Here is a 56555-nt window from a genome sequence, read left to right as displayed (position 1 = left end):
CCGGCTGGTGACGGTTGTCGACCGCAAGGACGCGACCGAAGAAATGATCGTTTCGGCCTCCGCAGAGGGACATAAAACCAAAAGGATGCATGCGTGATGACGACAGCAACCCAAACTGCCGCCGCCGACAGCTTCTCCAGCGGCTCAGCGCTCCTCACGCTGATGAAGCTGAGGACATTCATCGCGCTCTTTGCGGTGATTATCTTCTTCTCGATAGCCGCGCCGAACTTCCTTTCGACCGCGAACATGATCCTGATGACGAAGCATGCGACGCAAAACGCGTTTCTCGCGATCGGCATGACCTTCGTCATCATCACCGGCGGCATCGACCTGTCCGTCGGTTCGATCGTCGGTCTCTGCGGCATGATCGCCGGCGGCCTGATCATGTATGGCGTGGCTTTGCCTCTCGGCTACACGATGTATTTTAACGTCGTCGAGGTTGCCGTCATCGTCGCCGTGGTCGGTATCCTGATTGGCGCAGTCAATGGGCTTTTGATCACCCAATTGAATGTAGCGCCTTTTATCGCGACGCTTGGCACCCTGTATGTCGCACGCGGCATGGCGCTGCTTTATTCCGATGGCCAGACCCTGCCCAATCTCACCGGGCGCGAGGATCTCGGCAACCAGGGCTTCAGCTATCTCGGGTCGGGCACGATCCTGGGATTGCCCGTGTCCGTCTGGATCCTGATCGCGGTGGCTGCGGGTGCTGCCTATTTCGCCCGCTTCGTGCCGCTCGGCCGGCATATTTTCGCTGTCGGCGGAAACGAGCGTGCCTCCCGCATGTCGGGCATCCGGGTCAACCGGGTCAAGATGTTCGTCTATATGTTCTCCGGCTTCTGCGCGGCGATCGTCGGACTGGTCATTTCGTCGGAACTCATGGCCTCGCATCCGGCGACCGGTACCAATCTCGAACTCAATGCCATTGCAGCGGCCGTACTCGGTGGTACATCGATGTCGGGCGGCCGCGGCACGGTCGGCGGCACGATCATCGGCGCTTTCGTGATCGGTATTCTCTCGGACGGGTTGGTGATGATGGGCGTGAGTTCGTTCTGGCAGATGGTGATCAAGGGGCTGGTGATCATCGTGGCCGTCGTGGTGGACCAGGCTCAACGTCGCCTGCAGCAGCGTGTCACACTGATGCAGATGGCAAAGGCAGGTTGACTATGGCGAGGATCAAGGGCGCACTGATCGGTTGCGGATTCTTCGCCATCAACCAGATGCATGGTTGGCGCGAGCTGCCGGAAGTCGAGATCGTGGCTATCTGCGATCGCGATCCCGAGCGGCTCAAGATCGTCGGCGACCAATTCGACGTGGCTCGCCGCTACCTGTCGGCGGATGAGATGTTCGCCGAGGGTGAATTCGATTTCGTCGACATTGCCACGACCGTTGGCAGTCACCGTCCTCTCGTCGAGCTCGCCGCGCGCCACAAAGTGCCGGCGATCTGCCAGAAGCCATTCGCGCCAACGCTCGAAGATGCCAAGGCGATGGTGGCAGCCGCCGAAGAGGCGGGGGTCGCGCTGATGATCCACGAAAATTTCCGCTGGCAGACACCCATGCTTGCCGTCAAAGAAGTCATCGATAGCGGTGAGATCGGTACCCCTTTTTGGGCGCGCGTGTCGTTCCGCTCTGGCTTCGACGTGTTTTCCGGCCAGCCCTATCTTGCGAAGGGCAAGCGCTTCATCATCGAAGATCTCGGCATCCATTCGCTCGACATCGCCCGCTTTCTGTTCGGCGACGCACGAAGCCTGTCTGCCCGCACGGGCCGAATCAATCCGGATATCGCCGGCGAGGATGTGGCGACCATGATGCTCGGCCACGACAACGGCGTCACCTCGATCGTAGACGTCAGCTATGCGACGAAACTTCCGCAGGAGCCGTTCCCGCAAACCTTGATCGAGGTCGACGGAACCAAGGGTACGCTGCGCCTTGGGCTCGGCTACAAGCTCACCGTCCACGGTCCGGCCGGAACGATCGAGCGTGACGTCGCGCCGAACCTGCTGCCCTGGGCCTCGAAACCATGGCACAACATCCAGGAAAGCGTCGCGCTTATCCAAAGACACTGGATCGAGCGGCTGGGCTCCGGCCGCGAGCCTGACACTTCCGGGCGCGATAACCTTAAGACCTTCGCATTGGTGGAGGCCGCCTATCTCAGCGCTAAGCGCGAAGAGACGATTGTCGTCGGAGATCTGCTACGATGAAGGATGAGCTGTTCCGGCTCTATGGCACCGCCGAGCGCGAGCCAGAGAGCCGCACGCTGGTCGCCGGCAATCTGAGTATCGACTTTCAGGACGGCAATCTGCGCAGCTTGCGGTTCGGCGATCATGAGGTGCTGCGCGCAATCTCCTTCCTCGTGCGCGACAAGGATTGGGGCACCTGCCGCGCTCGGCTGAGTGACCTTAGGGTAGAAGAAGACGAGCGAGGCTTCTCACTCGCCTATTCCGCGCGCTTTACAGCCCCTTCCGGCGCCAATCTCGATTGCGATATCGCGATTTCAGGTACGGCGACCAGCGTGCGTTTCTCCGCCGATTGCGTGAGCGATGCGGATTTTGAAACCGCACGCGCTGGCTTCGTGGTCTTGCATCCGGTCATAGGCGTTGCGGGAGAACCGGTCGCAATCACTCATGATGACGGTTCGGTGGAAGAGGCACGCTGGCCCGATACGATCGAGCCCTGGCAACCGTTCAAGAACATTGCCCAGATCACGCACCGCGTGGCGCCCGGTATCATGGCGACAACGAAGTTGATTGGCGATGTCTTCGAAATGGAGGATCAGCGCAACTGGACCGATGCCTCCTACAAGACCTACGTGCGGCCCTTGGCTTTGCCTTGGCCCTATCTCGTGCCGCAGGGCGAGCGCTTCAGTCAGCAGATTTCCGTGGAGGTTCTTGCCGAGAGGAATGCGGCACGCGCAGCGGATCGCTCGGATGCGATCACCGTCAGGCTCATCCCGACGAATGTCAGATTTCCTGCCATTGGCGTGGGGCTGCGACCCGAGTGCCTTTGGGAAGAGTTGGCTTCGCTCGATGTCTTGAAGGCCATTGGCGCGAAACACCTGATCGCCCATTTCGATCCCACTGTAGGGCATGGCATTGAGGCGCTGAAGGGCTACGCGGCGATTGCGACCGCGTCCGGCCTCGAGGTGACCTTGGAGCTTGCGGTACCTTGCATAAGGCCCCTGGAAGAAGAGATGGCGCAGTTTGCGGCGATGGTCGATGAGGCCGGGCTTGAGCTCGACACACTGTTCGTCTGCCCGTCCGTGGATCGTCAGTCGACACCACCGGGTAGCAAGTGGCCGGAGTGTCCTGCGCTCAGCGAAGTTTACACGGCTGCGCGCGGCGCCTTTCCCCGTCTTCAGCTGGGCGGAGGAATGATGAGCTATTTCACCGAGTTCAACCGCAAGCGTGTGCCGCCGGATCAGATCGACTATATCAGCCACTCGACGAACCCGATCGTGCATACTGCCGATGATCTTTCGGTCATGCAGACCTTCGAGGCGCTGCGTCATGTCGTCAACTCCTCCCGCGCAATCTACGGCAACAAGCCGTACCGCATTGGGCCCTCGACGATCGCGATGCGTCAAAATCCCTACGGCAGCGCCACCAAGGACAATCCGGCGGGGTCGCGTATCCCCATGGCGAAGGTCGATCCACGGCACAATGGCCAGTTCGGTGCCGCCTGGACGCTGGCCTATGCGGCAACGGTAGCGCCGGCGGCGCTGGAAGTCCTGACCCTTTCGACCCTTGCAGGTCCCTTCGGGCTTTTGGCCGGCGAGGGGGAAGCCGCGGTAAGCGGCGAGCTGCGACCACTGGCACATGTCCTCGCGCGACTTGCGTCCCTGTCACACGAGCTCCTCCTTGCGGTCGAGACTTCCCGGCCCGATGCCGTGCTGGGGCTGGCCTCGCAGAAGCGGCTTTTGCTGGCGAATATCACCTGCAACGAGCAGGAGGTCCTCTTGCCGGCAAGGCCAAGGCAGGTTTCAACGATCACGGATGGGGGCGCACTCGCAGCGCAACAGAACCTTACGCTGGCGCCTTACGCCTGCATCGATATCGCTCTTTGAACGCTATCCCTGGCTCTTGAGAGCGTAGAGCGCGCGTGAGCGTTCGAGGTGTTTGACCATCGCCTGCTCGGCGAGGTCGGCATCGCGGCTTTCGATGGCCCGGATGATTTCTTCATGTTCGGAAAGCGTGAAATTCTCACGACCGGTCCAGATGAGCATTTCGGTATGGTAGGACTTCAGCCAGCCAAGCATCGCGCCGCTGACCGCGACAAAGATCGGATTGCCGGAAATCCTGGCTATGCACTGATGAAACTCCATGTCGGCATCGATGAAGGTATCCGCGTCCCCGAGGCTCTGCTTTTGCTTGTCCAGAAGGGCGCGAAGTTCGGCGATATGGGACGAGGTTGCCTTGGCCGCCGCCTCACGGATCATGCCGCGCTCGAAGAAGATGCGTGCGTTCTTCAGGTGCTCCAGCGTATCGGAGGAGCCGGAGAGCATCAGCTTTGCTGGCAGGTCGACCTGTTTGATGATGGATTCGGCGGTGATGCGCAGCACCTTGGCGCGCTCGCCTTGAGAAATTTCGACCAGTCCTTTTCCAGCGAGTGCTTGCATCGCTTCCCGGATGGCCGGGCGACCGACACCGTAACGCTCCATCAGCTCACGCTCGGAGGGCATGTCATCACCGGCTTTGAGCTCGCCGGTTTCGATCATCTGCTTCAGGCGCGCGAAGACTTCATCGGAGAGTTTCTTGCGGACGATCGGTTCGGAAACAACGTTCATGAGTCACCTGATTTCGACAGGTTTGAATATGCACCAAGTGTCTTGGTCGCAACAGCCTTCAGTGTAATCGGCTTGCAATAACATAAATACTCATTATACCAGTTGTTGAGTGCGCACAAGCAGGATGCCTCGCACGGGGGGAGTAAACGTGATCCGCATTACCTATCGCATCGAGACTGCCGGTTCGGTGGAAGCGATGGCGGCGAAGATCGCCAGCGACCAGTCGACGGGCACCTTCGTTGCATTGCCCGGAGAAACGGAGGAGCTGAAGGCGCGCGTGGCCGCGCGCGTCGTCGCCGTCAGGCAGTTGCCGCCATCGAACCGCGCCTCCTTTCCCGACGAAGCCGGCGGAGCGACGCTATTTAAGCGCGCCGATGTCGATATCGATTTCCCGATGGATGCGGTTGGTACCGATCTGGCCGCACTTATGACCATCGCGATCAGTGGCGTCTTCTCGATCAAAGGCATGACGGGTATCCGGATCGTCGACATGAAGCTGCCGGAAGAGTTCGCCGCTGCACATCCCGGCCCGCAGTTCGGCGTACCCGGCAGCTTCGCGCTGACAGGGGTGAAAGACCGTCCGATCATCGGAACGATCGTCAAGCCTGCGCTCGGTCTCAGGCCGCACGAGACTGCCTCGATGGTCGGTGAGTTAATCCAGGCGGGGGTCGATTTTATCAAGGACGACGAAAAATTGATGAGCCCAGCCTATTCTCCTCTCAAGGAGCGCGTGGCGAAGATCATGCCGCGCATTCTTGATCACGAGCAAAGAACCGGCAAGAAAGTCATGTACGCCTTCGGTATCAGCCACGCCGATCCCGACGAAATGATGCGCAATCATGACATGGTACTTCAAGCCGGCGGCAATTGCGCCGTGGTCAATATCAACTCGGTCGGTTTCGGTGGTCTCGCCTTCCTGCGCAAACGCTCGGGCCTCGTGCTGCATGCCCATCGAAACGGATGGGATATTCTCACGCGCCACGCCGGCCTTGGCTTTGAATTCTCCGTCTGGCAGCAATTTTGGCGGTTGCTCGGTGTCGACCAGTTCCAGATCAACGGCATTCGCGTGAAATACTGGGAGCCCGACGCGAGCTTCATCCGCTCCTACATGGCGGTCAGTACACCGTTGTTCTCCGACAAGGACGTGGCGCTACCGGTGATCGGCTCCGGTCAGTGGGGTGGGCAGGCGCCGGATACCATTGCGGCAACTGGCGGCTCGACCGACCTCCTGTATCTATGCGGTGGCGGCATCGTCAGTCATCCGGGCGGCCCGGGGGCCGGCGTGAAGGCGGTCAGGCAGGCCTGGGAAGCCGCGGTGGCGGGAATTGCGTTGGACACATATGCAAAGGATCATGTGGAACTCGCGCAATCCATTGAAAAATTTGCCGACGGCAAGGCGGCCTGAGACATGAAGCGGCCCTTGATTAGCTACTATGGCGACGATTTCACTGGCTCGACCGACGTCATGGAGGCACTGGCCTCAAATGGGGTCGAAACCGTACTGTTCCTCGAAGTGCCGGACAGAGACCTGCTGTTGCGTTTCGCCAGCGCACGCGCGCTTGGTCTTGCCGGAACAAGCCGTAGCGAGACGCCGGATTGGATGGACATGCATTTGCGCAAAGCCTTCGAGTGGCTGAGAACGCTCGATGCGGAACTTTGCCATTACAAGGTTTGCTCGACCTTCGATTCCTCACCGCATGTCGGCAATATCGGTCGTGCGGTCGAGATCGGCCGCAGCGTCTTCGGCGCGGAAACCGTGCCTCTCATCGTGGGCGCGCCGCAGATTCGTCGCTACACGGCGTTCGGTGAGCTATTTGCCGCGTACCAGGGCGTGAACTATCGCATTGATCGTCACCCGGTGATGTCGCGCCATCCGGTGACGCCTATGGACGAGGCTAATCTCCTGATGCATCTGGCGCGGCAGACGAAGCTGTCATCGGCGCTCGTCGACATTGTTTCGCTTCGTGGAACGCCTGAGGCGGCAAAGACTGATGTGCTGCTTGTAGATGTGCTTGACGAGACAACCCAAGATGCTGCCGGTGCGCTGCTGTGGAATGAGCTCCGCGCGGCAAGCCGGTTTGTCTGCGGCTCCTCCGGCGTTGAATATGCGCTGATCCCAGCCTGGCGGATAGCGGGGTTGGTCGGAGGCAAGCCGGATTTTGCCGCGGCGGGCCCGGTCGATCGCATCGCAGTCGTTTCGGGGAGCGTCTCGCCCACCACTGAGAGGCAGATCCGACACGCGCTGGTCAACGGCTTTGAGGGCATCACGCTCGACCCGCTTGCGCTGTCTGGCGATAACCGTGGGTCGGCCATCGCGATGGCTGTCGAAGCCGGTCTGCAGGTGCTCGACGGCGGCCGAAGTGTCATCCTTTATACCGCGCTTGGTCCCTCTGCCGACCGCGGCGGCGAGCTCGATTCATCCATCGGTGCGCGCCATCGGCTCGGGCAGGCGCTTGGCCATATCCAATCCGAACTCGTCTCGTGCGCCGGCCTTTCCCGTGTGGTGGTTGCCGGAGGTGATACCTCCAGTCACGCACTCGGCGAAATGGGCATTTCCGCCCTGACGCTGAAAATGCCGCTGCCGCAAACGCCAGGTTCTCCGCTGTGCATTGCCCATGGCGGGCCCGTGGAGGGTCTCGAGATTGCACTGAAGGGCGGTCAGGTGGGAGGCGACGACTATTTTTCGATGATCCGGTCGGGCGGTGCGTAGCCGTGAGTGCCTTCTTTTGCTGGACCAATCTTGTGCACCCGATCCGTTGTACGTCTAGCGGTCAAAACCCATGCGCATGGTTTTGATTGAGGATGGCAGGCTGTGGCAAATCCGCCGTCGACACTGTCTTGGCGCAGCAGGTGTAAGCTACCTATATCGACTCGACGGTTGGTTCCAAAGAGGGCGGGTGTATCGCCCTCTGCCCCTTTGAGGCGTCTACGTTTTCGACGTTTTCAGGGATAGGCGGTTGCCCCGTCGGGTTTGCGGGTGACCTTCCGCTCCCAGTGAACGTAATCGTCTGTCTGCAGCGCCTTCTCGTCGATCTCTAGACCCCAGCCCGGCCTGTCTGGTCGCAACTCCATATGCCCGTCCACTGGCATATACGGATCTGCCGCCCAGGGAGCGTGAACATGCGGTTTGAACTCCAGCACCTTGAAGTTCGGTTGAGTTGCGCAGAAGTGGACGTTGACTGCAGTTGCAAGCGGCCCCATCGGATTGTGCGGCGCCACCGTCACATAGTGGGCCTCGGCGATGGCAGCTATCCGGCGCATCTCGGTGACGCCGCCGACCACGCAGATATCCGGCTGGATAATGTCGGCGCCGCGCGCAGACAGGAGCGAAAGGAACTCGAAGCGCGAATAGAGCGATTCGCCCGTTGCCAGCGGCACGGTCACCTTCGATTTCAGCTCGGCCCAGGCCGGAATATGCTCAGGTCGGATCGGTTCCTCGTAGAACAGCGGGTCATTCGGTGCGATGGCGGCAGCAAGTTGCACAGCCTGATAGGGCTCGAAGATCTTTGCATGCGCGTCGAAGGCGTATTCGAAGTGCGAGGGAGTGATTTCGCGGATTTTGCCGAACCAGTCGCCGGTTTCCTTGACGAGTTCGCCCCAGCGTCCGGCATGGAGATCACGGCGATAGGGGCTGAGCTTGAACGCGGTGTAGCCGTACTTTTCGTTGAGCTCGAGAGATTGCTCCCGTGCTGCTTCCGGATCGGGGGCTGTGTAAACACCGCAATAGACCTTCACGCGGTCGCGCACATTGCCACCGAGCAGCATGTAAACTGGCAATCCGGCGGCCTTCCCGGCGATGTCCCAGAGTGCGTGATCAATCGCCGAGATCGCGGCAAGACCGAGCGCGCCGGGCGGGAAGCGGCATTGCTGGTTGAGCTTGAGCACGAGGAATTCGACGCGGCGCGGGTCCTCGCCTTCGATCTGATGGAACAGGTAGTCGAAGAGCGGCGGCAGCGCCCAGTCAGGACCGTGGTTGTAGCATTCGCCCCAACCGCAAATGCCCTCGTTGGTCTCGATCTTCAAAAGCAGGCGCGGGCGGTCGTCTACGCGCTGCATGTATGTCTTGAAGCCTGTGATATGCATGAAACTCTTCCTCAGGCCGCGTAGCTCGTTTCGGCGACATTGTCGACGATCGCGCGCAGATCAGCTCGCTCTGCTTCGGTCAGGCTTTCGACGCCCGGCACGCGAACGGGCCCGACATCGGTTCCGAGCATGCCGAGCGCTTCCTTGACCACGGTGACGTTGGCGCCGTTCAGGTATTTGGTGCGCAGTGCTTCGAAACCGGCAATGTCGTCAATGAGCGCGCGCGCAGCGGCATAGTCGCCGTTTTCCAACGCCTGATGTATGGCGTGCGAACGCTCAGGGAAGACATTGACGAGGCCAGAGGTGAAGCCGCGCGCCCCCATCGCGTAGAAGGCAGGCGCCCAGCCTTCGGCAAGTCCGCAGACCCAGATCGCCGACGCATCCTTCGTCGCACGTACCACTTCAGCAAGAAGCATCAAATTCCCGGAGGCGAACTTGATGCCGGCGATGTTCGGATGTAGCGCAAGTTTGCGAAAATCGGAGACCGAAAAGGTGTCGCTTCGCACATAGGCGATGACCGGAACCGTACTGGCTTCCGCAAGCTCAAGGAAGTACTTGGCTTGGAAGCTTGGGCCAGCGAAAGGGTCCATGGGGTGGTGTCCCATGATGGCATCGGCCCCCTCGGCGATGGCGTCGCGGGCGAGAGCCTTTGCTTCGGTGAGCGAGCGGCCGACGGCGGCACTGACGAGCGACTTGCCAGCGGCTGCCTTGATGGTTGTAGCGTGGACCGTGCGCACTTCGTCCATGGTCAGCGTAAAGAATTCTCCGGTATTGCCAGCCGCCATCAGATTGTGAACGCGCGCATTGGCAAGGCGGGCGATGAGATCCGATAGCTTTGCTGTATCGACGCTCCCATCGCTCTTGTAGGGGGTCACCGGCACGCCAGATATACCCGTAAGGGCCTTGCGGATCTTCTCCATTGCCTCGGTCACGTCAAATATCCTCTTTCTTCTTGAACACGATATTGAGGTAAGTTTCACCGGAGCGCACGACATGGTCGCGCATCACGCGTTCCGCTTTGTCGCAGTCGTTCGATATGATGGCGGCTGCAATCGCGGTGTGCTCGGCCAGCGCCTTGCCACGTTCGTGCGGATCGGAATGGATAACGCGGCGAATACTGCCGTCATAGAACTGCTGTCGCTCGATCATGCGCGACAGATACTGGCATCGCGAGGCAATGTGGATTTGTTCGTGGAAAGCCTCATTCAGCGAAATCAGATCGTCAGCGATGCCATGCTCCGTGGCGTTAGCCATCCTCTGGACGATCTCCTCAAGTTTCTGGATCTCGACCTTCTCGATCCGCTTGGCAGCCAGATGCGCAATCATCGATTCGAGCGCGGCCCTTGCCAGGATCATTTCCTCGGCCCAGCTCGCATTGAAACGGATCAGTACGCCACGGCGCGGCAAGGTCTCTACTAGTCCTTCCGTTTCCAGCTGACGCAACGCTTCCTTGATGGGCGTGGTGCTGACGCCGAGCTGCTCGGCGAGCTGGCGTTCGTTGACCCGCTCGTCAGGCGCAAACCGGCCAGACAGGATCGCTGTTCTCAACGTCCGGTGCACATGATCGCGAAGCGTCGTCAGGAACCGCGGGTCGATCTTTTCGATGCGGTCTTCGCCAGGCGCTTTCGATGCCTCGTTTTGCATGTCCCGAAATTCCCCCGTTGACGACAAAATCGTTTTGTGAGATCTGATATACCAGATTTCAGATCGATGTCGATATGAAAAATTTGCGCTTGGGGAGAGGCCCGGCGCGCCAGGGAGGAGATAGGACTATGAAAAGACGCAGTTTTTTGATGGCCTCGGCTATATTGACCTCGACGTTTGCCGTCCCGGTCGCCGCGCAGGCGGCAACGCCCGATGACCAGTTGGTCATCGCGACTAACATGTCCTCGATGCGCGGACTCGATCCCAACGAGCTTAACCAACTGGAATCGGCCGAAATCGTCGCCAATCTCTATGAGCGGCTGATTGTCCTGTCCGCCAACGACATAACCAAGCCGCAGCCAGGGATCGCCGAAAGCTGGCAGGTATCGGACGACGGCAAGACCTTCACCTTCAAGATCCGGTCCGGCGTCACCTTCCATTCAGGAAACCCGCTGACAGCAAAGGATGTCGAGTGGTCGTTGCGCCGACTGGTCAAGCTCGGTCTGGCGCCTTCGGTCGATCTTCGCCAGTGGGGTATCACCGACAAGAATGTCGATGAACTGATCAAAGCTACGGACGACACAACGGTCGTGCTGCAGACGCCTGAAGTCTGGAACCCGAACCTGATCCTGTTTTCGCTGGCGAGTTTCTCGACTTCGATCCTCGACAGCAAGCTGCTCGCCGAAAACGAGAAGAAGGGGGACATGGGGCGCGAATTCCTGCAGACGAACGATGCGGGCTCGGGCCCTTATTCGCTCAAGACCTGGCGCGTCAACGACCTCTTGATTTCTGATGCGTTCAAGGACTACTGGCAAGGCGCGCCGAAGATGCGACGCGTCATCCTCCGTCACATGCCGGAATCCTCCGGTCAGCGACTGCAGCTTGAAGCCGGCGATGTTGACGTCGCAACCCGTCTCTCGTCCACGGACCTTGCTGCGATTGAGGCGGGCGGCAAGGCAGAGATCCAGAAGACGCCGGGCTTCGGATTCTACTATCTGGCGCTTAACCAGAAAGACGAGATTCTTTCCAATCCGAAGGTCCGCGAAGCCTTCCGCTATCTGATCGACTATGACGGTCTCGCCAACACCGTGATGAAATATTACGGCATCAAGCAGCAGACGATCGTTCCCGGCGGCCTGCCGGGTGCTTTGAACGAAACCCCTTACAAGCTGGACATCGACAAGGCCAAGCAGTTGCTTGCAGAAGCTGGTTATCCAAACGGCTTTTCGAAGGTCTATTACGCCACCCCGGTGACCCCGGAGTATGAAGTCGCGCAGTCGTTGCAAGCTAACGCGGCCAAAGCCGGCATCAAACTCGACCTTCAGGGCGGCGATCACATCGGTAAGTTCCGCAACCGCGAGTTCGAGATCTTCTCGGCGCGAACAGGCGAACGCCTGCCAGATCCCCATGCTGTGCTTGCATCCTACGCAACCAATCCAAACAATGCCGACGATGCCAAGCTTGCTGGCCTCATCGCCTGGCGCTCCGCCTGGGAAGTGCCGAAAAGCATCCAGGACATGGTGACAGCCGCTGCTCACGAGACTGACCAGCAGAAGCGGGGCGACCTCTATGCGAAGATCAACAAGGCATATCTCGAAGCGTCTCCAGCACTCGTGACTTCCTTTCAGCGCACCGACGCAAAAGCAGTGCGCAAGGAAGTTACTGGCTATGTCGGCCATTCAACCTGGCTGACGCGTTGGGACACTGTCTCGAAGGGCGATTAAGCCCTTCCTGTCGAGGAGAATGATCGTGAGTATCTCACAGACATCCGCAATCGCCCCCGAACGCGCCAAAGCGGCGTTCGGTGCACTGCGCAAGGTGGCGGCATCCTTTGCCGTCATCCTGACGACGCTGCTGGGCCTGCTCGTCATCACCTTCGTTGTCGGCCGAATGGTGCCGGCCGACCCGGTCATTGCGGTGATCGGCGATCAGGCCGATCACGAGACCTACGAACGCGTCTACAAGGAGATGGGGCTGGACCAGCCGCTCTACGTGCAGTTTGCAACTTATCTCGGCAATGTCGCGCATCTTGATTTCGGCCAATCGCATGTGACCAAGAATGCGGTTTCCAGCGATCTTGCCCGCGTCTTCCCGGCAACCTTGGAGCTTGCCACTCTGGCAACGATTATCGGCGCCGGTTTTGGCATTCCGCTCGGTATCATATCCGCTGTGCGAAAGGGCACATGGGTAGATCATCTCGCACGCATTGTCAGTCTCCTCGGCCATTCAACGCCCATTTTCTGGCTGGGTACTATCGTCATCCTTGTTTTTTATGCGAAGTTTGGGCTCATTCCCGGCAGCGGCCGCCTGGACATCTACAATGAAGGGCTGGTCGAAGGACCGACGCATTCCATCCTCATCGATGCGGTCCTTGCCGGCGAATGGGGAGTTTTCTGGGATGCTTTGCTGCATGTCGCGGCCCCGGCGCTGATCCTCGGCTATGCGGCGATGGCCTATCTCAGTCGCATGAGCCGGAGCTTCATGCTGGAGCAGTTGCGGCAGGAATATGTCCTGACAGCCAAGGCCAAGGGCCTCGGCCAGCGCGCAATCGTGTGGCGCCATGCCTTCCGCAACATCCGGGTGCAGCTGCTGACGATTGTTGCGCTTGCCTACTGCGGACTGCTCGATGGCACTGTGTTGATCGAGACGGTTTTCGCCTGGCCGGGCCTTGGACAGTATCTCACCTCGGCGCTGTTTTTCGCCGACATGAATGCCGTTCTGGGCAGTGTCCTGCTCATCGGTATCATCTCGATTGCCATCAATCTTCTGTCGGATCTGACCTATCGGTTCCTTGATCCGCGTACTCGGTGACATCATGGCGACACGTTATTTCAATGAGCTGCACAATTGGCTGATCAATGAGGAGTTCTCCTCGATGCGCCAGGCGCGTCTCCACAAGGCCTATGTCCTGTGGCTGAGCCTGATCGCCAATCCCTTGGCTCTCGCAGGCTTCTTTGTGGTGGTGGGGCTGATTTTGGTGGCAAGTTTCGCGCCGCTGCTCGCCAACCACGATCCCATTCTTCAGGATCTGACCATTGTCTTGAAGCCGCCTTCTGCAGTGAACTGGTTCGGTACCGACGAATTCGGTCGCGACGTCTATTCGCGCCTCGTCTACGGTGCCCGCACGACGCTGTATATTAGCGTGCTAGTGACCGTCATCGTGGCTCCGATAGGCTTCGCCATCGGTGCTACGGCCGGTTATCTTGGCGGCTGGGTGGATGTTGTGCTGATGCGCATAACCGATATCTTCCTGTCCTTCCCGAGCCTGGTTCTGGCGCTTGCCTTCTCCGCCGCCCTCGGCCCGGGCATCGAGAATGCTGTCATTGCCATCGCGCTCACGGTATGGCCGCCGATCGCGCGTCTGGCGCGCGCCGAAACGTTGACCTTCCGTGCCGCAGACTTCGTCGTTGCCGCAGAGCTGCAGGGTGCAGGGATGGGGCGCATCCTCTTTCGCCACATCGTTCCACTCTGTGCGCCATCGATCATCATCCGCCTGACGCTCAACATGTCGAGCGTGATCCTGACGGCAGCCGGCCTTGGCTTCCTCGGTCTCGGGGCGCAGCCGCCTATGCCCGAATGGGGGGCAATGGCGGCGTCCGGACGCCAATACCTTCTTGATGCCTGGTGGCTGACGACGGTCCCCGGCATAGCCATTCTTCTGGTCAGTCTCGCCTTCAATCTGCTTGGCGACGGACTGCGCGATATCATGGATCCTCGCAATGCGTGAGCAAAAGAAGCCCATTCTTTCGGTCAAGAACATGTCGGTTCAGTTTCCGAGCCTGTCGGGTGTGGTCAGCGCGGTGAGAAATATCTCATTCGACGTGGCGCGCGAAAAGGTTGGCATCATTGGTGAATCCGGCTCTGGCAAAAGCACGATGGGGCGCGCGATCATGCGCCTTCAGCCGGCTACCGCCCGTGTGGTCGCCGATGAGATGCGGTTTGAGGATGTCGACCTCCTGACCGCCAGCGAGGCTGAAATGCGGTCGATCCGCGGAAGCCGGATCTCCATGATCCTGCAGGATCCGAAGTATTCGCTCAACCCCGTCATGACGGTTGGCGAGCAGATCGCCGAGACGGTCATCCTTCATGAGCGGCTTGGAAGGAAGGCGGCGCGTGACCGCACGCTTGCGATGCTCGAGCGCGTCAGCATCCGTGATCCACAGCGCGTCTTCAATCTCTACCCGCACGAAGTGTCGGGCGGCATGGGTCAACGCATCATGATCTCGATGATGCTGATCTCATCGCCCTCCCTCATCATCGCCGATGAGCCGACCTCGGCGCTCGACGTCACGGTGCGCCAACAGGTGCTGTCAATCCTCGACGATCTGATTAGCGAGCGCAACATCGGGCTGATCTTCATTTCGCATGATCTCAACTTGGTGAAGAGCTTCTGCGACCGGGTCATTATCATGTATGCGGGCAGGATCGTCGAAACCATTGATGCTTCGAAACTCGACCAGGCGACGCATCCCTACACCCGCGGACTTCTGGAGGCGTTGCCAAGTCTCGATCATCCGAGAGACAGGCTGGAAGTTTTGAAACGACAGGCAAGCTGGGCGGAGGCGTGACATGTCCATTATATCGGTCAACGATCTTGCCGTGTCCTTCGGCAGCGGTAACGATTTCAAGCAAGTGGTCAAGAACGTCGCCTTCGATGTTGAGCCTGGCGAAACCTTTGGCCTCGTCGGTGAAAGCGGCTGCGGCAAGTCGACGGTTCTCGGCGCTCTCGCCGGTCGCATCAAGGGCTGGAGCGGTTCCGTTTTGATAGACGGCGAGGGGGTGGGGCCGAAACGGTCGCGCTCGCAACTTGCCAAGCAGCAGATGGTGTTTCAAGATCCATTCGGCTCGTTGCATCCCCGCCATACAATCGGCCGAACGCTCTTGGAACCGCTGGAAATCCATGGCCTCGACCAGAGACAAGAGCGCGTAGAGCGGGTGCTGCGCGATGTTGGTTTGCCGCCTGCCTTTCGAAACCGTTTTCCGCACCAGCTTTCGGGCGGACAGCGCCAGCGCGTTGCAATCGCTCGGGCTTTGATACTCAATCCGCGCATTCTGCTCCTCGATGAACCGACTTCGGCGCTCGACGTGTCGATCCAGGCCGAGATCCTGAACCTCCTGAAGGATCTGCGGGAAAGGGATAAGCTGACATATGTTCTCGTCAGTCATGACATGGCGGTGATCGCTCATCTTTGCAACCGAGTCGCGGTGATGTTGGACGGCCAGTTTGTCGAGGTGGCCAGCCGCGAGCAGCTTCTGCAAGGCAGTGTTGAGCATCCCTACACACGGACATTGCTGGACGGCAGCAGGGGATATGTTCCGCCATGTAAGTTGGCTTCATAAATGCACTAGGTCGGCGATTGGCTGTTGAGGATTTACTTCTGCCCCCGAGCATTCGATGGCGAAGAGGTCAACGGCTGGCTTGTGGCGAGCGGCTTTTCCGTCGATTGCCGGAGATACCGCAACAGATTTTGGCTGGAGACCCGCCATGACAGGATTGTTTCTCATGCGCGCAAGGAACATTCGAGCACGCGATCAGCTCCTCAGCGTTTGTATCATCCGATGAATATGCTCGGCGCCGATGCCGCAGCACCCGCCGATGATTGTCGCGCCGGCCTCCACCCATGAACACGCGTAGCGCGAATAAGAGTCGCCGGTGAGGTCCTTTCGGGTCTTATGCAGACCCTCGTTCGCACTGGAGTCCGCCTGCTCGCCGTCGAAAGCATTGGCGTAGACGCCGATCTCAAGATGAGAGCCGTACTCGTTGAAGATGCGTGCTGCCGTTTCGACCGCAGCACGCATCACCTCCGGTTTGCTGCAATTGAACAAGAGCGCCTCGGCGCCGGACGATGCCGCCCACTTCGCCGCATCCTCCACTGTTTCCCCGGAGCGCAGCTTCGGTTCGCCTCCCGCTATCTGCGCCTTGTCGTCGGCCAGGGTGAACGAAATATAGAACGGCTTGCCGAACCCGGAAACGGCAGTACGGACAGCTTCCCCTTCGGCAATCAGACTAAGGGTTTCGCCGAGCCAAACGTCCACGTAGGGGGCCAAGTTGTCGACAAGGACCTTCAGATAGTCTTGCACGCGCGACGGATCGAAGTTGAGCGGTTCGTAGGACCCGAATATCGGTGGCAACGAACCGGCGACGAGAACACTTTGATCCGAAACTGCCGCAGCCGCTTCGCGTGCCAATTGACCCGAAAGCGCGATGAGTGCTGCCCCGTCCTTCTGAAACCGCTCCTCGCCGATGTGGAAGGGGACGAGTGCGTAACTGTTCGTCGTGATGATCTGCGAACCGGCCGCGATGAATTCCTCGTGGACCTTTCGCACGATGTCTGGCGAATTGACGAGGGCAAGCGCCGACCACTCGGGCTGCTTCAGTTCTGCGCCAAGGCGCAGGAGTTCGCGGCTCATGCCGCCATCGAGAATGCTAAGTTTATTCATGCAGAAAGCTCCATATGGGGATAGACGCTCCGGGGCACGTCATTCGGAAACGGGGACGGTCGAGGCAAGCAAGCGGTCAGGCAGTTAGGGTTGCGGCTGGGTTCGGCCGCGCGCAAATCACGTGTTTGGCTCCGATCGAAGTTACCGTCGCAACGGCACCTGTGCCTCAAAACGGCGGAATGCACTGGCGATGATGGCGGTGAGAACAAGATAGAAGACCGTGACGACGATCAGCGGCTCGTAGACAAGCAACGTGTCCTGGCGCACCATGCTGGCTACGGCATAAAGATGAAGCCCGGCTCGGTCGTCGTCGATCTTGCCGTCGAGCGCGGCGTCGCGGTCAGAAGAAAGAAGACGGTCACGAGCACCAGACCGGCGACGGCGAGGCTTCTGTGCGTGTTCCGCTAGGATCACCACGTCCGCCGGCCGCCTGAGGCCGGTCGCTATGACCGAGACCTGTAATTTGTCGTCAAGCGATCCATCGAACCTGGCGCCCAGGATGATTTCGGCATCCGCGTCGACCTGGTCACGAATGCAACTCGCTGCCTCATCGACTTCGAACAAGGTCAGTTCCCGGGCGGCCGCGATCGACACGAGAATGCCCCTCGCACCCCTTAGAGTGGCTTCCCCGAAGAGCGGGTTTTCTACAGCTGCTTTCGCCGCGTCGGTCGCGCGGCCTGGTCCTGACGCCTCGCCCGTCGCCATGACGGCCGGTCCCATGTCCTTCATCACGGACCGAACATCAGCGAAGTCAAGATTGATCAAACCTTCTTTCGTGATCAGTTCAACGATCGACATGACGCCCGAGTAGAGAATCGAGTCGGCCATTGAGAACGCCGTTTCGAGCGTTGTCTGACGATCCGAAAGGCGGAACAGGCTCTGGTTTGGAACGACAATCACCGTGTCCGCCGCATCGATCAATTGCTCGATGCCTTGCCTGGCCTGGCGGGCCCGGTGCGTTCCTTCAAAGCCGAACGGCTCGGTGACGACCGCGACAGTAAGAATGCCGGACTGGCGCGCGGCATGCGCAATAACTGGCGCCGCACCGGTCCCCGTGCCGCCGCCCATGCCGGCCGTCACGAAGCACATCTGCGTATCGGCCAGATGCGCCATAATCTGATCGATCGATTCCTCGGCCGCAGCGCGGCCGAGTTCCGGCAACGAGCCTGCACCCAGCCCCTCAGTGGCCGTCACGCCAAGTTGGACAATGTGCTGGGCTTTCGACATCGCAAGTGCCTGCGCATCGGTATTTGCGGCAATGAACTCCACGCCGGACAGGTTTCGAGCGATCATGTTGTTGACGGCGTTCCCGCCGCCGCCGCCAACGCCGATTACTGTAATCTTAGGCTTCCAGCCGGTCATCTTAAGCGAAGGCATCACAATCATCCCATTCGGTTTCAATCTTGGCGCTCGAAACGGCGGCGAGTGCCGGCTGATCAATACGGTGAAGCTTTTCACCGGGGCGTCGTGCCGCGGCTTCACTTCCAGGCGAGTGTTGTTGAGGCCGGTCATTCGTTCCAGCGCCGGAACAAAGCGCTCGCGTTCACACCCCCGAACCCAAATCCGTTGGTAATTGCATAGTCCATCTGCAAAGGCCGAGACTTGTTCGCGACAAAGTCGATTCCGTCGCCAGCGGGATCGGGCGCATTCAGGTTCAACGTTGGCGGTGCGACCTGATCCCTCAGCGCCAGGATCGTGAAGATTGCTTCCAGCCCACCTGCGGCGCCAAGGAGGTGCCCGGTCGCGGACTTCGTGCCACTGACCGCGATCCCTGCTGTCGAACCGAACACTGTCTTGATAGCCTCGATTTCCCCTCGATCACCGAGCGGGGTCGACGTGGCGTGAGCGTTGAGATGTTGGATATCATTTGGAGAAATACCGGCCTGATGGATGGCGATTTGCATGGCTCTCGCGGCGCCGGATCCGTCCTCGGGACCAGAGGTCACGTGGTAGGCATCCGCCGTTGTTCCATAGCCCACCAGTTCGGCCAGCGGCTCCGCCCCGCGAGCCAGCGCATGGCTCAGGGATTCGATCACCAAGATTCCCGCACCTTCACCCATCACGAAGCCGTCTCGCATCATGTCGAACGGCCGGGAGGCGAGGGCAGGGGTGTCGTTGAACCCGCTTGAGAGAGCCCGGGCGGCAGCGAAGCCTCCGAGGCTTACGGTGTTGATACATGCTTCCGTGCCGCCGCAGACGGCAATGTCCGCCTCGTTCGCCCGGATCATGCGGGCCGCGTCACCGATTGCCTGGACGCCGGCCGCACATGCTGTCACCGGAGCGCCGAGCGGCCCCTTGAGACCATGTCGGATGGATACCTGGCCTGCTGCGAGGTTCACCAGGAACGATGGAATGGTGAAGGGCGAAAGGCGCCGCGGCCCTTTCTGATCGACGGTTCGTACCGCGTCCGTGATCGCAGGAAATCCTCCTATCCCTGACGCAATGATCGTTGCCGTTCTGAGGCGGTCCTCTTCCGAGACAGGTTTCCACCGCGCCTGCGCAAGGGCTTCGTCTGCCGCCGCCAATGCGAAGAGGATAAACCGATCGACCTTGCGCTGATCTTTTGGCGGCAAGACGCTGTCAGGATCGAAGCCAGCTTCGGCATCCTCTTCCAGGAAGGGGACAAGACCTCCGACCTTGGCGGGCAGATCGCCGACGACCTCGTCAGGAAGACGACGGATGCCGGACTTGCCCGCCAACAGGCGAGTCCAAGAGCTGCTGACGTTGGCACCGAGCGGGCTGACCGCTCCCATTCCTGTTACGACGACACGACGCATGATGACTCCAGAAATAAAACACGCAATCTCGCGGACCACAAATGCTGAACCGGTTGAGAACTTGTCGTTCCGCTCATCACTCGACCGGCTCCGTGGCCGCGACACGCTTTGCTTCAGTCGCTGCTGCTTCAAGCAGACGGTCTGCCAGCTTCTCGTCCGTCACGATGCGTGACAGAGTGACCGCGCCAACCATGAGCGCGAGCATCGCCATGGCCTTGCGGGGTGCATCGTCATCGTCGCCGCTGGCCGGCAACAGTTCTTCGATAACCTGCAGGTGACCTTTGATCCCGTCCTGAAACGGCTTGCGGACGTCGACGCTCTGGCGAGCCGCATCAGATCCAAGGGCGACCAGCGGGCAGCCGTCTCCGGTTTCCCCACGGTGCCCTGCCGAAAGATAAAGATCGATGACGCCCTGAAGCGGATCCGCGCTCGATGCGGCGACCGAGGACCATCTGCGGGTCGCGCTTTCCAACGCTCGCCGCGACGCAAGTGCTGCCAGATCATCCTTGGATTCGAACTGCTTATAGAAGCCGCCCTGCGTAAGGCCGGCACCTTTCATCAAATCCTTGAGGCCGATGCCATCGAAGCCGCGCTCGCGAAAGAGCCTGCTGGCGACGTTGATGACCGTCTCGCGATTCGCTTCGGCCTGGGCACGACTGACCCTCATGATCGTCTCCTTTTAGATTTCAGTTGACATCTATAATGCTTTTAGAGTTAGATTGCAATCTAAGAATTATGCCGCCCCCGTCAAGAAGGCCAGTGCCATGAAACGAAAAATCCTCCTCTCAACAGTGGCAGTGGTCGCCCTCGTCGGTGTCGCCGCTGCGATTTTCCTACTCCCGTCGACGAGCAAGGATGCGGAGGCCGCGGATCCACGCAGTCTGGCTCCGCTCGTCAGCGTCACAAAAGCCAAGACCCCAGACACAGCAAACCGAAGCTTCACCGGCACGGTTGCTGCCCGGGTGCAGAGCGATCTCGGCTTCCGTGTTCCGGGAAAGATCGTCGAACGGTTTGTCGGCCTTGGCGAAGAAGTCAAAGCCGGGCAGCCATTGATGCGGGTTGACGACACCGATCTGCGCCTTGCTCTATCCGCAAAGCGCAACGCCGTTGCTGCGGCCAAGGCAACATTCATTCAGGTGCAGGCCGACGAGCGGCGGTATGCTGCCCTCGTCGAGAACGGCTTGGCAGCTTCTCCGCAGAGATACGAACAGTCGAAGGCAGCGTTCGACACCGCGACTGCCCAGCTCGCAGCGGCCGAAGCAGGGGCGAAGGTCGCGGAAAATGAGGCCGCATATGCGGTTCTCGTGGCGGACGCGGACGGCACGATCGTTGAGACGCTCGGCGAGCCGGGACAGGTGGTCTCGGCAGGCCAGCCGGTCGTCCGGCTCGCCAAAGCAGGACCTCGCGAAGCACTCGTTTGGTTGCCTGAAAATCTCAGGCCCGAGATTGGTGCCGTCGCGCAGGCCACCATCTATGGCCGGAGCACGACCGAAAAGGCGGCCCTCAGGCAGATCTCCGATGCCGCCGATCCTCAAACCCGTACCTATGAAACGCGCTGGGTATTGCAGGGTTCTGCGGGGTCCGCGCCCTTGGGGGCAACGGTCACGATAAGCCTGCAGAACGAAGCGGCACAGTTACATGCCGAGGTCCCCGTTGGCGCGCTTCTCGATGACGGTGCTCGCACGGGTGTCTGGGTTTTGGATGAGCAGAGTTCCAGTGTTCATTTCCGGGAAGTGAAGGTCGAGCGGGTCGGCGAAGAGAAGGCCATAGTCTCGAACCTGAGGGCCGGGGAGGCGATCGTTGCCCTTGGAGCGCATCTGCTTCGGGACGGCGCAAGTGTGCGCACCGGCGTGGAAAAAGCAGAGGCGGCAAACTGATGAGCTTCAATCTCTCCGCGCTCGCTGTTCGTGAGCGAGCCGTCACCCTGTTCTTCATCGTCCTGCTGGCCGCCGCCGGCGCCTATGCCTTCGTCAAGCTGGGCCGAGCAGAGGACCCGTCATTCACCATCAAGACGCTGACCGTTACCTCTGTTTGGCCGGGTGCGACCGCGCGCGAAATGCAGGATCTGGTCGCCGAACCGCTCGAAAAGCGCATCCAGGAACTGACCTGGTACGATCGTGTGGAAACGACTACGCGACCCGGCTACGCCTTCCTGACAGTGACGCTAAAGGACAACACTCCAGCGTCGGCCGTCGAGGGAGAGTTCTATCAAGCGCGCAAGAAACTTGGCGACGAAGCTCGTAATCTTCCTCCAGGAGTGATCGGTCCTTTCGTCAACGACGAGTACTCCGACGTCAGCTTCGCCCTCTATGCCTTGAAGGCGAAGGGCATGGCCATGCGTGATCTCGTGCGGCAGGCCGAGACGATCCGTCAGGACATGCTTCACGTCCCGGGCGTAAAAAAGATAAACATTCTCGGCGAGCAGCCGGAACAGATTTTCGTGGAGTTTTCCTATTCCAAGCTGGCAACGCTTGGGATCTCGGCGCAAGACATCGCTGCTGCCCTGCAACGACGCAATACAGTGACCCCCGCAGGATCGATCGATACGCAGGGTCCCCAGGTGTTTATCCGGTTCGACGGTGCCTATGACAGCGTCGAGTCGATTGCCGAGACGCCGATCGTCGCGGGTGGACGTGTCCTGAAGCTGTCGGATTTCGCCGAGGTGCGCCGCGGCTATCAGGATCCCGCCACCTATGTCATTCGCCATGACGGCGAGCCCGCCATCATGCTTGGGGTGGTGATGCAGCAGGCCTGGAACGGGCTGGAACTCGGCAAGGCACTGGAAGAACGATCTTCCAAAATCGCGGAAAGTCTGCCGCTAGGCATCACGCTCGCAAAGGTGAGCGACCAGGCTGTCAATATCCAGGAAGCCGTCGGCGAATTCATGCTGAAGTTCGCCATGGCACTCGGCGTCGTCCTGTTCGTGAGCCTCGTTAGCCTGGGCTGGCGCGTCGGTATCGTCGTAGCGCTTGCCGTTCCGCTGACGCTCGGCGTCGTCTTCCTGATCATGCTGGAAACCGGGCGGTTTTTCGACCGCATCACACTTGGCGCGTTGATTCTCGCACTCGGTCTGCTCGTCGACGATGCCATCATCGCCATCGAGGTGATGGTGGTGAAGATGGAAGAAGGCATGGACCGCATCAAGGCGGCCGCCTATGCCTGGAGCCACACGGCCGCCCCGATGCTGTCCGGCACCCTGGTGACGATCATCGGGTTGATGCCGGTCGGCTTTGCCAGATCAACCGCCGGCGAATATGCCGGCAATATCTTCTGGATCGTCGGTTTCGCGCTGATCGTCTCCTGGATCGTGGCGGTGATCTTCACGCCGTATCTCGGCGTCAAGATGCTGCCCGCAATCAAGCCGGTGGAGGGCGGTCATCACGCCATCTACAACACCCCGAATTACCGGCGCCTTCGCAGCCTCATCGAGTTCGCGGTCCGTCACAAGTTCCTGACCTGCGGTCTCGTCGGTGTCGTCATGGCCGTCTCGGTCGTCGGCATGGGATCCGTAAAGCAGCAGTTCTTCCCGACGTCGGATCGCCCCGAAGTTCTGGTGGAAGTGCGCATGCCGGAAGGAACCAGCATTGAGACGACCACTGCAACGGTCGAGAAACTCGAAGGCTGGCTGAAAGAGCAGCCCGAAACGAAGATTGCCACCAGCTACGTCGGCCAGGGTGCACCGCGCTTCTTTTTCGCCATGGCGCCCGAACTGCCAGACCCGGCATTCGCCAAGATCGTCGTGCTGACACCCGATGCGCATGGACGCGAAGCCTTGAAGCATCGCCTGCGCGCGGCGATCTCCAACGGCCTTGCGCCAGAAGCTTACGTGCGGGTGACACAACTCGTATTCGGCCCTTATACGCCGTTCCCGGTCGAGTTTCGCATCATGGGACCGGATCCGGATGAATTGTATAAAATCTCCGAACAAGCCCTCGCAATCATGAAGACTGTGCCCGACCTTCGCCAAGCAAACCGCGACTGGGGCAATCGCACACCTGTACTGCGCTTTATTCCCGATCAGGACCGGCTCAACCTTATCGGCCTTTCTCCTTCGGAGGCCGCCCAACAGATGCAGTTGTTGCTGAGTGGGGTGCCAATCACGCAGGTTCGCGAAAACATTCGTAACGTTCCGGTAGTCGCGCGCAGCGCCGGTGAAAACAGGCTCGATCCCTCGAGGCTGGCGGACTTTTCGCTGATGAGCAGGAATGGCCGTCCGGTTCCGCTCGATCAGATTGGCCACTCCGAGATCCGCTTCGAAGAGCCGATCATGAAGCGCCGCGACCGCACTCCGGTCATCACCATCCGCTCGGACATCAACGAGGCAACGCAGCCGCCGGAAGTTTCGCAGCAAGTCATGCAGGCACTTCAGCCGCTGATTGCTTCGCTACCCGTCGGCTACCGCATCGAAATGGGTGGCAACATCGAAGAGTCGCTGAAAGCGAACCTGGCCCTCGTCCAGATTTTCCCGGCCATGATTGCCGCCATGCTCATCGTCATCATCCTTCAGGTTCGGAGCCTGTCGACGATGACGATGGTGATGCTGACGGGGCCGCTCGGGCTCGCAGGAGTGGTTCCGGTCTTGCTCGTCTTCAACCAACCTTTCGGTTTCAACGCTATCCTCGGCTTGATTGGATTGGCCGGCATCCTGATGCGCAACACGTTGATCCTGACGGAACAGATCAAGGAAAATCAGGCGGCGGGTCTGGATGACTACCATGCGGTCATCGAAGCCACCGTGCAAAGAACGAGGCCGGTCATCCTGACGGCGTTGGCTGCCGTGCTCGCATTCATTCCGTTGACGCACTCGGTCTTCTGGGGATCGATGGCCTATACGCTGATCGGCGGCACGGCCGTCGGAACAGTGATGATCCTGCTGTTCCTGCCGGCGCTTTACGCGACCTGGTTCCGGATCAAGCCGCCTAAGAGGGAGCCGCATCCGCAGTCGGAGGAGGGGGCTCCCAACCTTAAACTGGCGATTGCGGCGGAGTGACCCTCATGTCCAGTCTATGCACTCGCCTGGCCGACCCTGAGAAGGAAAAAGACAGCGGCTCAGCATCGATGGTCCGGAAAGCCCATTGGGCGTCCCGTGGACCTAAACCGAACAGTCAAGAGTTCGAGGTATATTCCACAGATTCGGACGGTGTTGTTTTGGCGCGGTGGCGCAAACTTATTCTGGATGTCGCGGAAGAGCACATTCGCCGTATCGGTCATCGCAAGACAACAGTTGCTGACATAGCGTTCAACCTGGGTGCAAGCCGAGCGAGCGTGTATCGTTTTTTTCCCACGAGAGCGGCAATAGATCAGAGTGTCTGTGCCCGGATTGCGAACAGGACCCTCGACGACGCGCGCGAAATCTCGCAAGGGAGCGCTCCGGCAAGCATCAGGCTTGCTGAGATGTTCGCCGCTCTTCATCAACATACTCAGTTGCAACTGGTGGAAGAACGGCACAGTCACGAGCTTTTCGTCGCCGCCACAGACGGCAAGTGGGAGGTCGCGAAGTGGTACTTCGATGAAATGACGAGGATATTTGAAGCGACTATTCGTGAGGGCTTGGAGGCCGGGGAACTCAAGGGCGGGGATGCAGGCAACGCTGCTCGCTGCGTTATGGTGGCGCTAATTCCGTTCGTTCACCCGCGCCTCATAGAGGAGCGGATTGCGAAGGGCGGCGATTTGAAATCTGAACTCGAAGCCCAGACCCACTTCGTACTGCGGGCTCTAGCGAAGGTGCCGCGATGACCAGGTGCTCAGTTCCCAGAGACTGATGGTCATCCCCTGAAATTTGTCGTTTCGGTTCAATCAGCGTCAGTTGTCGCCCCTACAGATCGGGCTGACGGAGGCCTAGCCGCCTTTCGGCACGATCATGCAAGTCGAAGTGCCGTGCGCGTGAACTTTACCCTGCAACGTCTCTATTCTTCCCTCCAGGATTATGATGGTCCGGCTCCGCGAAAGGACATGGCCTACAATTCGCAATTCTCCGCTATCGGCGAGGATCGGATGAACGAACTTCACTGACGTTTCCAGGGTGGGACATAGTTCACCGGGCTTGAGCGTCGTATGCGCAGCGAGCGCCATGGACGTGTCCAGCATCGTCATGCTCCAGCCGCCGTGCACGGTGTTCAACGTGTTGACAAAACGTGGTTCGGGAGAAGCCCTCAGTTCAACGGCGCCTCGTTCGGTGACAGGAGGAGGAACGGCAGCAACTCTGCCATCGGTGGGCGTGGCCGGCTTCCTTTTGCAAGGCTTTGTACGAACGCAAGGCCAGTGAGTGTTGCCGAATTCGACGACGGGTTGGTGGATGTCAGGGGTTCGCTTCCGTGTGTCATTGCTGGGTCAGCCTCTTTGGTTCCATGTGGGAAGTTCCGCAACTGGCGCGGGGCCGATTGCCTGCTCACCATCAAACTCGTGCTTCTCTCCGGATGCGCCGTTCACGGAGATTTTTAACCCTCCTCGTCTGAGGCCACTTGATTTTTTATATTATGAATGACATCTAAAAGCAAGATAGATTGCAATCAAAATCTATCAAAATTATGCTGCCGCGCGTCAGCCTGCCTGATGAGCCACAGGTCAGAACCGAAAACAAATTGGATAGAGGAGGCCACTGTGCCCGAACAGAAAGTTGTAGTGATCACGGGGGCGTCCTCAGGGATTGGCGAGGCAACCGCCGGTCTTCTCGCGCAGAACGGCTACCGTGTATTCGGCGGCGCGCGCGATCTGAAGCGGGCCAGATCGATTTCCGGCGTGACGTTCGGGACCCTGGATGTGACTGATGACGCATCCGTTGCGAGCTTTGTCGATTGGATTCTGTCCGAGGCCGGAAAGATCGACATCCTGATCAATAATGCCGGTGTTTCTTTGGCGGGCCCGGTCGAACACACTTCGATTGCGGAAGCAACGAAGGTCTTTGATGTCAACGTCTTCGGCCCGCTTCGCATGATCCGCGCCGTCCTGCCGTCAATGCGAAGCGAACGCAGCGGGCTAATAATTAATATCAGCTCAGTTCTGGGCTTCCTGCCGGCGCCGTTCATGGGAATCTACGCCAGCACCAAACACGCTCTCGAGGGCATGTCCGAATCTCTCGACCACGAGATCCGCGACTTCAACGTGCGCGTTATCCTGATGGAACCAACGTTCACGAACACCAATCTCGACGTGAATGCCGCGAATACGGAGGCGCCCTTGGGCGTTTATGCCAGCCAGGCCGAAGCGACGATGAAGACTGTTCTGGCTAAGATCAAATCTGCGCCAGCTCCGATCTTGGTTGCAGAAAAAATCCTGGTCGCCCTCAAGAGCCCGTACAAAATGCGTCAGCCTGTCGGGGGCAAGCGACTCTTCTAAGCCGCCTGCGCAGGTTCATGCCAGCAAAGGCGGTCGATGGGAGTCTGCGAAAGACGTTCGGATTTGGTAAGGCGCGATCCTGATAGGCCCGGTTGAATTGTCCGGAGCTTAAGGGCGTGTACACGTCGAGGTCCCTCAGGCTTCCCAAACAACTCGAGCAGTTCGCTCGCCTGGCGCTTGCAGGGCCAGATGTCGTCGCCTTCGGCAGCGCTCGTTCGATCGCTGCCGTTTGCTCCGTCTCCCCCACCTCGGCCACATGCCTTGCTACCGCCCTTGGCTTCGACAGTTTTCGGGATTTCAAGTTATTCTTTCAACGGCACCTAAGGAGAACTGCGAACTCCTAGACCCGCTGGTGTGTTTATTGGGCTTCGGTCGGCCGAGGCCTCTGCGGCGGCCACCTTTATCTCGTCGAGGCGAGTAACGGTCAGCGACCGCTCTGGGGTCAGCACCGGAAATTGCGGGCGCTATAGGCGAATGACAGCGTTGGGTCGAGACGGGACGATCGCAGCTTCCGAGGTTAACGTCTGGAAGTGGCGAACCGCGACCTCCAGGGTCGTCGCCGCCAACGTCTGCTTTTCGGACGTGGCAAAGCTGGTCTCTACGGCCGAGATGGGGCGCAATGCTGTCGTTTGCAGACCTAAGCGTGGACGCGCCTTACGGGCCGGACAGAACGTGCTTCCAAGAGCCCTGCAAGTCGTGTTGCTGTGATGTTCACCCTTTGGGCCACGAAGATCGCATAATGTATTATCTGTATCGTTGGATCGGTTTAGCTGCTTAGCCGCCTGCTCCGCTACCGAATGTTTGAGCATACCAGATACCTGTGCTGCACGAAGGACGCCCCTGCAACCTTCTACTGGCATACAAAGTTCCAATGAGAGGCGATTCTGGCTAACGGCCATGTCGAGGTGGAGTGCGGGAGGGTTAATCGGGACCTGTCCGCCAAGGAGCGGCGCGTCGTCACGGTCGATGGCTGACTTTGAGCTGACGGGCATAGTATGCGCAAGGAAATTTGGCCCGGCGAACGTGCGGGTCCGGTGATCCGTGACTGCCTCCGGGGGCGGAGCGGGGTGGTTTTCTAATCTAGCTACTGCGGCGATGTTACAACGTGAACCGGGTATCGATCATGCGCGACTCGGTAGGCTTCTCGCCGTTGAGGTGGTCTTCGATCAACCGCGCGGCTTCACGGCCGATTAGATCGCCGGAGGGGCGAATCGTGGTGAGGGGCGGATTGCATGCAGCGCTGAAGCTGAGATCGCCGAAGCCGACCACGGCCAGCCGGTCCGGCACGGCGATTTTCCGCCGTTCGCACGCGAACAGTGCGCCGAGCGCGATGTGATCGTTCGAACAAGCGATACCGTCGGTGTCGGGATGGAGCCGCAAGGCTTCCGCCAAAAGCATTGAGCCGATTTCAGCAGAGGCCGTATCTGGATGTTCGGCGACCTTGGCGACCGCGCCGGCGGCGTGCGCAGCTTGCAGGAAGCCGTCACAGCGTTGTTTGGCGCGTCGGTCCTGATGCATGCGGGCGCCGAGGAAGACAAGATTGCGGCGACCCTGTTGGATAAGGTGTTCTGGCACCGCAACGCCGACCTGATCGTGATGAAACCCGATGGCTGCGTCGATCTGCGGACGCCGAGCTCCCAGATTTCGATAACGGGAATGGTGACGTTGGCGAGCAGGCGGCGCGTTGCGGCACTATGCGACAGTCCGGTTAGGACAATGGCTGCCGTTGCCCATGACAACGCCATGCGCACCAGTTCCTCTTCTTCTTGCTCGTCATATTCGGTGTGGCCGAGGATGAGTTGCAGGCGCTGCTTCTTGAGTGCTGTCTGCATGGACGCGACCGTCTCGGCAAAGAACGCGTTGCGCACTGAAGGGACAAGGATGCTAACAGCGCGAGGAAGTCGCCACCGCCATCGACGCCGGCGAGACCGCGCATAAACTCTGGGCCAAGCGCACCGCCAAAGAACGCGCCAAGGTGCTGAACACCTGGTTCCAACTCATCCTCGAGAATGCCGATGATCTGGCGCTAATCCTAACTTCGGAACAGGGCAAACCGCTTGCAGAGGCCAGGGGCGAGGTGATCTCCAACGCTGCCTGCCTCGAATGGTTCGCCGAAGAGGCCAAACGCATCGACGGCGATATCATCCCCGGCGCCAATGCGGGCCAGCGCATCATGGTGCTGAAGCAGCCCGTCGGCGTCTGCGCCGCCATCACGCCATGGAATTTCCCGAACGGCATGATCACCCGCAAAGCCGGGCCGGCACTGGCCGCCGGCTGCTCCATGCTCCTAAAGCCCGCCTCGCAGACGCCGCTCTCGGCGTTGGCGCTCGCCGTGCTCGCCGAGCGGGCGGGCGTACCAGCGGGCGTGTTTTCCGTCGTCACCGGCGAGGCGCGGCCGATCGGCACGGAGTTCTGCCAGAATCCGAAGATCGCCAAAATCACCTTCACCGGCTCGACCGGCGTTGGCCGCTGGCTGATGAAGGAAGCCGCGGACGGCATCAAGCGCCTTTCCCTGGAGCTTGGCGGCAACGCGCCGTTCATCATCTTCGACGACGCCGATCTCGATGCGGCCGTGGAAGGCGCCATGATCTCGAAGTTCCGCAATGCAGGGCAAACCTGTGTCTGCGCCAACCGCATCTATGCGCAGGAAAGCGTTGTCGAAGCTTTCACGGAAAAGCTGCTGGCCAAGGTCGCGACACTGACGCTGGGCCGAGGCACGGAGGCCGGCGTTAGCCTGGGCCCGCTGATCGACGATAACGCCGTCGCAAAGATGGAGGAGCATGTGGCCGACGCGCTCGAAAAGGGCGGGCGGCTGCTCGCAGGCGGCAAGCGCAGCGCACTCGGCGGTAGCTTCTACGAGCCAACCGTCATTGCTGGCGTCACCCAGTCGATGAAAGTTGCCAGCGAAGAAACCTTCGCTCCGCTCGCGCCCATCATCGCCTTCAAGGATGAAGCCGATGTGATCTCCATGGCGAACGACAGCGAGTTTGGCCTCGCCTCCTATTTCTACGCCAAGGACATAGCGCGTGTCTTCCGTGTCGCCGAGGCGCTGGAGGCCGGAATGGTCGGCGTCAACACGGGCATGATCGCAAACGAGATGGCGCCGTTCGGCGGCATCAAACAGTCAGGTCTCGGGCGCGAGGGTTCGAGGTACGGCATCGAGGGCTTCCTCGAGTTGAAGTATGTCTGTGTTGCCGGACTGTGAAGGTGGGCCTTCGACTACGACATTCTCGTCATCGGCGGCGGCATCAATGGCTGCGGCGTCGCGCGTGACGCGGCCGGCCGCGGCTACAAGGTACTGCTAACCGAAATGAACGACTTCGCCAGCGGCACGTCTTCGGCCTCCACCAAATCCTGCAGAGCGCGCTCGTTTGATTTTTCAGACTATGTTGGACTAAATGTCCTCGGTCTGCCAAAAGTCCTTGAGGACGCGATTGCCGTTATCTTATAGAACGGGGTCGGGCGACCGATTGACGTCACGTTGCTGCCGCGAGATCACGCTGGCCGTCCTACTATTTTTTGCCTTCTGACTCCGGTCGGCAACGGTAGCGGGTACGTTTTTCCCGTCGGATCGATCTGCTGGACCCTTGCAGCAACCCGGGTCGCTTTGGCGGTCAGTATCGTGGTATCGCCGGTTCGATTCCCATCAAGGCGGCCCGCCTAAACAATGACGGAGCTGCAGTTCCGATCCCTTCGAGGCGTGGTGGGCCACACCTGCCTGCGTCATTCATGAAAACCAGTCAGAATGACCTTCCCAAATAGCCCGCCGGCCTCCATTCGTCGATGGGCGTCCGATGTAGCCGTGATTGGATATACCGCGCCAATGACCGGCCGTAGCTCCTTTCCCATCATCGGCAGCATCTCGTCCCGGAACCGGCGGATCATCGCTCTCTTCTCCAACCGCGACCTGGATTTCATGACCGTGCCCATCAATTGTATGTGGTTGTGAAGCAAGATATCGAGAGGAATAATGGCATTGTCATCGCGCCCCAGCAGGCCGACCTGAACGAGGCGACCGCCCGGCGCGAGGCTTCTGATGTTGCGCGCCAGATAGGACCCGCCGACGAAGTCGATGATCAGATCCACACCGCGAGAAGCTGTCGCGTCAATGCTCTCTGCCTCGAAGTCGGCCTGCTTGTAGTCGAACACAGCATCTGCACCGAGCGATAGCACATTTTCGATGTTGCTTGTGGACGCCGTGGCCAACACCGTAGCTCCGACAGCCTTTGCGAGTTGAACGGCAGCCGATCCGACTCCGCCCGCGGCAGCATGAACGAGAACTGTCTCACCTTCCGCAGCTTTGCCGAGGTGCGAAAGCGCCTCCCAAGCAGTCACGAAACTTTCCATGACCGCGGCTGCGTCGATGAAGGACAGGCCGGCCGGAATGACCGCGGCCATGCCGCTGTCGAGACGCGCATACTGGGCATAGGCGCCACCACCGACAATGCCCATGACAGGGTCGCCAACGGCAAAGCCGCTGGCTGCCTTTCCGACGGCTATCACTTCTCCTGCGACCTCAAGGCCCAGAATGTTGCTATCGCCGTAAGTCTGAGAACCGTAGACACCTTCACGTTGAAGAAGGTCAGCGCGGTTTACACCTGCCGCCATGACCTTAACCAGGAGGTCGTCGGGACGCACCTCAGGCATTGGAGCTTCGCCAAGCCGCATGATATCTGCGCCTCCGAAGTCATCGAAGATGATCGCTTTCATCGCAAGGGTCCTTACTTCGAAAGCGCGCGCCGGGCGATGCTGGCGGCAAATAGCGGAGTTTCGCGCCGGTTATGGTCTCCGCCTGCAGCCTGGCGGGCTGCTGCAGCGTCTTCATAGGTGACGCCACGGTCTTGGATAAAGGTCATGAACGCATCCGTCGGATGGGCGGTGACCTTGTTGGTGTAGCGCGTCCTGCGGTCGTCGATCTTCTCGGCAATGAGCTCCCAGACGACATTGACCTGGGTGCGTCCGTTGGCGGTGAAGACATCCGAAATCGAGTTCATGCGGCAATAGGCTGGTTCAGCAACCTCGGCGACATAGTGCTGCACGACGAGGCCCGAGCCGATCTGCTCGACATTGATCGACATGCGACGGCCGTCGTCGGTCCAGGTGACGCCGGCTGCGATGTGGTCGGGCGGGCAGCAGCCGAGATATTCGGCTTCGGGCAGGTTGAAGAGCCAATCGGCGATGTCGATCTTTTCGAGCGGAACGTCAATCTGTGCGGAATAGGCGGATTGTGAGAGAATTGTATCGAGGACCTTGACCATGGGAGTGTTCCTTCTGTTTGGTGAGCAAAACTGCCCGTTGACGAGAAGGAATGTGCTCCTGATGCCCTCGAATGATAACCAACTGAATGGTCGGAACGGTTTTGCGTCGTAGGCAAAGATGAGGGACCCACGCTTCGCCGAACATCTGGCGGTTTATGTCGACGTCGTCCGCGCGGGCAGCTTTTCGGCCGCGTCCCGGCGTCGGGCTGTCACTCCCTCGGCTATCGTCCGTCAGGTCGATGCGCTTGAGCAGGACCTGGGAGTCCCGCTCCTTGTGCGCTCTACACGGGCGCTATCTTTGACGGACGCGGGACGTCACCTTTTTGAACGGGCGCAGCGCTTGCTTGACGATCTCGCCGATACCCATGCCGAGGTTGCAGCGTTTGACAGTGCGGTCAGCGGCACGCTGCGGATCGCTTGCTTCCCGACCTTCGGAAAACGCTATGTCATTCCTGTTCTGGCGTCGCTTGCGCAGCAACACCCGAGCTTGCATGTCGAGCTGGATCTGACCGAGCGGCTGGCCGACCCGGTTGCAGAGCGGCTCGATTTGGTGGTGAGAATGGGAGAGCTATCGGACAGCACGCTGATCGCGACCAAACTGGCACCTCACGATCGCATCGTCGTGGCGAGCCCTACTTATCTTGAGCACTATGGCGTGCCGGACAGTGAAGACGCGCTCCGCCAACATCGTGTCCTCGACAAGCTCCATGGCAATGATCTTCTTGGCTGGTCGCATATTGTCGGGGCGCCGACTGCAGAAACTTGTGAGCACGTCGTCTTCCGGTCCGACGATTTTGAAGCGTTGAACGGGGCCGCGATCGAGGGAATGGGTGTGGCATTCCTGCCGAGCTGGGTCTCAGGACCTTCAGTCCAGGTGGGTGACCTTGTGCGCCTTTCGCTATCGGGCGAAGGGTGGAATGAGAGGCCTTCGGGGATCTACCTCCTGCGCGCGCTCCAAGTGCCATCTGCCAAAGTCAGGGCATTCACAGAGGCGCTGAAAAGTCATATCGGGGCTCCACCACGCTGGAACTGAAGGGGCGGTGACCGCAAGCTGGCTTCCCTAAAAGCCGACGCGATAGCCGCCAGTCATAGTTGCAGTGGTGCGGCAGAGTCCGTTCAAGACTCCCACGAGGATTTACCAGCAGCAGCAAGCGGCGCGATCTGCTGGCTGTTCAGACGATTGGTAAATTACCAGGAGCAGAACGCTTATTGGTGGGCCCGGCAGGACTCGAACCTGCAACCAATCGGTTATGAGCCGACGGCTCTAACCATTGAGCTACAGGCCCCACCAGCAAAGTTTCTAAGGACAACACTCCGATTGATCAAGCTCAGGTCGCGATGAATTTCTTCGCAAACTCTGGCTCTAAGAGGGGATTAGGTCCGAGCCGTCGACGTCAGCAATCTCATATTCCGTCCCAACATCCCCGATCGCCGCCTGTTCGTATAACCAGTCACTGGCACGCCGTGGGCGGAGACGCAGCTGATCTCCCGCAAGTCTGGGGTCGAGACGACTGGCCGATGAAGGCGCTTTGCGATGATCGCCTCGGTTTGAGATGCGCGCGTACGATCGGAAGTGAGAATCTCGACGTCGCTGCCACCAGCCAGTCGCTCGGACGCTACCCTCGCATCAATCTCACCACGTAGAATTTGACCTGTGTCATACCAGCCGCCGATAGACCGGAAAAAGCCTCACGACAAATAGTCTTTCATGAGGCTTTTTCCGGTAGTTCTCCTCGAACTTGCTATTGAGGCGACAGTTTCGCGTCGACGGGAAGCAGTTTCGAGTTGTGGTCAGCGTGATGGCGAAGTACTGAACGGATAGCAACTGTTCGTTGTCGCGGAAAGTGAGGGGGACACGTGAAGGTCTTCTTTGATGTGGACGGCGTGCTGATCGACGGCTGGCATGCGGATTTCGCCCGTCGCAAACCTTGGGATGTGACGATCGAAGCCGACTTGGGCGTCGACCGCGATGCGTTTCAGCTCCTATTCTTCGGCAACCCGGCAAAGGGGGCTGCCTCGCCTATGTTCGAATGTGTCACCGGACGCCGTGACCTGAAGGAAGCCTTGGCAGCCGTTCTTCCCCAAACCGGGTACAAGGGCGGGGTAGATGACTTCGTGCGCTATTGGTTCGAGAAGGATTCGAACATCAATCCCGAGGTTTTCGACTTGGTCCGGAAGTTACGCGAGCGCGGAGCACAAACCTTCGTTGCGACTGGCCAGGAGCATCATCGCGCGGCTTACTTGTGGAACGAGCTGCACTTCGCAAACCACTTCGATCGGCTCTTTTATAGCGCCGAGATCGGCGTGCCGAAGAAAGATCCACGCTTCTTCGAGGCCATCAATCGGGCGCTCGAGATCGACCCCGAAGAGCGACCGCTGTTCTTCGACGATCAGCCGGAAATTGTCGAGCTGGCCAGCCGTGCCGGATGGGATGCGGCTATCTTCACCTCAGCACGGAACATTCAAAAGCACCCGCGCCTCAGAGATTTATGGGTGTAGCAGAATTCAAGTTAGCCCATTCGGCAGGCGAGGGATACAAAATGCGCCTTAACCAAGTGACAGTGACTATGGCCGACCTGGATGCGGGTTGGCGGTTCTACTGCACTCTCGGTCTCAAACCCATCGTGGACGCCCGTCCTCGCTATGCACGTTTCGTCTGTCCGGACGGCGACAGCACCTTCTCATTATATCGAGGTGAGAACGGTGGCGGCGGGACTTCGATATATTTCGAGTGCGAGAACGTGGACGAGACTGTCTGCAACCTGAAGGAGGCTGGTCTTGGGTTCGTCAGCGATCCCGAGGATAAGAGCTGGCTTTGGCGCGAGGCAGAGCTGTTTGATCCCGGCGGTAACCGCATCATTCTGTACTTTGCTGGACCGAACCGTATCGATCCTCCATGGCGGGTCACGCGTCTCGAAGAGAGAAGGATTATGCCGTCGTCCTGTAAAGTTTATGCTTTAAATAAAGGAAAGGCCTGCAATTACAAAAACGTCTGTCTTCCCACACCTACTCTTGGGCAGAATTCGGGGGGAGCGGGAAAAAGCTGGGGTTAGGCTGCGAGGTTGAGCTTTGCCTGTTTGAGACGGCCGTCCGCGACAGCGGCTCGGACTTGAAGAACCCGATGAGCGCCGATTGGTGTCCAACGCATTTGCCGCTTCTTATTCATACGGGCATTGACGAGGCTGTTGGCGGCACTTTCCGCCGGCGAACTGGATATCGGCTGACCGGACCAGTATCGCCGACAGTAGTTGACGATCGAAGCTGCGTTCTGCCCCAGGTAGGTGCCAAGATTGTTGATCAGCTCGTATAGCCGCCTGAGTTTGCCGGGGGCGTCGCGAAATCCGGCATGCTGATCCAATTGGGCGAGCATCTGCTTTACGGCTTCGCTTGCCTCTCGGACATATCCGCTCCAGAGGAGATGCCGAAGCCTGGGCACATGGACCGCAACGTTTTGCAGATAGACATCCAGATTTTGCAGATGCCTGATGCCCTCCCAGGCCTGCTCAATGTGCCGCAGCCGCATCGACAGGTGAAACCAGTCGAGAATATGCGTGACGGGCTGGCGTGTTGCGCTGAGGACGATGCTCTGCAGTCCGACCTCTCCGTCACTAAAGACGGTGACGTCTCGGCCAGGCAGCCATCCTTGCGCGCGCATCGCCGCGCGAACGATATCGTGTTTGCCGGTAGCGATATTCGGCGCACCGGCAAACTGACGCGGTGCTCAGCCTAGCGCAACAACGCGTCCCATCGCGATCTCGAAATGCCGGCTTTGATAGCCGGGAACCGCGCGAATATAGGCGCCATCTATGAAAACGGAAACGGGAGACTTGCCGGCGCGACTGATACGATAGGGGCCTGCGACGTCCCACTTTTCGATCTGATCGGCAACCTCGCCCAGCCGGTTGCTCACGGTTCGATGATTATGAGGCCGCGTGGCCGGCACAAAGATATCAAGTACACGGGCTGCTTCTCGAAATGACAACCGGGAGCCCAGTTCGGCTTGGATGCGCTCCAACTCCGGGGTAGCTCGGCCATTCAACAGGGTTTCGACGCATCCCGTGCCCAACCTCGCAGTCGATCCGCATGCACAGCTGCACCACCGCGGCACACGCACGTGGCAAGATCCAAAGAGCGAATGGATCGTGCGGTACCTACTATCATGCACCGAGCGACGGCGATTACAGTCCTGGCACTTCCGATCTCGCTGGGCGGCTTGATCCGTCTGAAACTGCGTCAGTTCCTGTTGTAGGCGCCGCTGTATCTCCTTGGCTTCTTCGAGGGAGAGGCCAAAATCGTTGAGACGGGCCCCATCGAGAGACCGGTCGACCTTGGAAATTTCGCAACGCTGCGACACGCCGTCAATGCCAACAAGCTCGACCGAGATGATCATCTTTAATTGCGACGCCAACGAATGCCCCTTCAGTAAAGGCACCTGCTTACCCGAATTTTCTTACCCCCACCTTTTTCCCGCTCCCCTCATTGAAATCGTTGCGATGAGAGTCTCATGATTAAGTGCAAAACGACATTAGCCGACAAATGACTTGCCGAAATTGATGTCGCGCAAGACCGTTCCGCTCAGACGCAAGCAGCCGCCACCCGAAGCTATTTGCCAAGCGACAACCTGATGTAGCGCCCGATGATAAGCGCGGCCGGATAGAGGACTTCCTCTTCAGTCCTGGCGTGCAGGATCAGCTTCTCGGCGAAGTCCATATATTTCGGCTTGTTCTCGGCCTTCGCCGCCGCGACCAGTTCGCCAAGCGCTGCCACGATTTGCTTGTGCTCGGCTAGCATTCCATCCAGTTCGGTCTCCAGTCTGTCTGTTAGAGTGAGGACGTCGGCCATCTCGGGCATTAAGGTCCCCTTCGCCAGGGTTGCGAGCAGACCCAGCGGAGGGAGTGCGAATTCTTCTTCGCGGATAAAATGCGGGTGCAAGAGTCTTGCGACCTCTTGTGCGGCTGCCCCAACACGGCCGCCTTCTTTTGTTGCGTCGACCAGTTCCCCGTGAAGTTCGGTGTGCTCCGTCTTGAGCGGTTCAGGGATCTTCCATTCCATGGCTTGCTCCTTTGACGCGGCGCCGAGCCACGGGACATCAAAGGGCACCCGATTCGGTCCCGCGGGGACGGCGGCTCCATCCCCGCCATCATAGGCTCTCCCGGAGAATGGGCAATCTGGTGTCAATCCATCATGCATGGTCTCGGCAACTGGTCCAGCATTCCACCACCAAGCTCTGTTCTTGTGCGTACGATTGTGCAAGTGAGATCGCTCCGAGCCACGCGGCCCACCGGGCCAACTATGCAGACATTTGCGACATCTTGCGTTGTTACGCTATGGCGCGGCGACGGCTGTACGCTTCCTGAAGCGACGGCCACTTCGACTCGCTGCCGGCGAGCGCGATGAGCGCGTCCGTCTTCAGCACGGCATTGGAACGCCCGGCCGTTGCGATCCCACCGCAGTCCACCAGCCTGCTGATGATCCTCGAAACGGTTTCGATGGACATCGCGAGATAGTCGGCGATGTCCAGGCGCGTCATCGGCAAATCGATGACCGTGCCTCGGTTCTGCACCTGGCCGCGTGTCATCAGCAAGAGAAAGGTGACCAGCTTTTCCTCTGCATTCCTTCCCGAAAGCAGCACCATCTGATCCTGAGTTGCAGCCATCTCATCACAGAGTTTCGAGTACGGTTGCTCGTTGAGGTGCGGCTCGCGCTCGCTCAGGCTGCTCGAAGCAGTGTTTCGGCAAGCGACGGACTTCGACGGGCGTGATCGCCTCAACGGTGTAAAGGTAATACCCCTCGGCGAAACGCCGAGCAGATCTCCGTTAGATGCCTACAATCTTAGGGTGAATGCTGCATGTTGGAAAACTAAACGTTGACGCGGCAATCCAAGCCCCTTATAGATGCGGCATCGATCTTTTGCTTGCCGAGCTTTGTCTACCGCGCGATTGGCACCGCGCCTTAAGCGAACTTCCCTTTCAAAAACAGTCGGTTTCTACCTGCGCAGCATAGGCTGCGCGGTTCCTCACTCTATGCTTTGAAAGGGTTCATCATGACCACAGGCACAGTAAAATGGTTCAACTCCACCAAGGGCTTCGGCTTCATCCAGCCTGATAACGGTGGCGCAGACGCGTTCGTGCACATCTCCGCTGTCGAGCGCGCCGGAATGCGCGAACTTGTCGAAGGGCAGAAGATCGGCTTCGAGCTCGAGCGCGACAATAAGTCCGGCAAGATGTCTGCTACCAATCTGCAGTCCGCCTAAAATTGAGATTTGCTTCCCTTTGACCACGGATGTACTGGCACTGCCGGAAGCTGTTTCAACAAGGCCAGGCGTTTTGCCTGGCCTTTTTTGTTTCGGTTGCTAAGCCGAACTAGTTGAGGTTCCAATGATAGAAGCACACAGCAAATCCCGCCAGCAGGCGGAGATCGCCTTCATGAAAGTCCGGACGCAGTTCTTCTCCAAAAACAACGCGATAGAAGAGGTGGAATCCGTCGCTCAGGCCCGGGATGCCAAGACTCTCCGGCTTCGAGAGGCACGTCTTGCAAAGGAGTTGGCCGACCGCTTGTCGGCGCCACCCTACCTCATCGCCAAACGCGCCAAGGCGCGCTGATCTCTGCTACACTCACTATTGGGATAAGAATGAAGAACGCCAGAAAAAACGAAGTCTCCGACCGCCGAGCCGCATCCGCTGACGCCAAAACTGCTCTCCTGAACGCCTACCGAGCGGCAAGGACTGTGGCGGAACCAGCTAGGATGGCAAGGCAGGCCGAACGCGCAGCCATTGCCACCGCTCGTGAAGAGCGGCGTGTTGAACGCGAGCGTCTGAAGCTTGAGGAGCAAAAGCGTATCGAGACCGAGGCGACAGCGCGGCAGGCAGCCGTTGAGGCGGCGGCAGTCGCCGAAACCGAAGCGCGGGCGATCGCCGAAAACCCACGTATAGCGCAGGGATCGAAGATGAGGCGGTGCGGAAGGACAACCGCGACCGGCGCTATGCCAATCGCAAGGCAAGACAAGGATAGCTTTTGCTGCCACCCGACAGCATGGCGATGTCATTCTCGGGACACTCAAAACGAAAGGGAGCCCCGATGGCACCGGATACGAATGAACTCCAGGCGATCAACACGTCGTGGCAAATCGCAATCCAGGAAATCCTGCGCATGGTCATACGTGACATGTACCGTGCCGGCGGCGAGGCAAATTTCAAGGCGCACATCAAACGCATCGAAGAGGCCGCCGTCGACAGCATCTATACCGATCTAAGACTTCGAGGAACCAATGAGTGGACCGAGTTGCTCGTCAAGGAACGGGCGAGCAATTTCGTAACCACCTTGCTGACGTCCTTTACCTACGACCGAGCCTGAATGGGTGCATGTGCGCTAGTTGCGATCGGCGATGTCACGTTGCTTCATCAGGCCGGACAAGGCTTTGGTCTGTGACCTCAGACTGTTGCGCCGGCCACGGCATTCCACAACGCCATCGCGCGGATCCGATGAATGACGCGCGATGGGAAAGCGCTGGTTCTTGTAGCTGATGGTCGGTTCGCTCATCCCCGCCAAATTATCCGCCAACCTTTAAAGCCACAGACAACGTGATATCACCCGTGCAACGCCTTCAGGGAAGGCGTGTCGGCAAGGCGAACACCGGAACGGATCAATTGTGCGCATGTTCGGGACCGTTTCGAATTCGCGTTCTGGATGCCAGATTTGCGCGCACCGAAAGAAGATTCTTGGAGCAAGCCTGACTGGCGACCGCAGGAGCCCGGTCGCTCGCGGTCCAGTGAGAATGAAAGAGGAAGTCACATCGGCCACCGTGCCTCCATCTAGGATGTTGGAAAATCTCATAGGGATTGCCCATGGCGAGTATAGGCTCTGCTTCGCGTATGACGGGCTAATCCGGCTCAGTTATCCAGACGATTCCGAGGCAAGAAGCGTTCGGATGCCTGCTTTAACGGAACGCCATTGCGACAGGCCATTTTTCTCTGGCATCGACCCTTCAACGACTAGCGATAGGTCACGAAAGTTTTCCCCTTGTAAGTTTGGTTGCGGATGATGGAGGCGTGCTACTCCACTAGCCAGCGCTACCTTTCCGGGGTACGGCTTCTCCGACAAGCCCAAGATCCGACAAGCCCAAGAACGGAGACTGGGCACCGCCTCATGTAGCCAAGGCATGGCACGAACTCATGCTGAGGCTTGAATACAAGAGCTACGTGGCTCAGGGTGGCGACTGGGGCGCGATCATCTCCGAGTTGATGGCAATCCAGGCTCCGGCTGGCCTGCTTGGATGCCGGGTACCGTGCCACCGGAGATCGTCCAGCTTGTCCGGACGCGTCAACCCGTGCCCGAGAACCTCTCGAGCGACGAAAAGGCCGCGTTCAAGTCGCAGGACGTGTTCTACAATCAAGGCTTCGGCTATGCCGAAATGATGAACACGCGTCCGCAAACAAGGGCTACTCCCTTGCGGACTCGCCAGCGGGCATGGCTGGTTTCTATTACGAAAAGTTCGCCACCTGGAGGTACACCGACGGACATCCCGAAAAGGCGTTTACCAAGGACGAAATCCTGGACGCCATTACCCTGTATTGGCTCACCAACACAGATACGTCGTCGTCACGTTCCTACTGGGATGCAGCCCAATTGGGTGAGGTCCGTTCGCCCGGAGAACGATCAAAAAGTTGCCTGTCGGTGGCGACACGTCCAGCCATGCGCTCGGCGAAATGGGCATTTCCGCCCTCACGCTGAAAATGCCACTGCCGCAAACGCCCGGCTCTCCGCTATGCATTGCCCATGGCGGCCCGGCGGACGGCCTGCAGATTGCGCTCAAGGGCGGTCAGGTTGGAGGCGACGACTACTTCTCCATGATCCGGGCTGGCGAGGTCTAACAGCCGAAAACACGGTTTTGCCTCCTTCTTTCTCAGGCGCCGGCGGCTGATGGCACAGTCGCGCCCGCATATCGCCTTCGCTCGGCCCGCCGCTTGCTGCATGCCTGTCGGGCCGCTGAAAGGTGCTCTGGCTGCGATCCCGACGGCCACCCAACCTCCGTCTTTCCAATTATTCAGCGGGCGGCTCCGCGCCGAATACTGTGGGCGGGATATCCGTGGCCGGCATTCCACCATGCCGTAGGTGCTGTCAATCGTGGCGCTTCGATCGAGCGACGAACGGGACATGCCGACATCAAACTGCCTCGGGCAATCCCGGCAATGCGAGTGTTTGTCAGTCATATAAACAAACCTGTAATACAAGTTTGACATATGTTCGATAATCTGTCTAAGTATGTGTTATACAGGATGGCTCAGTAAGCCGGCCCAATTCGCGTACCGGAGGAACAATGATCATCACCGACGTCGAGGTGCGGGTTTTCCGCACGACCACACGCCGCCACTCGGACAGTGCTGGTCACGCGCATCCCGGCCCGCCGCATCAGGTCGAGCAGGCAATGCTGACAATTCGCACGGAAGACGGTCACGAGGGGCATTCCTTTACGGCGCCGGAGATCGTCCGGCCGCATGTCATCGACAAGTTCGTCAAGAAGGTGTTGATCGGGGAAGATCATCGCGACCGCGAACGGCTGTGGCAGGATCTCGCCCATTGGCAACGCGGTTCTGCAGCACAGCTCACGGACCGCACCCTGGCGGTAGTGGATTGCGCGCTGTGGGATCTGGCAGGGCGTACCTTGAAGCAACCTGTATACAAGTTGATCGGGGGTTATCGCGACAAGGTGCTCGCCTATGGTTCGATCATGTGTGGTGATGAGCTTGAGGGCGGCCTTTCAACCCCCGAGGACTATGGGCGCTTCGCCGAGACCCTCGTCAAGCGCGGCTACAAAGGCATCAAGCTGCACACCTGGATGCCGCCGGTCAGCTGGGCTCCGGACGTGAAGATGGACATCAAGGCCTGCGCCGCTGTGCGCGAAGCCGTGGGGCCGGATATTCGCCTGATGATCGATGCCTTCCACTGGTATTCCCGCACCGATGCGCTTGAACTCGGGCGGGGGCTCGAAAAGCTGGACTTCGACTGGATCGAGGAGCCAATGGATGAGCAGTCGCTTTCTTCCTACAAGTGGCTCGCCGACAATCTCGACATTCCCGTCGTTGGCCCGGAAAGTGCTGCCGGCAAGCATTGGCACCGTGCGGAGTGGATCAAGGCGGGTGCGTGCGACATCCTTCGCACAGGCGTCAACGACGTCGGCGGCATTACGCCGGCGCTGAAGACGATGCACCTTGCCGAAGCATTCGGCATGGAGTGCGAGGTGCACGGCAACACCGCGATGAACCTGCATGTCGTGGCCGCCACCAAGAACTGCCGCTGGTACGAGCGCGGCCTGCTGCATCCGTTCCTCGAATATGACGACGGGCATGACTACCTGAAGTCGCTGTCCGATCCAATGGATCGCGATGGCTATGTGCACGTGCCGGATCGTCCGGGGCTCGGCGAGGAAATCGACTTCAGCTTCATTGAAAACAACCGCGTGCGGTGACGAGCGGGGACCTTGCGATGAAAACCGTTCTCGCTTTCGGAGACAGCCTGACCTGGGGCGCCGACCCGGCAACGGGCCTGCGACATCCGCCGGAAGGGCGATGGCCTGAGGTTCTGGGCGAAACACTCGGTGGCCTGGCAAGGATCATCCCTGAAGGCCTCGGCGGCCGCACCACCTGCTACGACGACCATGCGGGCCCCGCATGCCGCAACGGCGCCAAGGCGCTGGAAGTGACGCTCGCCAGCCACATGCCGCTCGACCTCGTCATTGTCATGCTCGGGACCAATGACATCAAGCCTGTCCATGGCGGGCGGGCAGAGGGGGCCGTTTCCGGCATGCGCCGGCTCGCGCAGATCGTCGAAACCTTTCCCTACAAACCGAAGGGGGCGAAACCGAAGCTTTTGATCGTTGCGCCGCCTCCCTGCTCACCCGGGCCTGGCGGACATCCGGCGGCGGGCCGCAGCGTGGCCGAATCCGAGCGGCTGTCTCCGCTCTACCGCAAGCTCGCAGAAGAGCTCGGCCACCCGTTCTTTGATGCTGGCTCGGTCACGCGGGCGTCGGAGATCGATGGGGTGCATCTCGAGGCCGCGAACACGGCAGCAATCGGACGGGCGCTCGCCGTGCCTGTCGGCGAAATTCTTGGCTGATCCGGTCTTTGCCTGTGGAGGAACAGGCCGGCGGATCTTGTAATCGGAAGGCCGCTTCCCGAGTGGACGGCCGCAAAGGAGGAAGCATGAAACACTTTCTAGCAACGGTCGCATTCAGTGCGCTTCTCGTCACGACGATGCCCCATGTCGTCCTGGCCGAAACACCGGAAGATCAACTCGTCGTCGCCACGACCATGAGCAATATTTTGACCCTCGACCCGGCCGCCATCACCGGTCGCGAGACGGTCCAGGTGCTGAACAACATCTATGACACGCTGGTCGTGCTCTCGCCGCAGGACCGCAGCGTTCAGCCGCGGCTGGCAGAACGCTGGGAAGTGGCCGACGACCGCATGTCGATCCGGTTCCACCTGCGCAGCGACGCCAAGTTTGCTTCCGGCAATCCCGTCACCGCCGAGGACGTCGCCTGGAGCCTGAAGCGTCTGCTTGCGCGCAATCTGGCGCAATCGTCCTTCCTCAAGACCCGCGGCTTTACGCTGGAAGCGGCCGACAAGCTGTTCGTCGTCGAAGACGATCGCACCTTCGTCTTGCATCTGGCGAAGGCTGACGACCCGAACCTGATCCTGATGATCCTCGCGCAAAACGGACCCGGCTCGATCATCGACAGCAAGGCGGCGCTCGAAAACGAGAAGGACGGCGATCTTGGGGCCGCATGGCTGACCTTGAATTCGGCCGGCTCCGGTCCGTTCACGCTGACGCAGTGGAAGTCGAACGAATTCATCATTCTCACCCGCAATGGCGAGTACTGGGGCGAGGCGCCGGGAATGAAGCGTGTATTGCTGCGCCACCTGCCGGAATCGCAGTCGCAACGCCTGCTACTGGAAAAGGGTGATATTGACGTTGCCTATTCGCTTCAGGCGCCGGATCTGAAGTCGCTGGAAGCGGACGAGGCGATCACGATCGAATCGACCCCGGGCTCGGGCTTTTACTACCTCAGCGTTTCGATGAAGGACGAACGGTTCGCCAACAGGAAGGTCCGTGAGGCGCTTCGTTATCTCATCGACTACGAAGGTCTCGACAAAGCGGTGATGCCCTACTACGGCAAGCTGCACCAGCGGCCGCTGTCGACGGGGGTCCTCGGCGCTTTGCCGGATGAAGGCTACAAGCTGGATGTCGCGAAGGCCAAGGCCCTGCTTGCCGAGGCGGGCTATCCGGACGGCTTCAAGACCACCTTGCGCGTCCTTTCCGAAGACCCCTTCATGAAGGCGGCGACCGCCATCCAGAACACCCTTGGCCAGGCGGGTATTCAGGCCGAACTCATTAGCGGCTCGGGAGACCAGATCTACGGCGCGATGCGTGAGCGCAATTTCGAACTGCTGCTTGGCCGTGGTGGCGGCGGCCAGCAGCCGCACCCGGACAACAACCTCAGGTCCGTTGCCTATAACCCGAACAATTCTGATGACGCGAAGCTCACCAACTACCAGAGCTGGCGTACCAGCTTCTTTGACGAAAAGCTGAACAAGATGATCGAGGAGGCGCTGGTCGAGCGCGACACCGCCAAGCAGATCAAACTTTATGAAGGCGTACAGACCTACATGGACGAGATCGTCATGTCGATCCAGCCGTTCTCGGAAGTCGTCGACACAGCAGCCTTCCGAAGCGACGTGAAGGGCATGATCGTCAGCCCCTGGCTTTCGCGTTTCGAAGGGGTGAAGAAGGAACGGTAATCCCGGCCCTTGGCCTGTATCGAATCTAAAAAGGCGCGTCGCGAGACGCGCCTTTTTCCGTTTTTTGCGAGCGCAAATGAAACCGCCTGTCGCTTTAAGGAACGCCGCCCCTTACTCTCTTGAAATGATCGGGAACGGCGCCGGCGGCAACGTCAGGATCGACCGCCGTAAGTCCGGCCACGGCTTGACGCGGCGACCGGCGCGAGGTCGGACATGTGCTTCACCTGACCCCCATCTCGATCGATGCGGTGTTGTCCGCAGTGAATCCCGCTGCGCCTCATGTCGGTGAACGAGCGCCGTGCGCGGGAGCACGAAAATGCTCGAGGGCGCGCGGCGGTTCTTGGGGCAGCTGCAGGCCGCAACCGCGTTTGGGCCGACATTGCCGACGTCGGGCATGGTGAATTGCCGATAAACTCCAGTGCTCGTCCCCCGCAGCAAGAAAGGCCCGGCAAAGAAAAAGCCCGGCACTGGGCCGGGCAAGTCGGGGGAGAATTTTGTTCACGCATCGCAGGCCGAGGAGGGTAGCCTTGCAATGGAGTTGGCTTGCGGGAGCTTCAGTGCGCGCCCTCATATTCCAGCGAGGCGCCGATCAGTTCGCGGGCATAGGGATGGGTCGCGCGATTTCCGGGGATCGCCTCGCGCGGCAGAACTTCGGTGATTTCGCCATGGAGCATGACGGCAAAGCGGTCGCACATATGGTCGACCACGGCGAGATCGTGCGTCACCATGATGTAGGTGAAGCCACGTTCTTCGCGCAGGCGCTGAAGCAGGTTGAGGATCTCCGCCTGCACCGAAACATCGAGCGCCGACGTCGGCTCGTCGAGCAGCAACAGCGATGGCTCGAGGATCAACGCGCGAGCGATCGCCACCCGCTGCCTTTGGCCGCCGGAGAGTTGGTGAGGGAACCGGTCGAGGAACGAGATCGGGAGGCCGACATCGGTGATGGCCTTGCGCATGCGCTCTTCGCGGTCACCAAGTTTGTGGATGACGAGCGGCTCGTTGAGGACGGTGCGCACCGACTGGCGCGGATGCAGCGAGCCGTAAGGGTCCTGGAACACCATCTGCAGCATGCGGCAACGCTTGATGAGCGGCATGTCGCGCACCGGCTTTCCGCCGATGAGAATGTCACCGGTCCAAATGTCTGTCAGCATCGAAACGCAGCGCAGGACTGTGGATTTGCCCGAGCCGCTTTCGCCAACGAGCCCGAAGCACTCGCCGGGTTGCACCGAGAAGGTGACGCCTGGAAGAACCTTGGCGGCCGTTGGACCCGTGCCGAAGGTGATAGCGAGATCGCGGCATTCGACTGAAACGGACATCAGGCAATTTCCTCCAGCCATTCAGGACGGCGATCAAGCACGGCAAGCGGTGCGCGCCCGCCGCCGATCCGCGGCTGCGCCGCGAGCAAGCCGCGCGTATAGGGATGCTTGGCCTTGTCGAGGTCCGCAGCCGCCAAGGTTTCAACGATTCGACCGGCATACATGATCAGGACGCGGTCGCAGAAGTTACGCACCAGGTTCAAGTCATGGCTGATCATGATGAGGCCGATGCCGCGATCCCGGACAAGACCATCAAGGATGTTCAGCACCTGCAGCCGCACCGTCACATCGAGCGCCGAAGTCGGCTCGTCAGCGATGACGAGGTCCGGGTCGGCAAGCAGCATCATGGCGATCATGACACGCTGGCCCATGCCACCGGATATCTCGTGCGGATATTGGTCGTAGACGCGCTTCGAGTCGCGGATCTTCACCGCTTCAAGCATGGCAAGGGCCTTGTCGCGCGCTTCGGCCTTCGAACACCTGAAGTGCCGCAGATAGGTTTCCGCCACCTGGTCGCCGACGCGGCGAATGGGGTTCAGCGAAAACTTCGGATCCTGCAGGATCATCGACATGCGCCGGCCGCGGACCTTGAGCATTTCCTTTTCGGAGAGCGACGGCAGATCGAGCTCGGCAAAGCGAAGCCGGTCGGCGGTGATGGTTGCGCCGGGCAGAAGGCGCAAAAGCGCGCGTCCGACCGTCGATTTGCCGGAGCCGCTTTCACCGACGATACCGAGACGCTCGCGTCCCAGAGTGAAGGAGACGCCGCGCACTGCGTCCGTCGGAGCGCCGCCATAGCGGATGCGCAGGTTCTCGACTTCGAGAATGGTCTTTTCCATGGGGCTATCTCCGGTTCATCTGCTTCGGATCGAGCGCGTCACGCAAACCGTCGCCAAGCAGGTTGAATGCGAGACTGACGGAAAGGATGGAGATGCCCGGGAAGGTGACGAGCCACCAGCTGTCCAGCATGTACTTGCGGCCGGTCGCAATCATCGCGCCCCATTCCGGAAGCGGAGGTTGCGCACCGAGCCCGAGGAAGCCGAGGCCGGCGGCGGTCAGGATGACTGTCGCCATGTTCAACGTCAGTCGGATGAGGACCGAAGGCAGGCACATCGGCATGATCGACTTGAAGATGATGCGCGTCGAGGAGGCCCCTTGCAGTCGCGCAGCCGAAATGTAATCCGCCTTGCGGAAGGTCATCGCCTCGGCGCGCGCCAGCCGTGCGATGGGCGGCCAGGAGGTGAGCGCGATCGCGATGATGGCGTTGTTCAGGCTTGGACCGAGCGCTGCGACGAAGGCGAGCGAGAGAATGAGGCTCGGGAAGGACAGGAAAATGTCGGTGATCCGCATCATCACCGTATCGACCTTGCCACCGAGGTAACCGGCCGTCGTGCCGATGATGAGACCGATCGGACCGACGAGGATCGAGACGAGGAAGATGATCGTGAGCGTGATGCGCGCGCCAAAGACCAGCCGGCTGAAGATGTCTCGGCCAAGCTCGTCGGTGCCGAACAGGTGACCGTTGCCGGGCGCCTGCAAGGTGTTGGCGAGATCCTGCGCATAGGGGTCATGGGTGGCGATCAGCGGCGCGAAGGCGGCGACAAGGACAAGCAACGCCAGCACGAAAAGACCGAAGGTCGAAGTCGGGCTCTTCAGCAGGAAAAGAACGATGTTCTTCAGCGCTTGAACGGGTGCCGGCAGACGGAAGGTGGGTTGAACGCGTGCGTCCATCAGCGTGTCCTCGGGTCGAAGATGCGGTAGAGAACATCGGACAGGAGGTTGAGCCCGATGAAGATGATGCCGACGATCAGCACGCAGGTCATGACAGCATTCATGTCGCCGGTAATGAGATTGCTGGTGAGATATTGGCCAAAGCCCGGCCAGGCAAAAACCGTCTCGATCAGCACGGCCCCTTCGAGCAGCGAGCCGTAGGCAAGCGCAATGATGGTGACCAGCTGGACGCGGATGTTGATAAAGGCGTGTTGCCAGATCGTCTGGCTGCGCGAAAGACCCTTCACCCGCGCTGTCGTCACATATTCCTGGCCGAGCTGGTCGAGCATGAAGCTGCGCGTCATGCGCGTGATATAGGCGGATGAGGAATAGCCAAGGAGAGCAGCCGGCAGGATGATGTGGTTGACGGCGGACCAGAAGACATCCATCTCACCAGCCACCAGGCTGTCGATCAAGAGGAAGCCGGTTCGTTCCTCGACAAGGCCGATATAGAACTGGTCCATCCGCCCGCTGCCACCAACGAGGCCGAGATGGGCGTAGAAAACGATCAGCGCGATCATGCCAGTCCAGAAGATCGGCATAGAATGACCGAAGAGGCTGAAGACGCGCACGACATGATCCGGCCAGCGATCCTTGTTGACGGCGGCTAGGACGCCGAGCGGAACGCCAAGCCCCGCGCCGATGAGGATCGCGAAGGTGGCAAGCTCGATCGTCGCCGGCATCACATGCAGGATATCCTGGATGACAGGCTGGCCGGTGCGAATGGAGGTACCGAAATTGCCGGTGAAGACGTCTCCCAGGTAATAGAAGAACTGTTCCCAGAGCGGTCGGTCGAGACCCAGCGAGCGGTAGACCTGCTCGTACGTCTCCCGGGTCGCATCTTCTCCGACGATGGCGCGAACGGGGTCGGCGGGCATCAGCCGGCCGATGAAAAAGGTCAGGAGAAGCAGGCCGAGCAGCGTGACCGCGATGGTCCCGATCTGTCCGGCCGCGCCATAGAAGCGGATGCGGCGTAGTGACATAGTTCCTCCGTGTGTCAGTCGCCTGAAGGTAAGGCGGTACAGGCTCCTATCCTGTATGACAACTTTGGCAAACCTGTCACAGGTTTGTCATGCTGTCAAGCCAAACCGGTCACAGGAAATCGTCGCGCCGGGGCGTGAAGCAGTCGATAAGCTCGCCCGCCTCAAGGCATTGGCACCCGTGCTCGGTGTCTCCGGGGATAACGAGACTATCGCCTGCCTGCAATTCATAGGCCTCCCCGTTGCGGAAGAACCGGAAACGGCCGCGCGCCACATAGGTGGATTGCACGTGCGAATGTCTGTGCAACTTGCCTTTGGCGCCGGATTCGAAGCGAAACGACACGACCATGAGTTCGGGGGAATCGGAAAGAACCTGACGGGTGACGCCAGCGTCCGGCGACACTGCGGGGAAAGTGGGAAGAGTCATGTGAACCTCGGCGATGTTGTATAACATCATCACCATACATGTTCTCATACTTGTATGACAACTATGTTGTCGGCTTCCCGATCAATTTTCTTCGATTGCCATGGTGCGCGAACGCAGAAGCACCTTGTAGCGCTCCAGGCTTCCACGAAGGTGGGCGCGCATCCGTTCACGCGCGGCTTCCGCATTTCCCTCGATGATGGCATCGACGATCTGGCCGTGCTCCTCCTGCAGGTGGAGGTTATAGTCCTTCGGGCGCGATCCGGGCGCCGACCCCTGCAATTCGCCGCGCGGGATGATGCCGGAGCGGATCAGCTGAAGAAACTCCGGGAAGCGTCGGTTCTGAGTGGCCTCCGCAATCGCCAGGTGAAGCTCGAAATCAGCGTCACGCGTGGGCGCGCCCGATTGCAGGCATTCGCCGACACGGTGATGGGCCTCGAGGATTGCCTCTATCTGTGCCGCCGAGCGACGAGATGCAGCAAGCCCAGCTGATTCCACCTCGAAAACCGTCCTCAATTCAAGGAGTTCGATCACCGAGGAAATCCGTTGCGTTGCAAGGTCCTTGAAGGGCTGGTTCTTGTCCTGCTGGGTTTCAAGGGCAAAGATGCCGGCGCCCTTGCGTGCCTCGACAAGACCGTCTGCGCGCAGGATCGCGATCGCCTCCCGAACGACAGTCCGGCTGACGGAATATTCCTTTGTGAGGGCGCTTTCGCTCGGAAGCCTGTCGCCGGGGCGAAATACACCCTCCGTCAGTTCGCGGCGCAGTGCAGCGCTGATCTTCGCCGCCAGCGAGGTGCCGCGAACGTGATTGTTTTCGGCTTCCATTTTCACTCCGCCTGTGTCGAACCTGTCTGGCATGTTAGCCGTTATCTGTTCGAATGCAAGGGCGGCCGCAGACGCGCATACTCAGCGTGCGGCGCGCAACATGGAGCGGTAGCGGATCTGGCTGTTCTTGAGGTGGTTGCGCATCGCTGCGCGTGCTGCATCCTCGTCGCCGTTCTGTATCGCTAAGAGAATTGCTTCGTGTTCGTCCACAAGGCGGCTGAGCTCGTCAGCGGAAAGAACAGCCTCCTCGCCGCTGTCCACGATGGCGCGGCGGGGGATGAGGGCCGGTCCGAGCGCCTTAAGAAACTCGCTAAAGCGCGGATTGTTGGTTGCCTCGGCGATCGCGACGTGAAAGGCGAAATCAGCCTCGGCGGTCGGTTTGCCCGCAGCCGCACAGGCCCTGAAGGCATCAAAGGCTTCGATGAGCTTGCCTTCCTGACCGGGCGAGCGGCGAAGGGCTGCAAGTGCGGACGCGTCGCCCTCGACTGCGGTTCGAAGCTCCAGCATCTCGATCAGCGACGACACCCGCGTGAGGTCGACTTGTTGAAACGGCCGCCGCGCGGACGCGGCCTGCTCCAGCAGGAACACGCCCGCTCCCTGCCGAGGTTCGACCAGGCCATCGGAGCGCAAGGCCGCAATCGCCTCGCGCACGACGGTGCGGCTAACGCCGAATTCCTGGGTGAGCCGCGCTTCGGACGGCAGGCGGTCGCCGGGATGGTAGCGCCCCTTGGCTATCTGGGAACGAAGAGCATCCGTAACCTGCGCCACAAGCGTCTTGCCCTGGAAGGCGGAGGGATCGGATGTCGTCGCTGTCATCATGTAAGGGGCCGCTCCCCAAGATCTTCGTCGGTCCGTTTGTGGATACGCCATCGATGGGTGATGGCGCAATCCGTCGCTACACCGACTTCAGATCCTGAGGCATCAGGCGCTCAGGAATGTTCTGATAGGAGATGGGCCTTAGGAACCGGCGGATGGCCATGGTACCGACCGAGCTTGCGCCGAAATTGGTGGACGCGGGATAGGGACCGCCGTGAACCATCGCATCGCAGACCTCGACTCCGGTCGGATAACCGTTGGTCAGGATACGGCCCGCCTTGCGCTCAAGGATCACCATGAGCTTGCGCGCGAAATCGACATCGCCGTCGTCGAGATGCAGGGTTGCCGTCAACTGTCCCTTGAAACGCTTTGCCACCACGATCATCTCTTCGAAGCTCTCGACCGTGACGATCAGTCCAAGTGGACCGAAGACTTCCTCTGCAAGGACATGATTGCCGAGCCATTCACGCGCCGGGACGAGAAAGAGATTGGGCGTGACATCCCGCTGACCACAGCTTGTGCTGAGAATCTCGCGAACGCCGCCCCCCTTCGATACGCGGTCGCGTCCTTCGCGATAGGCCCTGGCGATGCCTTCGGTGAGCATGACCTGCGGCTCGACGCCTGAAAGTGCTGCGCGGGCAGCTTTCGCGAAGGCGGGCGCCTGCTCGGCAAGGATCACCGCGATGCCCGGATTGGTGCAGAATTGCCCGGCCCCCATGGTGAGTGAACCTGCCCATCCCTTGGCGATCTCCGCGCCGCGCGCCTTGATCGCCTCCGGCAGGAGAAACATGGGGTTCACCGAGCCGAGTTCGCCGAAGAAGGGAATGGGCTCCGGCCGCCCTGCGCAAAGATCGAAGAGCGCCCGCCCGCCGGCAAGTGAACCGGTGAAGCCGACCGCCTTGATCAGCGGGTGCGTCACGAGGCCCGTACCGACGTCGCGGCGGCCACCCTGGATCAGTGAAAACACACCTGGATGCAATCCGTGCGCCTTGATGGCAGCCAGGGCAGCCTCGGCGACGATCTCGCCGGTCCCCGGGTGGGCCGAATGACCCTTGACGACAACAGGGCAGCCTGCCGCGAGCGCCGAGGCCGTATCGCCGCCCATGGTCGAGAAGGCCAGCGGAAAATTGGAAGCGCCGAAGACGGCAACAGGACCGATCGGTCGTTGGATCAGACGGATGTCGGGACGGGGCAGGGGCTTGCGGTCCGGTAGGGCCTCATCATGTCGCCTGTCGAGGTACTCGCCCTTGCGAATATGGGAGGCAAACAGCCGAAGCTGGCCGGTCGTGCGTGCGCGCTCGCCTTCAAGGCGGGCGCCCGGCAATCCGGTTTCCGCGCTTCCGATCTCGGTGATCGCCGCCCCGCGCGCCTCTATCTCGTCGGCGATGGCGTCGAGGAATGCTGAGCGCTCGTCGCGGGTCGAGTAGCCGAAGGACCAGAAGGCTTCCTCCGCGGCCTCGGCCGCTTTGTTCGCCAGTTCGGTCGTTCCGACGGAGAAATCAAAGGCCGGGCCAGACGCCGGCTCGCTCTTGAATGTCTGCCCGGTTGCGATCCATTCGCCTGCGACCAGATGTTTTCCATGCGGCTTGAAGATCATTCATCACTCCCTAAAGATCGGATTGTCGACATAGGCACCGCCCTGAAAGCGAGCCGTGGATTCGTCGGGGCCGGGCTGCGGCGGGGCCTCCGCGAGGCGCGTCCGGAAGGTTTCGGCATTGTCCCTGGGTTTCCAGCCCAGCCAGCCGAGGTGTGCGTTGTCCCACCAACCGGCGTCGTTTGCCGATGCACCCCAGATCACGGGACAGCCCAAAACCGGGACGCGGAAGATCGCCTCGATCAGCGACGCGAAGTCTCCATGAGAAAGCCAGGTCGACAACGTCCGGTAATTCGTTGGCTCTGGCGTACAGGAGCCGATCCGCACCAGCGCCGTCTCCTGCCCGAACTTCTCGAAATACAGGCGCGCAAGCGCCTCGCCGAAGCATTTGGAGACCCCGTAGAGTCCATCCGGGCGAAATGGGGCAAGGGGATCGAGCCGTTCGGCTTGCGGATAGTAGCCGATCGTATGATTGGAGCTCGCAAAGACGATGCGCGGCCGGCCATTTGCGCGGGCAGCCTCAAAGAGATTGTAGAGACCGGCGATGTTTCCGCGCAGGATCCCCTCAAACGGGCCTTCGACCGAAGCTCCGCCAAGATGGACGATACCGTCGCAGCCGGCGACCATGTTGTTCACGGCTTGAGCGTCGGCCAGATCGCATTGAATGAGCTCCTCGCGGTCAGCTGGCGCTCCAAGACCTGTGCGATCAGCAAGGCGGATCGTGTCGGCCAGGCCAGAGAGCCGTGTGCGCATCACGCGGCCAAGCTGACCCGCCGCGCCAGTGATGAGAAGGCGTTTCAATCCAGGTCTTCCCCTTGAGGAGTTGCAATCGAAAATCGAGGTTGGCATTTGCCTCTTGACGTTGTCAGACATATCATACAACTATGCCTAACACATATTACATGTTGGTCGCAATCACTGAAGGAGGACATTCATGCTGACCGTCGAAACGCGGCAGGCCGTCAATCCGGACTACGCAAGGACACTCGACACCGAGGGCCTCCGCAGGCATTTTCTCGCTGAGGACATGTTTCGATCGGGCGAGATCCGGTTGATCTACACCCACTACGATCGCTTCGTGATGGGCGGGGCCGTGCCTGCAGGCAAGCCGCTGACGCTCGACAAAGTGGAGGAAACCAAGACGCCGTCGTTTCTCGACCGGCGCGAGATGGGCATCGTCAATGTGGGCAAAACCGGCACGGTCACGACCGAACAGGGGACCTACAGCCTCAACCGCGGCGACGTTCTCTATCTTGGAATGGGTACGGGGCCTGTAACCTTCTCCGGGGAAGGGCGCTTTTACATCACCTCCTGCCCTGCCCATCGCAGCCTGCCTGCGAAGCTCGTGACCATTGCGGGCAGCAAGGAGGTTAAACTCGGCACGACCGAAACCTCCAACAAGCGCACGATCAACCAGTTCATCCACCCGCTGGTCATGGAGAGCTGCCAGCTTGTCCTCGGCTACACGACGCTTGAAGATGGCTCTGTCTGGAACACGATGCCGGCGCATGTCCATGATCGCCGCATGGAGGCCTATCTCTACTTCGGCATGGACGAAAAATCGCGAGTGCTGCACCTGATGGGCGAGCCGCAGGAAACCCGCCATCTCTTCATTTCCAACGAGGAAGGCGCGATTTCTCCCCCCTGGTCCATTCATTCGGGCGCTGGCATCGGCTCCTACACGTTCATCTGGGCCATGGCTGGCGACAATGTCGACTATACCGACATGGAGTTCATCCAGCCGGGGGAACTGAAGTGACAAATCCCTTTTCCCTTCAAGGTCATAAGGCCCTTGTCACCGGCGCGAACACCGGGCTTGGACAGGCCATCGCCGTAGGCCTTGCTGCGGCTGGCGCCGAGGTGACTTGCGCGGCGCGGCGCGCGCCTGAGGAAACGCTTGAAATCATCGCAAGAGCCGGCGGGGAAGCCGCTTCGCTTGCTCTGGATTTCGCCGATCCCATGGCCGCACGCGACGTTTTTGCCGGAAAGGGCTACGATATCCTCGTCAACAATGCCGGCATCATTCGCCGCGCCGATGCGGTGGAATTCAGCGAGGCCGACTGGGACGACGTCATGGACGTCAACGTCAAAGCGCTGTTCTTCACCTGCCAGGCATTCGCCAAGGAACTGCTGGCAAAGGGCCGGCCCGGAAAGATCGTCAACATCGCATCGCTGCTTTCCTTCCAGGGGGGCATCCGCGTGCCCTCCTATACGGCGTCCAAGCACGGCGTCTCGGGGCTCACCAAGCTGCTTGCCAACGAGTGGGGCGCGAAGAGCATCAATGTGAACGCGATCGCGCCCGGCTACATCGAAACCAACAACACCGAAGCGCTGCGCGACGACCCGGATCGCAACAAAGCGATCCTTGATCGCATCCCAGCCAATCGCTGGGGCAGGCCCAAAGACATCGCCGGCGCTGCCGTCTTCCTGTCGTCGGCTGCGGCCGATTACATTCACGGCGCCATTCTCAATGTGGACGGTGGTTGGCTGGCCCGCTGATGGTGATGCCGACCACGAACTCATCATACATGTTATATGATGAGTTCGTGCCAAACCGGCTCATCTCATTCGAAATTTCCATTCTGAAAACACGCAGAGGACTAAAAGAAATGACCCCAAAACAGATCAAGGCCGCGCTTGGATCGGGCCTCCTTTCCTTCCCGGTGACGCACTTCGACAAGGACGGTCGCTTTGCGCCGGAAAGCTACAAGGCGCATGTTGAGTGGCTGGCCGGCTACAAGGCGCCGGTGCTGTTTGCTGCCGGCGGAACCGGCGAGTTCTTCTCGCTGAAACCCGATGAAATCCCCGGCATCGTTGCCGCCGCCAAGGAGGTTGCTGGCGAAACGGCGATCGTTTCCGGCTGCGGCTATGGCACGGAGATGGCGGTCGATATCGCCCGCTCGGTCGAGCGGGTCGGTGCCGATGGCATCCTGCTCCTGCCGCACTACCTGATCGATGCGCCGCAGGAAGGGCTTTACGCCCATGTGAAGAAGATCTGCCAGTCGGTCGGCATCGGTGTCATGGTCTATAACCGTGACAACTCCGTGCTGCAGCCCGACACGCTGGCGCGGCTCTGTGACGAATGCCCAAACCTGATCGGCTTCAAGGATGGCACCGGTGATATCGGCCTCGTGCGCCAGGTCACCGCCAAGATGGGCGACCGGCTGATGTATCTCGGCGGCATGCCGACCGCCGAGCTTTTTGCCGAAGCCTATCTCGGTGCTGGCTTCACCACCTATTCGTCCGCCGTCTTCAACTTCGTTCCGGGTCTTGCCAACGAGTTCTATGCGGCGCTGCGCAGCGGCGACCGCGCCACCTGCGAGCGCATCCTCAACGATTTCTTCTATCCGTTCATGGCCATCCGTAACCGCGGCAAGGGCTATGCCGTTTCGGCGGTCAAGGCGGGCGTGCGCCTGCAGGGGTTCGATGCGGGTCCGGTGCGCAGCCCGCTCAAGGACCTGACGGGGGCCGAAGTCGAGATGCTCGACGCCCTCATCGGCAGTCACAAGCGCAAAGCGTGACGGGCAGGGAGGAGTGGCATGAAGATCACCGCCGTCCGCACGCATCTCCTCGAGCATCGGCTGGCGGTGCCGTTCGAAAGCGCGTCGATGCGCTTTGATCGGCGCGCGCATGTGCTAGTCGAGATCGAATGCGATGACGGGACCGTCGGCTGGGGCGAATGCCTTGGGCCGGCGAGACCCAATGCGGCCGTGGTCGC

General features: G+C 60.0%; 50 protein-coding genes, 1 tRNA gene and 10 pseudogenes (1 of these 61 running past the window's edge). 33 read left to right on the top strand and 28 right to left on the bottom strand.

The genetic code is table 11. The features are described 5' to 3' along the window. The 4 genes in view from ACTJKE_RS29315 to apnL are tightly spaced (at most 2 nt apart) and all read left to right on the top strand, a layout consistent with a single transcriptional unit that may run on beyond the window. On the top strand, window positions 1-97 hold the end of the coding sequence (locus tag ACTJKE_RS29315) for a sugar ABC transporter ATP-binding protein (RefSeq protein ID WP_440693299.1). 1445 nt of this gene lie to the left of the window's left edge; only the last 97 of its 1542 coding nucleotides appear in the window; its start codon lies beyond the left edge, outside the window; the stop codon is at window positions 95-97. Next, window positions 97-1161, top strand: a complete 1065-nt coding sequence (locus ACTJKE_RS29310; protein WP_440693297.1) for an ABC transporter permease — start codon at window positions 97-99, stop codon at window positions 1159-1161. Before ACTJKE_RS29315 ends, ACTJKE_RS29310 begins: the two co-directional genes overlap by 1 nt. 2 nt (window positions 1162-1163) lie before the next feature. After that, window positions 1164-2198: a Gfo/Idh/MocA family protein gene (locus ACTJKE_RS29305; protein ID WP_440693295.1), complete on the top strand. Its 1035-nt coding sequence runs from the start codon at window positions 1164-1166 to the stop codon at window positions 2196-2198. Continuing rightward, complete coding sequence (gene apnL / locus ACTJKE_RS29300; protein WP_440693293.1) at window positions 2195-4060, top strand: D-apionate lactonase; 1866 nt, start codon at window positions 2195-2197, stop codon at window positions 4058-4060. The genes ACTJKE_RS29305 and apnL overlap by 4 nt, the downstream gene beginning before the upstream one ends. A gap of 3 nt (window positions 4061-4063) precedes the next feature. On the opposite strand, the gene ACTJKE_RS29295 is transcribed toward apnL, so the two are convergent. Next, complete coding sequence (locus tag ACTJKE_RS29295; RefSeq protein ID WP_440693291.1) at window positions 4064-4780, bottom strand: transcriptional regulator NanR; 717 nt, start codon at window positions 4778-4780, stop codon at window positions 4064-4066. Window positions 4781-4928: 148 nt separating this feature from the next. On the opposite strand from ACTJKE_RS29295, the gene oiaX reads away from it, so the two are divergent. After that, a complete protein-coding gene (gene oiaX / locus ACTJKE_RS29290; RefSeq protein ID WP_440693289.1) occupies window positions 4929-6185 on the top strand; it encodes a 3-oxo-isoapionate-4-phosphate decarboxylase OiaX in 1257 nt (418 codons plus the stop codon). 3 nt (window positions 6186-6188) lie between these two features. Further along, window positions 6189-7490, top strand: a complete 1302-nt coding sequence (locus tag ACTJKE_RS29285; RefSeq protein WP_440693287.1) for a four-carbon acid sugar kinase family protein — start codon at window positions 6189-6191, stop codon at window positions 7488-7490. A 233-nt stretch (window positions 7491-7723) separates the two neighbouring features. On the opposite strand, the gene ACTJKE_RS29280 is transcribed toward ACTJKE_RS29285, so the two are convergent. From ACTJKE_RS29280 to ACTJKE_RS29270, 3 genes are read right to left on the bottom strand one after another with little or no spacing between them, the layout of a single operon-like run. Next, a complete protein-coding gene (locus ACTJKE_RS29280; protein ID WP_440693285.1) occupies window positions 7724-8863 on the bottom strand; it encodes a mandelate racemase/muconate lactonizing enzyme family protein in 1140 nt (379 codons plus the stop codon). Between the two features lie 11 nt (window positions 8864-8874). Then, a complete protein-coding gene (locus ACTJKE_RS29275) occupies window positions 8875-9783 on the bottom strand; it encodes a dihydrodipicolinate synthase family protein (RefSeq protein ID WP_440693364.1) in 909 nt (302 codons plus the stop codon). Between the two features lie 13 nt (window positions 9784-9796). Then, complete coding sequence (locus ACTJKE_RS29270; protein ID WP_440693283.1) at window positions 9797-10507, bottom strand: GntR family transcriptional regulator; 711 nt, start codon at window positions 10505-10507, stop codon at window positions 9797-9799. A gap of 128 nt (window positions 10508-10635) precedes the next feature. Between ACTJKE_RS29270 and ACTJKE_RS29265 the strand changes: the two genes are divergently transcribed. The 5 genes from ACTJKE_RS29265 to ACTJKE_RS29245 all read left to right on the top strand — a co-directional run bounded on the left by ACTJKE_RS29265 (window position 10636) and on the right by ACTJKE_RS29245 (window position 15847). Beyond that, complete coding sequence (locus tag ACTJKE_RS29265) at window positions 10636-12231, top strand: ABC transporter substrate-binding protein (protein WP_440693281.1); 1596 nt, start codon at window positions 10636-10638, stop codon at window positions 12229-12231. 19 nt (window positions 12232-12250) lie between these two features. After that, complete coding sequence (locus ACTJKE_RS29260) at window positions 12251-13318, top strand: ABC transporter permease (RefSeq protein WP_440637486.1); 1068 nt, start codon at window positions 12251-12253, stop codon at window positions 13316-13318. Between the two features lie 64 nt (window positions 13319-13382). Then, window positions 13383-14234, top strand: coding sequence for an ABC transporter permease (locus ACTJKE_RS29255; RefSeq protein ID WP_440693362.1), 852 nt, complete (start codon window positions 13383-13385; stop codon window positions 14232-14234). Next, window positions 14227-15075: an ABC transporter ATP-binding protein gene (locus ACTJKE_RS29250; protein WP_440693279.1), complete on the top strand. Its 849-nt coding sequence runs from the start codon at window positions 14227-14229 to the stop codon at window positions 15073-15075. The genes ACTJKE_RS29255 and ACTJKE_RS29250 overlap by 8 nt, the downstream gene beginning before the upstream one ends. A gap of 1 nt (window position 15076) precedes the next feature. Then, the gene (locus tag ACTJKE_RS29245; protein ID WP_440693277.1) at window positions 15077-15847 is read left to right on the top strand and encodes an ABC transporter ATP-binding protein; all 771 of its coding nucleotides are present in this window, start codon (window positions 15077-15079) and stop codon (window positions 15845-15847) included. Between the two features lie 192 nt (window positions 15848-16039). Here the strand turns inward: ACTJKE_RS29245 and ACTJKE_RS29240 are convergent, their stop codons facing one another. From ACTJKE_RS29240 to ACTJKE_RS29225, 4 genes and pseudogenes are all read right to left on the bottom strand, one after another. Continuing rightward, the gene (locus ACTJKE_RS29240) at window positions 16040-16948 is read right to left on the bottom strand and encodes a homocysteine S-methyltransferase family protein (protein WP_440693275.1); all 909 of its coding nucleotides are present in this window, start codon (window positions 16946-16948) and stop codon (window positions 16040-16042) included. 390 nt (window positions 16949-17338) lie between these two features. Continuing rightward, window positions 17339-18334, bottom strand: a pseudogene (gene ftsZ, locus ACTJKE_RS29235) (cell division protein FtsZ); the annotation flags it as partial. Between the two features lie 122 nt (window positions 18335-18456). Then, window positions 18457-19725: a beta-ketoacyl-ACP synthase II gene (gene fabF / locus ACTJKE_RS29230; protein ID WP_440693273.1), complete on the bottom strand. Its 1269-nt coding sequence runs from the start codon at window positions 19723-19725 to the stop codon at window positions 18457-18459. A 76-nt stretch (window positions 19726-19801) separates the two neighbouring features. Then, the gene (locus tag ACTJKE_RS29225) at window positions 19802-20392 is read right to left on the bottom strand and encodes a TetR family transcriptional regulator (protein WP_440693271.1); all 591 of its coding nucleotides are present in this window, start codon (window positions 20390-20392) and stop codon (window positions 19802-19804) included. A gap of 97 nt (window positions 20393-20489) precedes the next feature. Here ACTJKE_RS29225 and ACTJKE_RS29220 point away from each other — a divergent pair, with 97 nt between their 5' ends. From ACTJKE_RS29220 to ACTJKE_RS29210, 3 genes are read left to right on the top strand one after another with little or no spacing between them, the layout of a single operon-like run. Further along, window positions 20490-21602 carry an efflux RND transporter periplasmic adaptor subunit gene (locus ACTJKE_RS29220; protein ID WP_440693269.1) on the top strand — a complete coding sequence of 371 codons (1113 nt, stop codon included), beginning with the start codon at window positions 20490-20492 and terminating at the stop codon, window positions 21600-21602. Further along, window positions 21602-24715 (top strand): efflux RND transporter permease subunit, encoded by a 3114-nt coding sequence (locus tag ACTJKE_RS29215; protein WP_060520123.1) that lies wholly within the window; start codon window positions 21602-21604, stop codon window positions 24713-24715. Before ACTJKE_RS29220 ends, ACTJKE_RS29215 begins: the two co-directional genes overlap by 1 nt. A 5-nt stretch (window positions 24716-24720) precedes the next feature. Further along, window positions 24721-25461, top strand: coding sequence for a TetR/AcrR family transcriptional regulator (locus ACTJKE_RS29210; protein ID WP_440693267.1), 741 nt, complete (start codon window positions 24721-24723; stop codon window positions 25459-25461). A gap of 102 nt (window positions 25462-25563) precedes the next feature. On the opposite strand, the gene ACTJKE_RS29205 is transcribed toward ACTJKE_RS29210, so the two are convergent. Continuing rightward, on the bottom strand, window positions 25564-25836 hold the full coding sequence (locus tag ACTJKE_RS29205; RefSeq protein WP_244496895.1) for a PaaI family thioesterase: 273 nt from the start codon (window positions 25834-25836) through the stop codon (window positions 25564-25566). Between the two features lie 489 nt (window positions 25837-26325). Here ACTJKE_RS29205 and ACTJKE_RS29200 point away from each other — a divergent pair. Then, window positions 26326-27143, top strand: a pseudogene (locus tag ACTJKE_RS29200) (oxidoreductase). Window positions 27144-28158: 1015 nt separating this feature from the next. Here the strand turns inward: ACTJKE_RS29200 and ACTJKE_RS29195 are convergent. After that, the gene (locus ACTJKE_RS29195) at window positions 28159-28635 is read right to left on the bottom strand and encodes a substrate-binding domain-containing protein (protein WP_060539287.1); all 477 of its coding nucleotides are present in this window, start codon (window positions 28633-28635) and stop codon (window positions 28159-28161) included. Window positions 28636-28757: 122 nt separating this feature from the next. Continuing rightward, a pseudogene (locus ACTJKE_RS29190) lies at window positions 28758-28892 on the bottom strand (LacI family transcriptional regulator); the annotation flags it as partial. Between the two features lie 65 nt (window positions 28893-28957). Here ACTJKE_RS29190 and ACTJKE_RS29185 point away from each other — a divergent pair. Both ACTJKE_RS29185 and ACTJKE_RS29180 read left to right on the top strand, forming a co-directional pair. Then, a pseudogene (locus ACTJKE_RS29185) lies at window positions 28958-30265 on the top strand (NAD-dependent succinate-semialdehyde dehydrogenase); the annotation flags it as partial. Between the two features lie 21 nt (window positions 30266-30286). Further along, on the top strand, window positions 30287-30511 hold the full coding sequence (locus tag ACTJKE_RS29180; protein WP_440693359.1) for an FAD-dependent oxidoreductase: 225 nt from the start codon (window positions 30287-30289) through the stop codon (window positions 30509-30511). A gap of 272 nt (window positions 30512-30783) precedes the next feature. On the opposite strand, the gene ACTJKE_RS29175 is transcribed toward ACTJKE_RS29180, so the two are convergent. Both ACTJKE_RS29175 and ACTJKE_RS29170 read right to left on the bottom strand, forming a co-directional pair. Further along, complete coding sequence (locus tag ACTJKE_RS29175) at window positions 30784-31770, bottom strand: NAD(P)H-quinone oxidoreductase (protein WP_060520128.1); 987 nt, start codon at window positions 31768-31770, stop codon at window positions 30784-30786. An 11-nt stretch (window positions 31771-31781) separates the two neighbouring features. Next, a complete protein-coding gene (locus tag ACTJKE_RS29170) occupies window positions 31782-32318 on the bottom strand; it encodes a hypothetical protein (RefSeq protein WP_060520129.1) in 537 nt (178 codons plus the stop codon). 118 nt (window positions 32319-32436) lie between these two features. Between ACTJKE_RS29170 and ACTJKE_RS29165 the strand changes: the two are divergent. Beyond that, window positions 32437-32622: pseudogene (locus ACTJKE_RS29165) on the top strand (helix-turn-helix domain-containing protein); the annotation flags it as partial. Between the two features lie 36 nt (window positions 32623-32658). Continuing rightward, window positions 32659-33351 carry a substrate binding domain-containing protein gene (locus ACTJKE_RS29160; RefSeq protein ID WP_244496896.1) on the top strand — a complete coding sequence of 231 codons (693 nt, stop codon included), beginning with the start codon at window positions 32659-32661 and terminating at the stop codon, window positions 33349-33351. Window positions 33352-33528: 177 nt separating this feature from the next. On the opposite strand, the gene ACTJKE_RS29155 is transcribed toward ACTJKE_RS29160, so the two are convergent. Further along, a tRNA-Ile gene (locus ACTJKE_RS29155) sits at window positions 33529-33604 on the bottom strand. Between the two features lie 88 nt (window positions 33605-33692). Further along, entirely contained in the window at window positions 33693-33992 is a 300-nt protein-coding gene (locus tag ACTJKE_RS29150) for a histidine phosphatase family protein (RefSeq protein ID WP_440693357.1), read from the bottom strand. Window positions 33993-34175: 183 nt separating this feature from the next. Between ACTJKE_RS29150 and ACTJKE_RS29145 the strand changes: the two genes are divergently transcribed. Next, window positions 34176-34817, top strand: a complete 642-nt coding sequence (locus tag ACTJKE_RS29145; protein WP_440693265.1) for an HAD-IA family hydrolase — start codon at window positions 34176-34178, stop codon at window positions 34815-34817. Window positions 34818-34858: 41 nt separating this feature from the next. Continuing rightward, window positions 34859-35236, top strand: a pseudogene (locus tag ACTJKE_RS29140) (VOC family protein); the annotation flags it as partial. 131 nt (window positions 35237-35367) lie between these two features. On the opposite strand, the pseudogene ACTJKE_RS29135 reads toward ACTJKE_RS29140, so the two are convergent. The 3 genes and pseudogenes from ACTJKE_RS29135 to ACTJKE_RS29125 all read right to left on the bottom strand — a co-directional run bounded on the left by ACTJKE_RS29135 (window position 35368) and on the right by ACTJKE_RS29125 (window position 37974). After that, window positions 35368-36726, bottom strand: a pseudogene (locus ACTJKE_RS29135) (ISKra4 family transposase). Window positions 36727-36920: 194 nt separating this feature from the next. Next, window positions 36921-37370, bottom strand: coding sequence for a hemerythrin domain-containing protein (locus ACTJKE_RS29130; RefSeq protein WP_058329602.1), 450 nt, complete (start codon window positions 37368-37370; stop codon window positions 36921-36923). 268 nt (window positions 37371-37638) lie between these two features. Further along, window positions 37639-37974 carry a helix-turn-helix domain-containing protein gene (locus tag ACTJKE_RS29125; RefSeq protein WP_245296275.1) on the bottom strand — a complete coding sequence of 112 codons (336 nt, stop codon included), beginning with the start codon at window positions 37972-37974 and terminating at the stop codon, window positions 37639-37641. A 387-nt stretch (window positions 37975-38361) separates the two neighbouring features. On the opposite strand from ACTJKE_RS29125, the gene ACTJKE_RS29120 reads away from it, so the two are divergent. From ACTJKE_RS29120 to ACTJKE_RS29105, 4 genes and pseudogenes are all read left to right on the top strand, one after another. Then, on the top strand, window positions 38362-38571 hold the full coding sequence (locus tag ACTJKE_RS29120) for a cold-shock protein (protein WP_034806062.1): 210 nt from the start codon (window positions 38362-38364) through the stop codon (window positions 38569-38571). A gap of 124 nt (window positions 38572-38695) precedes the next feature. Then, entirely contained in the window at window positions 38696-38920 is a 225-nt protein-coding gene (locus ACTJKE_RS29115; protein ID WP_058329603.1) for a hypothetical protein, read from the top strand. A gap of 29 nt (window positions 38921-38949) precedes the next feature. Continuing rightward, window positions 38950-39329, top strand: a pseudogene (locus ACTJKE_RS29110) (DUF6481 family protein). A 66-nt stretch (window positions 39330-39395) separates the two neighbouring features. Next, window positions 39396-39671, top strand: coding sequence for a hypothetical protein (locus ACTJKE_RS29105; protein ID WP_057252161.1), 276 nt, complete (start codon window positions 39396-39398; stop codon window positions 39669-39671). A 15-nt stretch (window positions 39672-39686) separates the two neighbouring features. On the opposite strand, the gene ACTJKE_RS29100 is transcribed toward ACTJKE_RS29105, so the two are convergent. After that, complete coding sequence (locus ACTJKE_RS29100; protein ID WP_156437147.1) at window positions 39687-39857, bottom strand: hypothetical protein; 171 nt, start codon at window positions 39855-39857, stop codon at window positions 39687-39689. A 1133-nt stretch (window positions 39858-40990) separates the two neighbouring features. On the opposite strand from ACTJKE_RS29100, the pseudogene ACTJKE_RS29095 reads away from it, so the two are divergent. The 4 genes and pseudogenes from ACTJKE_RS29095 to ACTJKE_RS29080 form a co-directional block, all read left to right on the top strand. Next, window positions 40991-41188, top strand: a pseudogene (locus ACTJKE_RS29095) (nucleotide-binding domain containing protein); the annotation flags it as partial. A 446-nt stretch (window positions 41189-41634) separates the two neighbouring features. Continuing rightward, a complete protein-coding gene (locus ACTJKE_RS29090) occupies window positions 41635-42783 on the top strand; it encodes a mandelate racemase family protein (RefSeq protein WP_057251595.1) in 1149 nt (382 codons plus the stop codon). Window positions 42784-42800: 17 nt separating this feature from the next. Further along, window positions 42801-43430 carry an SGNH/GDSL hydrolase family protein gene (locus ACTJKE_RS29085; RefSeq protein ID WP_057251596.1) on the top strand — a complete coding sequence of 210 codons (630 nt, stop codon included), beginning with the start codon at window positions 42801-42803 and terminating at the stop codon, window positions 43428-43430. A gap of 86 nt (window positions 43431-43516) precedes the next feature. Then, window positions 43517-45115, top strand: coding sequence for an ABC transporter substrate-binding protein (locus ACTJKE_RS29080; protein WP_058329605.1), 1599 nt, complete (start codon window positions 43517-43519; stop codon window positions 45113-45115). Between the two features lie 554 nt (window positions 45116-45669). Here the strand turns inward: ACTJKE_RS29080 and ACTJKE_RS29075 are convergent. The 9 genes from ACTJKE_RS29075 to ACTJKE_RS29035 form a co-directional block, all read right to left on the bottom strand. Next, the gene (locus ACTJKE_RS29075) at window positions 45670-46431 is read right to left on the bottom strand and encodes an ABC transporter ATP-binding protein (RefSeq protein WP_057251598.1); all 762 of its coding nucleotides are present in this window, start codon (window positions 46429-46431) and stop codon (window positions 45670-45672) included. Then, the gene (locus ACTJKE_RS29070) at window positions 46431-47267 is read right to left on the bottom strand and encodes an ABC transporter ATP-binding protein (RefSeq protein WP_057251599.1); all 837 of its coding nucleotides are present in this window, start codon (window positions 47265-47267) and stop codon (window positions 46431-46433) included. Before ACTJKE_RS29070 ends, ACTJKE_RS29075 begins: the two co-directional genes overlap by 1 nt. A gap of 4 nt (window positions 47268-47271) precedes the next feature. After that, window positions 47272-48159: an ABC transporter permease gene (locus ACTJKE_RS29065; protein ID WP_058329606.1), complete on the bottom strand. Its 888-nt coding sequence runs from the start codon at window positions 48157-48159 to the stop codon at window positions 47272-47274. Beyond that, window positions 48159-49181 carry an ABC transporter permease gene (locus ACTJKE_RS29060; RefSeq protein ID WP_057251601.1) on the bottom strand — a complete coding sequence of 341 codons (1023 nt, stop codon included), beginning with the start codon at window positions 49179-49181 and terminating at the stop codon, window positions 48159-48161. Before ACTJKE_RS29060 ends, ACTJKE_RS29065 begins: the two co-directional genes overlap by 1 nt. Before the next feature lie 109 nt (window positions 49182-49290). Next, a complete protein-coding gene (locus ACTJKE_RS29055; protein WP_057251609.1) occupies window positions 49291-49605 on the bottom strand; it encodes a cupin domain-containing protein in 315 nt (104 codons plus the stop codon). A gap of 81 nt (window positions 49606-49686) precedes the next feature. After that, window positions 49687-50427, bottom strand: coding sequence for a FadR/GntR family transcriptional regulator (locus ACTJKE_RS29050; RefSeq protein WP_057251602.1), 741 nt, complete (start codon window positions 50425-50427; stop codon window positions 49687-49689). An 81-nt stretch (window positions 50428-50508) separates the two neighbouring features. Then, complete coding sequence (locus ACTJKE_RS29045) at window positions 50509-51246, bottom strand: FadR/GntR family transcriptional regulator (protein ID WP_057251603.1); 738 nt, start codon at window positions 51244-51246, stop codon at window positions 50509-50511. Between the two features lie 76 nt (window positions 51247-51322). Next, window positions 51323-52840, bottom strand: coding sequence for an aldehyde dehydrogenase (NADP(+)) (locus tag ACTJKE_RS29040; protein WP_058329607.1), 1518 nt, complete (start codon window positions 52838-52840; stop codon window positions 51323-51325). A 3-nt stretch (window positions 52841-52843) separates the two neighbouring features. Further along, complete coding sequence (locus ACTJKE_RS29035) at window positions 52844-53638, bottom strand: NAD-dependent epimerase/dehydratase family protein (protein WP_058329608.1); 795 nt, start codon at window positions 53636-53638, stop codon at window positions 52844-52846. A 133-nt stretch (window positions 53639-53771) separates the two neighbouring features. Between ACTJKE_RS29035 and kduI the strand changes: the two genes are divergently transcribed. The 4 genes and pseudogenes from kduI to ACTJKE_RS29015 form a co-directional block, all read left to right on the top strand. Further along, the gene (gene kduI / locus ACTJKE_RS29030) at window positions 53772-54596 is read left to right on the top strand and encodes a 5-dehydro-4-deoxy-D-glucuronate isomerase (protein ID WP_057251606.1); all 825 of its coding nucleotides are present in this window, start codon (window positions 53772-53774) and stop codon (window positions 54594-54596) included. Then, window positions 54593-55336, top strand: a complete 744-nt coding sequence (gene kduD, locus ACTJKE_RS29025) for a 2-dehydro-3-deoxy-D-gluconate 5-dehydrogenase KduD (protein WP_058329609.1) — start codon at window positions 54593-54595, stop codon at window positions 55334-55336. Before kduI ends, kduD begins: the two co-directional genes overlap by 4 nt. 110 nt (window positions 55337-55446) lie before the next feature. Beyond that, window positions 55447-56358, top strand: coding sequence for a 5-dehydro-4-deoxyglucarate dehydratase (gene kdgD / locus ACTJKE_RS29020; protein WP_440693261.1), 912 nt, complete (start codon window positions 55447-55449; stop codon window positions 56356-56358). A gap of 18 nt (window positions 56359-56376) precedes the next feature. Beyond that, window positions 56377-56555, top strand: a pseudogene (locus ACTJKE_RS29015) (mandelate racemase/muconate lactonizing enzyme family protein); the annotation flags it as partial.

It is taken from the genome of Ensifer sp. 22521 (assembly GCF_052044795.1).
GTDB lineage: Bacteria > Pseudomonadota > Alphaproteobacteria > Rhizobiales > Rhizobiaceae > Ensifer.
Note: the sequence above shows the minus strand (reverse complement) of the source record. Positions and strands in the feature narration are given on the sequence as shown.

Coding starts and splice junctions, on each gene's coding strand:
- ACTJKE_RS29170 (WP_060520129.1), bottom strand. CDS start 32,318: ATGGTCAAGGTCCTCGATACAATTCTCTCACAATCCGCCTATTCCGCA.
- ACTJKE_RS29240 (WP_440693275.1), bottom strand. CDS start 16,948: ATGAATAAACTTAGCATTCTCGATGGCGGCATGAGCCGCGAACTCCTG.
- apnL (WP_440693293.1), top strand. CDS start 2,195: ATGAAGGATGAGCTGTTCCGGCTCTATGGCACCGCCGAGCGCGAGCCA.
- ACTJKE_RS29225 (WP_440693271.1), bottom strand. CDS start 20,392: ATGAGGGTCAGTCGTGCCCAGGCCGAAGCGAATCGCGAGACGGTCATC.
- ACTJKE_RS29260 (WP_440637486.1), top strand. CDS start 12,251: ATGATCGTGAGTATCTCACAGACATCCGCAATCGCCCCCGAACGCGCC.
- ACTJKE_RS29075 (WP_057251598.1), bottom strand. CDS start 46,431: ATGTCCGTTTCAGTCGAATGCCGCGATCTCGCTATCACCTTCGGCACG.
- ACTJKE_RS29265 (WP_440693281.1), top strand. CDS start 10,636: ATGAAAAGACGCAGTTTTTTGATGGCCTCGGCTATATTGACCTCGACG.
- ACTJKE_RS29055 (WP_057251609.1), bottom strand. CDS start 49,605: ATGACTCTTCCCACTTTCCCCGCAGTGTCGCCGGACGCTGGCGTCACC.
- kduI (WP_057251606.1), top strand. CDS start 53,772: ATGCTGACCGTCGAAACGCGGCAGGCCGTCAATCCGGACTACGCAAGG.
- ACTJKE_RS29305 (WP_440693295.1), top strand. CDS start 1,164: ATGGCGAGGATCAAGGGCGCACTGATCGGTTGCGGATTCTTCGCCATC.
- ACTJKE_RS29090 (WP_057251595.1), top strand. CDS start 41,635: ATGATCATCACCGACGTCGAGGTGCGGGTTTTCCGCACGACCACACGC.
- ACTJKE_RS29250 (WP_440693279.1), top strand. CDS start 14,227: ATGCGTGAGCAAAAGAAGCCCATTCTTTCGGTCAAGAACATGTCGGTT.
- ACTJKE_RS29285 (WP_440693287.1), top strand. CDS start 6,189: ATGAAGCGGCCCTTGATTAGCTACTATGGCGACGATTTCACTGGCTCG.
- ACTJKE_RS29050 (WP_057251602.1), bottom strand. CDS start 50,427: ATGGAAGCCGAAAACAATCACGTTCGCGGCACCTCGCTGGCGGCGAAG.
- ACTJKE_RS29120 (WP_034806062.1), top strand. CDS start 38,362: ATGACCACAGGCACAGTAAAATGGTTCAACTCCACCAAGGGCTTCGGC.
- ACTJKE_RS29220 (WP_440693269.1), top strand. CDS start 20,490: ATGAAACGAAAAATCCTCCTCTCAACAGTGGCAGTGGTCGCCCTCGTC.
- ACTJKE_RS29210 (WP_440693267.1), top strand. CDS start 24,721: ATGTCCAGTCTATGCACTCGCCTGGCCGACCCTGAGAAGGAAAAAGAC.
- fabF (WP_440693273.1), bottom strand. CDS start 19,725: ATGCGTCGTGTCGTCGTAACAGGAATGGGAGCGGTCAGCCCGCTCGGT.
- ACTJKE_RS29130 (WP_058329602.1), bottom strand. CDS start 37,370: ATGGAATGGAAGATCCCTGAACCGCTCAAGACGGAGCACACCGAACTT.
- ACTJKE_RS29310 (WP_440693297.1), top strand. CDS start 97: ATGACGACAGCAACCCAAACTGCCGCCGCCGACAGCTTCTCCAGCGGC.
- ACTJKE_RS29215 (WP_060520123.1), top strand. CDS start 21,602: ATGAGCTTCAATCTCTCCGCGCTCGCTGTTCGTGAGCGAGCCGTCACC.
- ACTJKE_RS29125 (WP_245296275.1), bottom strand. CDS start 37,974: ATGGCTGCAACTCAGGATCAGATGGTGCTGCTTTCGGGAAGGAATGCA.
- ACTJKE_RS29100 (WP_156437147.1), bottom strand. CDS start 39,857: ATGAGCGAACCGACCATCAGCTACAAGAACCAGCGCTTTCCCATCGCG.
- ACTJKE_RS29105 (WP_057252161.1), top strand. CDS start 39,396: ATGGCACCGGATACGAATGAACTCCAGGCGATCAACACGTCGTGGCAA.
- ACTJKE_RS29080 (WP_058329605.1), top strand. CDS start 43,517: ATGAAACACTTTCTAGCAACGGTCGCATTCAGTGCGCTTCTCGTCACG.
- ACTJKE_RS29280 (WP_440693285.1), bottom strand. CDS start 8,863: ATGCATATCACAGGCTTCAAGACATACATGCAGCGCGTAGACGACCGC.
- ACTJKE_RS29255 (WP_440693362.1), top strand. CDS start 13,383: ATGCGCCAGGCGCGTCTCCACAAGGCCTATGTCCTGTGGCTGAGCCTG.
- ACTJKE_RS29065 (WP_058329606.1), bottom strand. CDS start 48,159: ATGGACGCACGCGTTCAACCCACCTTCCGTCTGCCGGCACCCGTTCAA.
- ACTJKE_RS29275 (WP_440693364.1), bottom strand. CDS start 9,783: ATGGAGAAGATCCGCAAGGCCCTTACGGGTATATCTGGCGTGCCGGTG.
- kdgD (WP_440693261.1), top strand. CDS start 55,447: ATGACCCCAAAACAGATCAAGGCCGCGCTTGGATCGGGCCTCCTTTCC.
- ACTJKE_RS29040 (WP_058329607.1), bottom strand. CDS start 52,840: ATGATCTTCAAGCCGCATGGAAAACATCTGGTCGCAGGCGAATGGATC.
- ACTJKE_RS29295 (WP_440693291.1), bottom strand. CDS start 4,780: ATGAACGTTGTTTCCGAACCGATCGTCCGCAAGAAACTCTCCGATGAA.
- ACTJKE_RS29085 (WP_057251596.1), top strand. CDS start 42,801: ATGAAAACCGTTCTCGCTTTCGGAGACAGCCTGACCTGGGGCGCCGAC.
- ACTJKE_RS29070 (WP_057251599.1), bottom strand. CDS start 47,267: ATGGAAAAGACCATTCTCGAAGTCGAGAACCTGCGCATCCGCTATGGC.
- ACTJKE_RS29175 (WP_060520128.1), bottom strand. CDS start 31,770: ATGAAAGCGATCATCTTCGATGACTTCGGAGGCGCAGATATCATGCGG.
- ACTJKE_RS29270 (WP_440693283.1), bottom strand. CDS start 10,507: ATGCAAAACGAGGCATCGAAAGCGCCTGGCGAAGACCGCATCGAAAAG.
- ACTJKE_RS29060 (WP_057251601.1), bottom strand. CDS start 49,181: ATGTCACTACGCCGCATCCGCTTCTATGGCGCGGCCGGACAGATCGGG.
- ACTJKE_RS29245 (WP_440693277.1), top strand. CDS start 15,077: ATGTCCATTATATCGGTCAACGATCTTGCCGTGTCCTTCGGCAGCGGT.
- ACTJKE_RS29045 (WP_057251603.1), bottom strand. CDS start 51,246: ATGATGACAGCGACGACATCCGATCCCTCCGCCTTCCAGGGCAAGACG.
- ACTJKE_RS29115 (WP_058329603.1), top strand. CDS start 38,696: ATGATAGAAGCACACAGCAAATCCCGCCAGCAGGCGGAGATCGCCTTC.